Source organism: Micromonospora sp. NPDC051925, from assembly GCF_044548625.1.
GTDB lineage: Bacteria > Actinomycetota > Actinomycetes > Mycobacteriales > Micromonosporaceae > Micromonospora.
This window is the reverse complement of record NZ_JBIUCH010000018.1, coordinates 14,326-70,992: the sequence shown is the minus strand read 5'-3', so window position 1 is coordinate 70,992 and position 56,667 is coordinate 14,326. Positions and strand designations below refer to the sequence as shown.

Below are 56,667 nucleotides of genomic sequence, written 5' to 3'. Positions count from 1 at the left end.
CGGGGCGGTGAGCGCCGCCGGGGCGACGTCGGGGCGGTTCCGGGTGCTGATCGTGGACGACCACCCGGTGGTCCGTCGGGGGCTGCGGACCATGCTGGAGGGGGAGACCTGGGTCGACGGCGTCGTGGAGGCCGCCACCTGCGCCGAGGCGATCGGCATCGCGTCGACCGAGCCGGTGGGGGTGGTCGCGATGGACGTGGCGCTGCCGGACGGCGACGGCGTGGAGGCGACCCGGCGGATCGTGCAGGCCCGACCGGAGATCCGGGTGCTGATGGTGACCATGGCCGACGACGAGGACGTGGTCAGCCGGTCGCTGCGGGCCGGCGCCCAGGGCTACGTGCTCAAGGACACCGACCCGGACGTGATCGTCGACGCGTTGCGCACGGTGGCCGGCGGCGGGCTCGTCCTCGGCCCCCGGGTCGGCCCGCAGGTGCTGACCAGCCTGCGCCGTCAGCCGGTCGAGCTGCCGCCCCCGTTCGACCGGCTCACCCCACGGGAGCGGGACATCCTGCGGCGGTTGGCCGCCGGTGACACCAACGCCCGGATCGCCCGGCACTTCGGGCTCAGCGAGAAGACGGTGCGCAACCAGCTCTCGGCCGTCTTCGCCAAGCTCGGCGTCGCCGACCGGGTCCAGGCCGCCCTGCTCGCCCGGGACGCCGGTCTGACGGCCTGACCTTGCCCATCGAGCCGGCTGATCCGCCCACCGACGCGGATCGCCCGGTGCCGGACACCGGTGATCGGGCGGGACAGAATGGGTGGTGGGGTGACACCGGGGAAGGAGGGCGGCATGGGGACCGACGCGAGGCACGAGCGGCCGGTGGGCAGCCCGGCGGCGGGCGTGGTGCACAGCCTGCACGAGCGCCGGCAGACCCTGGCCACCGTCGAGTCCCTGACCGGTGGGCTGCTCGCCGCCGCGCTCGTGGAGATCGCCGGGGTCAGCGCCGTCTACCGGGGCGGACTGGTGACCTACGCCACGGAACTGAAGGCGCGGCTGGCCGACGTACCCGAGGAACTGCTGGCCGAACGCGGACCGGTCGATCCGGACGTGGCCGTCGCCCTCGCCGAGGGCGGCCGGCGGCGCTGCGACGCCGACTGGGGGTTGGCCACCACCGGGGTGGCCGGTCCCGAGCCGCAGGACGGCAGACCTGTCGGTCTGGTCTATGTCGCGGTGGCCGGACCGGGTGGCCCGGTCGTCCGTCGATTCGACCTCGACGGGGGCCGGGACCACATCCGGGCGGCCACCGTGATCGAGGCGTTACGCCTGCTCGCGGCACGGATTCACCTAGCCTTCCCGGAGGCCGGACCGGGCTTGCCCCCGGGGTCTGCGGCCGGTGTCCCCCCGGCCGGCACGGGCCGGCGGTGACCGGCCTTGTCCAGATCCGACAGGCGGGGTGGGATGTCGCCGGGCCGACCAACGGGTACGGTTGCGGGAAGGCTCCGACGTACGGCGTCGGCGGCGGCGCGGTGGACCGCGTCCGGCGCGGGCGTTCATCCGCCCGGAGAGTGAATCCCGTCAGGGGGAGGTGCGATGGTCCTGCTACGCCGGGTGATCGGTGACGCACTTCGCGCGCGCCGCCAGGGTCAGCACCGCACCCTGCGCGAGGTCTCCACCGCCGCCAACGTCAGCCTCGGCTACCTGTCCGAGATCGAGCGCGGTCAGAAGGAACCCTCGAGCGAGCTGCTGGCCGCCATCTGCGACGCGCTCGGCGCCCGCCTGTCCGAGTTGCTGCGCGAGGTGAGCGACACCGTCGCGCTCGCCGAGCAGTTGCCGGGCGTGCTCATGCCGGTGCAGGACGAGCCGGCCACCGCCGGCACCGTCCGCAAGGCCACCGGCCGGGGTGTGCGCCAGGTCACCACCGATGGGGCGGTCGCCGTCTCGGTCCGCCAGGACTCCCCACTCAAGGCCACCCTGCGGAGCGCCCGGGTCCGTCCCACCGACCGCGACGTGGTCTGCGCCGCCTGACCACCGTCCGGTCCCGTGGCCGGGCTGGCCGGCGCCGCGTAGTGTTGATCGCAGGCTGCCGGAGCGCTCCCCGCGGTACGAACGGCCCTGCTGGCGTCCGACTGCGACGATGGGGGGCGTGCCGTGCGGCCCGTCCGGCCCCCGGTGTGGCCGAGGCGCAGCGACGCTACTGAGGGGATACCGCGGAGATGGCGAACCCGTTCGTCAAGGGCTGGCACTACCTGATGGCGCTCTTCGGTGCCAAGATCGACGAGCACGCCGATCCGAAGGTGCAGATCCAGCAGGCCATCGAGGAGGCGCAGCGCCAGCACCAGGCGCTGGTCCAGCAGGCGGCGGCGGTGATCGGCAACCAGCGTCAGCTGGAGATGAAGCTGTCCCGGCAGATGACCGAGGTCGAGCGGCTCCAGGGCAACGCCCGGCAGGCGCTGGTCCTCGCCGACCAGTCCCGGGCCAAGGGCGACGAGGCCGAGGCCGGCCGCTACGAGCAGTCCGCCCAGGTGCTCGCCACCCAGCTGGTCTCCGCCGAGCAGGCCACCGAAGACCTGAAGACCCTGCACGACCAGGCGCTCGGCGCGGCGGCCCAGGCCCGGCGCGCGGTCGAGAACAACTCGATGATCCTCCAGCAGAAGCTGGCCGAGCGCTCCAAGCTGCTCAGCCAGCTGGAGCAGGCCAAGATGCAGGAGTCCGTGGCCCGGTCGCTGGAGTCGATGTCCTCGTTGACCGCGCCCACCAACACCCCCTCGCTGGACGAGGTGCGCGACCGCATCGAGCGCCGCTACGCCAACGCGATGGGCCGGGCCGAGCTGGCCGGCAACTCCGTCGAGGGACGGATGCTGGAGATCCAGAAGTCGACTCTGGACAGCGCCGGTTCGTCCCGGCTGGAGCAGATCCGGGCCAGCATGGCCGGTGACCAGCTCGGTGGCCGGCAGGAGCAGCCGTCGGCACAGCAGCAGGCCCAGCCGGCCGACCCGGCCGCCGCCGCCCGGCTGGACGAGCTCCGGGCCAGCATGAGCCGCGACCGCGGCGTCGGGGACAGCACCGCCGGCTGAACGGCCGGCACGAGGAGGTACGGGTGGCCGACGAACGTACGCGACACTTCCGTCGACTGGGCCGGCTGCGGCGTTCCGCCCGACGATGGAGCGTCCTGGCCGGTGGGCTCACCGGTGCGGCGGCGGTGCTGACCCCGTACGCGGGGCTGGGCCTGCCCGACGCGGCCTGGGCCGGGGCCGCGGGCAGCGCCGTCGCGCTGGCCGCCTGGCGCTGGGTCGACCTGCGGGCGTTCGCCGCCCGCCCCGTCCCGCCCGCCCTCGACCCCGCCGAGGCCGCCGCCCGGTCCCGGGCCCGGCTGGTCGCCGCCGTCGAACGGCTTCCGGTCGGCCCCGGTGTGCTGGCCGAGGCCCGCCGGTTCCGTTCCCGGCTGGCGCTGCGCGGCACCTCCGCCGCCGATTCCTGGGTCCGGCTGGACCGGGCCGCGCTCACCCTGGCCGGGCTGGCGCCCCGGTTGACCGGCCTCGCCGAGCCGGCGGTGCTGGAGGCCGCCACCGCCGACCGCTCGTTGCGGGACCTGGCCGACCGGACGGCCGGCGTGGAACGCGCCCTGAGGCTGGCCCCGGCCGAGGCGCGGCCCCGGCTCGCCGAGGCCCACCGGGCCCTGCTCGACCAACTGGTCAGCGGGGTGACCGCGTACGAGGGGCTGGTGGCTGCCGCCGCCGGTTACGTCGCCGAGGACGCCCAACCGGAGGTCGTCGCCGATCCGGCCGCCGCCCGGTTGATGGAGGCGACCGACCTGCTGCACGGCGTCGCCTCCGCCCTGGCCGAGCTGCGCACCGTCGGCGATCCGCTGCGTACCTCCACCCACTGGGGCCCCGCCGCCTGATCGCCGCCCCCGGTGGCCCGCCCGGCCCGCGCACCCGCCGACCTCAACCGGGCGGGCTGACCGGCACCGGGCTGGTCCACGGGGAGCTGCCCACCACGTTGAACGAGCGGACCCGGTAGTGGTAGGTGACGCCCCGGGTCAGGCCGGTGTTGGTGAAACTCCGACCGGTGACGGTGAAGCTGGCCACCTCCCGGCGGAACTGCGGGTCCATCGCGCGCTGCACCACGAACCCCGCCCCCGGACCGGGCGGAATGCTCGCCGCCCAGCTCAACGACACCGTTGCGGTGTCCGAAGCGGAGACACCGACCGTCGCGGCGAGGCCGGTCGGCAGCTCCGGCACGGGCGGGGTGGCCACCGTCGCCACTGTCGACCACGGCGACGCCGCACCGAGGTACGTCGTCCGGACCCGGTAGTAGTACGTGGTGTCCGGGGCGACCGCCGGGTCGAGGTGGTGGTCGGTCACCGGGACGGCGGTGGTGCCCGGACCGCTGGTGAAGGTCGGGTTGGTGGCCCGCTGCACGTCGAGACCGGTGGCGAAGGAGCGGTTCACCCAGCGCAACGCCACCCGCAGCGGCGCCGCCGCCGGCACCGCCGCGACCAGCCCGCTCGGCGCGGGCAGCCGTACCGACGCCGGGCTGCTGTTCGACCAGGCCGAGCAGCTGGCTGCGTTCTCGGACCGGATCCGGTAGTGGTAGGTGACGCCCGGGGTGATCGTGGCGTCGGTGTAGCGGGTCGCCGTGGCCGCCACGGTGATCGTGGTCAGTCCGGTGGTGAAGGTGGCGTCGGTGGCCCGTTGGAGCAGGTGGCTGGTGGCCGCCGGCCGGCTGCCGTTGCCCGTCCAGGCCAGCGCGATCGCCGGCAGCGCGGTCGCCGAGCCGGGCACCGGGGTCGCGGTCAGCCCGGTCGGCGCGCGGGGCGAGACCCGCAGCACCAGCGGCCGGCTCATGCCCAGGTCCCGCAGCCCCGCCGCGGCACTGGACCAGCGGAACTCCCAGCCCAGGTTGACCGGTTGGTTGACCACCGCCGTGGGCCGACCGTCCAGCGGGCTGACCGGGGTCGCGCCGATCCGGACCCCGGCCGGTCGGGTCGGATCGAGCAGCCGCAGGCTGTCGGCGACCTTGAACGGCAGCGGCGGCACCTCCGGTCGGAGGGCCACCACCACGTCCTCGGCCGGGTTGACCCGGACGGTCTGCTTCCAGCCCAGCTCGCCGCCGTCCGGGGCGCGGACCGTGCCGTCCCCGCCGATCCGGTTGACCACCTGCACGTCGCAGCCGTCGAAGCGGACCGGGTGGGTCTGCCGGCCGGTCCCGCTGATCCGCCACAGCTGGATGCCGTCGGCGGGTTCGCCCGCCCCGACGGTCGGGTCGGCCGCGGCGAGGATCTCGGTCGCCGGGTCGACCGGGCCGAGCGGCAGGGTCGTCGGGCCGAGCGGACCGGCGGTCGGGTGGGCCACGCCGAGCCGGCCGGCCCGCCGCCCGTACTCCGGTTCGAAGACCGTCCCGACGGTCTTCACCTGGATCGGTAGGGTGATCGGCCCGGTACCGCCCGGCGGGGTGAAGGTGACCGAGGTGGCGTGCGCGGGGGCGACGACGCCCCGCCCGGTGCCGGTGCCGAACGCCCGGTCGTAGGCCGGTTGCGGCACGACCGGTGGCCGCTGGCTGGCCGCGTACGCGGCGGGCAGCCGGTCGGCCAGCCGGTCCGGGTCGTACCGGCGGGTCGGGGTGCCGGTCACCCGGAACTGGAGCACGGTACGGGTGTTCGGGCCGTAGCCGGGCAGGGTGCCGGGGCCGCCGCCATCGGCGCGGTGGTCCGGGGCGTCGGTGTGCCGGTCGTAGCGGGGGTCGAAACCGGGCAGCGGGGCCGGACAGTCGTTGTAGAGCAGCACCGTCGCGCCGGGCGGCAGGGTGGAGAAGTCGACGATCACGTCGGCCCGCTCCCCGGGGGCGAGCAGCAACGCGGCCGAGTCCACGTTGAGCACGGTCGGGTCGCGTCGGTCGTACCGGTAGCCGACCGGGCGGTTCGGCACCACCACCGGTGCGGGAAGCAGCCCGCACTCGTTGCCGATCTGGATCATGGGCGGGCCGGCGGCGGCCGGATCGGGCACCCCGCCGTCCCGGCCGTCGGTGGGCCAGTCCGCCGGCCGGCCGGGGGCGCGGACGGCGTCCACCATCGGCACCTCGCCCGCGTCGGCGTCGGCGAGGCTCCCGTCGGCCCGCCACATCGGCCCGTCGGAGCGGGCCCGGTAGAGCTGGAGGTTGAGGGCCCGGTCGGCGCAGGCGTTGACGATCCGGAACCGGTACGCCGTCGGCCGCACCCGCAGGTACGGGTAGGCGACGCCGTTGACCAGCATGGTGTCCCCGTACGCGTCGGGCACGGCGCTGGGGTGCGGCACCCCGGGGGCCCGAGGGGGCTCCTGCGGCGCGGCCACCGGATCGTGGTGCGGGTTGCCCACCGGCCCGACCCGGGGTGTGTCCCGGCCGTCGACGCCGGGCAGCCACGGGCCGTAGTCCCAGCGTCCGGTGGGGTTACGCCCGGAGTCCCGGTACGGGTCCTGCCGGGGCTGGTAGACGTGCGGGTGCCACAGGCCGCCCCGGGTGCCCCAGCGGTCCCGGTCCCAGGTGGGGTCCTCGGCGGCGAGTTGGGCGTCGTCGGGGACGAAGGTCCGGTCCTGGATCACCAGGGGGACCTGGTCGGCGGGGAGCACCCCGTCGGCGACCAGCTCCTCCTCGGCCGGGTCGGTGAGCAGGTAGAGGGCGAACTGGCCGGAGAGGACTGTCAACCGGGACAGCCCGAGGGTGTTGTCGTGCAGGCACATCAGCCGCCCGCTCTGCGCGTTCGGGTAGTAGAGCGTGGTGGCCCCCGCCCCCGGCGGTGGCATGTCCGGCACGTGGGTCAGCCCCGGTCCGGTCGGGTACGGGGTGATCTCGCCGGCCGGGGTCACCCACTGCCACGGGTTGCCGGCGCTGATCCACCCGGTGTGCGCGCCGGACAGCTGCGGCACGGCCCGGTTCTGCGGGTAGGGCGCGGGCCCGTCCAGTGGCCCCGGCCCGGCCCCCGGGAGGCTGGTGTCCACCGGCAGGAACAGGTCCCCGGCCGGGCCGGTGGGGAGCTGGTTGATGAACTTGATCCGCACCGGGCGTCCCCGCCGCGCCATGATCAGCGGGCCGAGGTGGTACGGCCGCTCCGGCGGGGCGACGGTGTTGTGCCCGTCCGGGTCGGTGCCCTGGTTGAGCTGGCGGTAGCCGCGCAGCCGGGTGGTGGGCAGGTCCCGGTGCAGCCGCTGGGTGTACTCGGACAGCCCGATCTCGTAGTAGTCGCAGCCCGGCCAGCTGACCGTGTCCGGGGTGGCGACCGGCAGGTACCCGCCCAGCTCGTTGCGGCCCAGCGGGCCGGGCAGGGGGAGCGCGTCGACGAACTTGCGCAGGCCGGTGCCGGCGATCACCCGGCCCTGCGGGTCGAGGACCGGCCGCGGGCTGCCGGCGAAGTTCGGCACCTGGCCGAAGCAGCGCGGAACGGCGGCCGGGTCCAGGCTCGCCGGGGTGGGATCGGGCCCACCGGTCCGGGCCGCCGGCACGGTGGGCGGGACCGGACGGTCGGCGCGGACCACTCGGGTCGTCCAGTGGGGTAGCAGTCTGCGGAACAGGGCCATGGCTCTCCCCGGGCGCGGGGACGCGCCGACCGCCACCCCGGCGTGGCGGGCGGTCGCGTCCGGTGGTGACGAACGGTGAGCACTCAAACGCAGCATGCGACGTGGATGGCCGGATAGGAATTACCCATTCGTCCGTGTCTGGCGTGTCGTCCCGTCAGGCGGGAGGCGACCCCGGTGTGGCGCTGGTCGTCGCGGACCGGCTCAACGGGCCGCCGGGGTCGTGGTGGGCGGCGGCTGGCAGGTCGGGCACCAGTAGGTGACCCGTTCGCCCAGCTCCTCCCGACCGATGGCGGTGCCGCACCGGCGGCACGGCTCGGCCCGCCGGCCGTACACGTAGCTGGTCTGTCCCCGACGCAGCGAGCCGGTGGTGCTCTGGGTCCACCGGCCCCGGTTGGCCGCGAGCAGCCGCTGGGCCAGGGCCACCGTGCCGGCCAGATCGGGCACCGCGCCGACCGGCGTCCACGGCGAGAGCCCGCGCAGGAACAACAGCTCGCACGTGTAGAGGTTGCCGACCCCGGCCAGGTTGCGCTGGTCCAGCAGCGCCTCGCCGATGGTCGCCTCGGGTACGGCGGCGAGCCGGCGGACCGCCTCGTCCGGATCCCAGTCGTCGCCGAGCAGGTCGGGGCCGAGGTGTCCGAGCAGGCTCTCCTCCTCGGCGGTGGGCAGCAGGGCCAGTTCGTGCAGGTGGTAGCCGACCGCCACCGCCTTCGGGCTGCGCAGCACCACCCGGATCAGGTGCGCCGGCCGGGCCGTCCACCGTTCCCCCGGGGCGTACGCCCGCCAGGTGCCGTCCATCCGCAGGTGGGAGTGGAGCGTCCAGGCGGCGGTCGGCGACGTCTGTGGTGGCGCGGTCAGCCGGAGCAGCAGGTGCTTGCCCCGGCTGGTCGACTCGCGCACCGTCCAGCCGGTCAGGTCGGTGGTGGCCAGCGAGGGCACCCGGAAGTCGCTGCCGGTGAGCCCGGCCCCGGCGAGCGCCCGGTGCAGGACGCGGGCGGTGTTCCAGACGGTGTCACCTTCGGGCACCCCGGCATTCTCCCTCGTCCGAACAGAATTCGCATGTGTCGCTATTTGTAGGGTGCTTCCTATCGATCTATGAAAAAAGCACTATTGGGGGGTTGTGAGGAGAATCCTATGTCTTTCGGCTCTCGCCGTACCCCGTCGTCCCTGCTGGTCGGTCTGCTGACCCTGGCCCTGGCCGGTGGTCTCACCCCGGCCGCCGCGTCCGCCGCACCCCGCCACCCCGCGCTGGACCGGTCCGCTTCCGACCGGTCCCGGTCCGCCGTCGACCCGCTCGCGACGGCCGGCGGTGAACGCTGGTCCGTCGACCTCGCCGTCGGCGGCGGTGACGACGTCAACGTCCGGTCCGGTGCCGGCCGGCTGCGTCTGGCCGACACCCGTCCGACCAGGCGGAACCGGCCCGCCGCCCTGGCCGCACCGGTGGCCGAGGGCGCCCTGCTCACCCCCGCGCGCATCCTCGCCGGCCCGACCACCCGGGTCCGCGCCGATTTCACCGCCGAAGCGCCCCCGGGGACCGGCGTCCAGATCCAGGTCCGGGGCTGGCGGGCCGCCGGCTGGACCGAGTGGCGGGAGGCGGGCACCGTGCCGGCCGTCTTCGACCGGCCGGTCACCCGGGTCCAGGCCCGGGTGCTGCTCACCACCCGCGACCCGAAGGCCGCCGCCTCGGTACGCGCGGTCCGGCTCACCGCCGACAGCATCGCCGTCCAAGTGCCCCCTCCCACCACCGTCCGCAGCTACCGGGTCTTCGCCACCCGGGAGGGCGAGGTCGGCGGGGTGACCGCCAACGGCCGCACCATCCAACCCCGCGACCACTTCGTCGCGCTGCCGTCGCGGCGCGGGCTCTCCCCGCTCGACAGCGGCGACTACACCGTGCGGGTCTGCACCACCAGCGGCAGCCGTTGCGAGTACGCGCCGGTCTGGGACGTCGGCCCGTGGAACACCCGGGACGACTACTGGAACCCCGCCGCCGTCCGGGAGAACTGGAAGGACCTGCCACAGGGGCTACCCGAGGCGCAGGCCGCCTACCAGAACGGCTACCACGGCGGCAAGGACCAGTTCGGTCGCACCGTGCTCAACCCCGCCGGCATCGACCTCGCCGACGGCACCTTCTGGGACGGCCTGCTGTTGACCGACAACGCCTGGGTCGACGTGACGTACCTGTGGACCGGCTCCGGCCCGCGCGGCGTGATCGGCTCCGGCCCGCTCAACATCCGTACCGGCCCCGGCATCTCGTACCCCGTCCGGGGACTCGCCGCCACGCACGCCGACGTGCCGATCCAGTGCTACGTCTACGGGCAGACGGTCGTCGGGCCGTACCGGACCACCAACCGGTGGAACCGGCTGGCCGGCGGCCAGTACGTCAGCCACGCGTACGTGTCCACCGTGTACGGCGGCACCGTGTCACCCTGCTGACCGGTGCCCCGGCAACGGACCGGGCCGCCCTGACGTCGCCGCCCCCGGCGCGTCGAGGCGGTCGGCTCAGGGCCGCTCGTCCGGGCGGGGCGGGCGGACCATGTCCTGGTAGCGGGGGTGGCTGGCACCGTACACGGCGAAGTTCAGCCGGGCGTGGGTGAGACTCAGCTCACCGTTCGGGCCGCCCCGCACCACGTCGGCGTCGGCGTCACCCTGGCCGTCATCGGTCCAGAAACAGACCGGGCAGGTGCCGCCACCCGTCCGGGACGCACAACAGGGACAACCCACCGGAACCCACACTTCACCCACCGCAGCAGCATTCCATACCGGACGCCGGGCAGGGAGCGCAGCTCACCCCCTGATACGTCCCCGCACCGTGACCGTCGTACCCGGGGCGGCCCCGAGCAGGTCCACCGCCCGACCGCCGTTACGGGCCACCGCCACCAGGCCGGCGGAGTCGACGAGGACGACCAACGACCCGGCCGGCGCGTCAGCGAACGTCCGCCCCCGTACCGCCGGGCGGCCGGCGACCTCCACCGCCTCGGGCAGCGACGTCAGCAGGTCGGCCCCGGCGGCGAGCTGCACGTTGCCGAAGTGGTCCACGGTGAGCACCTCGGCGGTGAACCCGTCGGCCTCTCGGCGCAGCACCGGCGGGGGCAGGGTGACCAGGGTCGCCGGGTCGACCTCCGGGCCGGCGTCGGCCGGTGGGTCACCGAGGGCCAGCCGGGCCGCCACCGGGGCGAACACGTCCCGACCGTGGAAGGTGTGTGACACCTCCGCCGCCAGCCACCCCGGTTCGGTCAACTCGACAGCCGAGGTCACCCCGCCCAACGCCTGCGCCGCCGCCAGCAGCACCCCGTTGTCCGGCCCGACCAGCAGCCCGCCCGGCGCGACCAGGGCCACCGCCCGCCGGGACGTGCCGACACCCGGGTCGACCACCGCCACGTGCACCCCGTACGGCAGGTGCGGCGCGACCTGGGCGAGCACCGCCGCGCCCCGCCGGACGTCCCCCGGCGGCACCAGGTGCGTCACGTCGATCACCCGTGCCGCCGGGGCGATCCGGCCGATCACCCCGTGGCAGACGGCCACGAAACCGTCGGCGAGTCCGTAGTCGGTGGTCAGCGAGATCCAGGCGGTCGGGGTCATGCCGGCAGGCTAGTGCGGCGACCGCCCTACCACTGACCGGATACCCCGATCGGCCGACCGGCCGGTGCCGGCCAGGTATCCGGTTCGGCAGACTGCCGGGGTGACGAAACGCCTTCGTATCCTGTCCACGACCGCCACCGTTCTCCTTGCCCTGGCCCTGGCCGCCTGCGGCGACGACCCCGCCGACGAGCGGGACGGCGGGGCGTGGGCCGACGGCAGGTCGAAAGCCCCGGCCACCACCGAGGCCGCCCCGAAGGACGGCGCACCGAAGGCCGCGAAGCCGGGTGTCACCCCGTCGGAGAGCCCCTCCACCCCACCGTTCGTGATGCCGACCAAGGACAAGAGCGCCCCCGCCGCCCGCAAGGTGGTCGACGCGTTCAAGGCGGCCGGGCTGAAGGTGCCCGACGTGCGCGACCGGTCCAAGGACTGCGGCCCCAACGGTTCGGGGGTCGGCTGCGCCCAGCTGCTCGTCACCGACACCGTCTCCGTCTACGTCTTCCCCGACGAGGCGACCGCCACCAACCAGACCGACATGTGGGGGGCCAAGGCGTACCGGGCCGGGGCCGTGGTGCTCAACTACCTCGGCACCCGGACCAGCACCGCCGAGCAGAAGCGTTACAACGACGTCCTGGCCAAGCTCGCCTGACCTGCCACGCCACCGGCCCCCGGGTCAGCCGCGCAGCCGCAGGCCCCGGGGCGTGGCGCGGAAACCGGCGGCGGTGAGCGCGTCGCGCAGCGGCGACGAGTGCACCGCCTCGCCGTCGGCCCGCTCCACCGACATCGCCCCCAACGCCCCGGAGTGCACCGCGTCGGCGAGCGCCTTGCCGGCCGCGGCCAGCGCGTCGGTGTCGTCGGTGAAGGAGAGGATCGTCCGCCCGCCCCGCTCGACGTAGAGGGCCAGGTCGCCGCCGACCAGCACCACCACCGCCCCGGCCTTGCGCCCGGCCCGGTGCCCGGTGCCCGGTGCGACGCCGTCACCGGAGTCGACGGCCCGCTCCGGCCAGGGCAACGCCGCGCCGTACGGGTTGGCCGGGTCGGTGGCGGCGAGCACCGTGGTCGCCCCGTCGCCCCGCCCCCGGGCCCGGTCGGTCGGATCGGCCAGCGCCCGTAACCGGTCCACCGCACCGGGCACCGCGAACTGTGCCGCGCCCAGCCCTTCCACGAAGTAGCCCCGGCGGGCCGCGCCACGCTCCTCCAGCGCCGACAGCACCGGGTATACGGCGGCGAAACCGCCGGTCACCTGCTCGGCCACCACCGCACCCCGGGTCACCACCCCGTGCCGGTCGAGCAGCAGGTCGGCCAGGGCGGCGGCCCGCCGGGTGGGGTCGGTGTCCCGCTCCGGCAGCCGGGACCAGCGTCCGGCCACGGTGGGCGGGCCGCCCCGGCTGGGCAGCGCGACCCGGCCGGGGCGACGGTACCGGGTACGCGGGGCGGCCGGGCGGGACCGGTGTGCCCCACCCGCGCCGAGCGCCGCCCGCAGCGGGGCGAGGGTGTCGTTGGTGAGCTGCCCCGCCCAGACCAGGTCCCAGATCGCGGCGCTCAGGGCGGTGTCGTCGGCCGAGCCCACCCGGTCGGACAACGCGCGGAAGAAGAGCGCCTGCCCGTCGGCGAGCGCGTCCAGCACCGCGGCGTGCAGCGGCGTGCCGGCCCACGCGTCGTCCGGCGGGGGGAGCAGCAACGGCGCGACGTCCGCGTACGCCAGGGTGATCCAGCCGTCGCCGCCGGAGATCGCCCCCGAACCGGCCCACACCACCTCGCCACCGGCGCACAGCTCGTCGAGCTGGGCGGGGGAGTAGTCGGCGACCCGGGCGGGCAGCACCAGTCGCTCCCAGGCCGACGCCGGCACCGCCGTGCCCTGCAACTGCTCGATCGCGGCGGCCACCGCCTCCACCCCCCGCGCCGACGAGCCGATCTGCTGCCAGCGGGGCAGGAAGCCGGCCAGGACCCGGGGCGGCACCGGCTCGATCTCCCGGCGCAGCGCGGCGAGCGACCGGCGGCGCAGCAACCGCAGCACCTCGGCGTCGCACCACTGGGTGCCCACGCTGTCCGGGGCGAACTCGCCGGAGACCACCCGTCCGGTCGCGGCGAGCCGGCGCAACGCCTGCTCCACCACGAACACCCCGAGCCCGAACCGGGCCGCGCAGGTCGCGGCGGCGAACGGCCCGTGGGTACGGGCGTACCGGGCGACCAGGTCGCCGAGCGGGTCGGCCACCGGCGTCAGGTACGCCTCGGCCACCCCCACCGGCAGCGCCACCCCGAGCGCGTCGCGCAGCCGGGCGGCGTCCTCGATGCCCACCCAGCGCTCCTCGCCGGCGATCCGGACCCGAAGCGCCCGGCGGGCCGCCGCCAACTCCGCCGGCCAGTCCGTCGGCACGCCCCGTTCGGCCAGCTCCGCCTCGGTCAGGTCGCCGACGACCCGGAGCAGCTCGGCCACGTCCTCGGCATCACGCGGGCGACGCTTGTCGGTGCGCCAGCGCAGTTGCCGTTCGGTCTCGGCGAGCACCGCCGGATCGAGCAACTCCCGCAGGTCGACCCGGCCGAGCAGTTCACCGAGCAACGCCGAGTCCAGCGCCAGCGCGGCGGCCCGGCGCTCGGCCAACGGGGCGTCCCCCTCGTAGAGGAACGCGCCGACGTAACCGAAGAGCAGCGACCGGGCGAACGGCGACGGGCGTTCGCTCTCCACCTCGACCAGCCGGATCCTGCGGCTGGCCAGGTCGCGCATCAACTCGGCCAGGGCGGGCTGGTCGAAGACGTCCTGGAGGCACTCCCGGGCGGCCTCCAGGGTGACCGGGAAGTCGGCGTACTCGCGGGCCACGTCGAGCAGTTGGGCGGCGCGTTGGCGCTGCTGCCACAGCGGCTGCCGGCGGCGCGGGTCACGCCGGGGCAGCAGCAGCGACCGGGCGGCGCACTCCCGGAACCGGGCGGCGAAGAGCGCGGAGGTGCCCACCGACTCCTCGACCAGCTGGGCGATCTCGTCGGGCTCGAAGACCACCACGTCCGCGCCGGGCGGCTCCTCGGCGGTGTCCGGCAGCCGCACCACGATCCCGTCGTCGGCGGGCATGACCTGGGCGTCCACCCCGTACCGTTCGGCCAGCCGGCGGCCGATGGCCAACGCCCACGGACCGTTCACCCGGGCCCCGAGCACGCTGTGCACCGCGAGCCGCCAGTCACCCAGCTCGTCACGGAACCGCTCGACCAGCACCGTCCGGTCGTCGGGCAGCGAGCGGGTGGCGGCCTGCTGCTCCCGCAGGTACGCCATCAGGTTGCCGGCGGCCCAGTCGTCCAGGCCGCCGGCGCGCAACGCGGCCAGTGCGGTGTCGTCGTCGTGGCGCAGCAACGTCCGGACCCGGGCGCCGATGGCCCGGCCCAGTTCGACCGGTCGGCCCAGCTGGTCGCCCTTCCAGAACGGCATCCGGGCCGCCTGGCCGGGGGCGGGGGAGACCAGCACCCGGTCGGGGGTGATCTCCTCGATCCGCCAGGACGAGGAGCCGAGCAGGAAGACGTCGCCGACCCGTGACTCGTAGACCATCTCCTCGTCCAGCTCGCCGACCCGGGCGGCACGCTCCGCCCCGGCCAGGAAGACCCCGAACAGCCCCCGGTCGGGGATGGTGCCACCGCTGGTGACGGCGAGGCGCTGGGCACCCGGCCGGCCGGTCAGCACGTCGGCGGCCCGGTCCCAGACCAACCGGGGACGCAGCTCGGCGAAGGCGGTCGACGGGTAGCGGCCGGAGAGCATGTCGAGCACGGCGTGCAACGCCGAATCGGGCAGCTCGGCGAAGGGCGCGGCGCGGCGGACCAGCACCGCCAGGTCGCCGACCGGCCATGGTTCGAGGGCGACCATGGCGACGATCTGCTGGGCGAGCACGTCGAGCGGGTTACGCGGATAGTGCAGCTCCTCGATGGCACCGGCCGCCATCCGCTCCGCGACCACGGTGCAGGAGAGCAGGTCGCCCCGGTGCTTGGGGAAGACCACCCCCCGGGACACCGCACCCACCTGGTGCCCGGCCCGGCCGACCCGTTGCAGACCGGCCGCGACGCTGGGTGGGGCCTCGATCTGCACCACCAGGTCGACCGTGCCCATGTCGATGCCCAGCTCCAGGCTGGAGGTGGCCACCACGGCGGGCAGCCGACCGGATTTGAGCGCCTCCTCGATCTGCTTGCGTTCCTCCCGGGAGACGCTGCCGTGGTGGGCCCGCGCGATCACCGGCGTCGCACCCGCCGCCGTGCCCGACTGGGCCAGCATCTCCGCCGGAGGGCGGAGCGCCCGCACCGGCCCCACCGGACCACCCCACCGCCGCGCCCCACCCGGGTCACCACGCCGGTCGACGCCCGCGTCGTCACCCTGGTCACTGCCCGCGTCGTCGCCCGGATCGACGCCCGCGTCGTCGCCCTGGTCACTGCCCGGGTCAATGCCCGCGTCGTCACCCGGGCCGATCGGCGGCCCGGCCTCGGCGGTGGCCAGCTCCTCGGCGGCCAGCTCGTTGAGCCGGGCACAGAGCCGTTCGGCGCTGCGCCGGGAGTTGGTGAAGACGATGGTCGAGCGGTGCGCCCGGATCAGCGCGAAGACCCGTTCCTCCACGGCCGGCCAGATCGACGCCCGACGCGGGCCGGGGCCACCCAGGTCGTCCTCCGGGGGCTGCTCGGACTCGTCGAGACGGGTCATGTCCTCTACCGGGACCTGGACGCTCACCTCGATCGTCTTGGGGGTGGCCGGCTGCACCACGTCGACCGGGCGGGCGCCGCCGAGGAACCGGGCGCAGGCGTCGATCGGCCGGACCGTGGCGGACAGGCCGATCCGCTGGGCGGGCCGCTCCAGCAACCCGTCGAGGCGTTCCAGCGAGAGGGCCAGATGGGCGCCGCGTTTGGTGCCCGCGACGGCGTGCACCTCGTCGACGATGATCGTCTCGACGCCGCGCAACGAATCCCGGGCCGCAGAGGTGAGCAGCAGGAACAAGGACTCGGGGGTGGTGATGAGGATGTCCGGCGGGGTGCGGGCGAAGGCCCGGCGCTCGTCGGCGGGGGTGTCTCCGGTGCGCATTCCCACGGTGATGTCCGGGGGTGTCACGCCGAGTCGGGTGGCCGCCTGCCGGATGCCGGTGAGCGGGGCGCGGAGATTGCGCTCGACGTCGACCGCGAGCGCCTTGAGCGGGCTGACATAGAGCACCCGGCAGCGCCGCCGGGCGTCGGCCGGAGGCGGTGCGCCGGCCAGCCGGTCGAGTGACCAGAGGAACGCCGCGAGGGTCTTGCCCGAGCCGGTGGGGGCCACCACCAGGGCGTTGCGGCCGGCGGCCACCGAGCGCCAGGCGCCGATCTGGGCGGCGGTGGGTGCGGCGAAGGCGGCGCTGAACCATTCCCGGGTGGCCGGACCGAAGCCGGCCGGCACTCCCGCCGTGCCCGTCATGCCCCGCTGCCCCGTCACGCCCCCATCCTGCCTCGACGGGGCGACATCCCGTGGGAACGGATGGTGATCTGTCATGCATTGCTATCTGATAGGTGCATTGTACTTTTCGTGCCTTAAGCCTTACTTAACTGCTTGCATGTGGGCCACAACATAAAGTAACTTCTCCCGGAACGCAGCTTTGGGTGAAAGGAACCGGATGTTCGTCGAGGAACGTGGCCCCATGCCCGGCACCGACGTGCTCATCCGCAAGGTCGAAGGTCACCTCACCGCCCTGCGGACCAGTCTGCGCGGCCCCGAGCTCGAACTGGCCGAGCGTCTCGCCGACAGCCTGCGGGAGCTGGTCGTCTCCACCGCCCAGTCCAGCGCCGCCGACCGGGGTCAGGTGCGGGTCGCCGTGCACTACTTCGTGCTCCGCCGGGAGAGTCGCGGCAAGCTGCTCCCGGTGCGCTCGCTCGCCGTCGCCCAGCGGGTGGTCGACAAGGTGGCCCTCCAGCTCGGCCGCCCCGACCTGCTGGTCGAGCCCCGTCGGGACCTGGCCCCCGCGCTCCCCGGCGGGGACACCCCACCCGCCTGACGGTCCCGCCCCACCCATCCCTGCCCGGGTCTCGACGCGGATTCTTCCAAAACCGCCCATAAAGGGCTGAACTGGCGTGTGATCGGTCTGGCCGGGACATCTCGCCCGGTGCGCGCCGCCAGTTCGACGGGAGGACGCGTGCTCGTACTGCTACTCCTCCACCTGGTGGCGGCGCTCCTCGCGCCCCTGTTGGTCCGGTGGTGGGGGCCACGCGCCTGCTACCCGCTCGCGTTGGTGCCCGCCGCGGCGTTCGGCTGGGCGTTGACCCGCACCCCGACGGTCCGTGCCGGCGGCGCGGTCGTCGAGACGTACCACTGGATCGGTCAGCTGGACCTCGACGTGGCGTTGCGGATGACGACGCTGTCCTGGCTGATGACCCTGCTGGTGGGCGGGGTCGGCGCGTTGGTCCTGGTCTACTGCGGTGGGTATTTCGTCCGCGGCTCGGAGGGGCTGTCCCGGTTCGTCGCGGTGCTCGTCGCGTTCGCCGGGGCGATGCTCGGCCTGGTCCTCGCCGACGACCTGCTGCTGCTCTACGTCTTCTGGGAACTCACCACCGTCTTCTCCTACCTGCTCATCGGGCACAGCACCGAGCGACGCTCCAGCCGGTGGGCGGCGGCCCAGGCGCTGACCGTCACCACCATGGGCGGGTTGGCCATGCTGCTCGGTTTCCTGATCCTCGGCGGGCACGCCGGCACCTACCGCTGGTCGGAGATCGCCGGTGCGCCGCTGCCCGGTGGCGGGACGCTTGTCGTCGCGGTGCTGCTGGTCCTGACCGGCGCGCTCGCCAAGTCGGCGATCGTGCCGTTCAACGGGTGGCTGCCGGTGGCGATGGCCGCGCCCACCCCGGTCAGCGCCTACCTGCACGCGGCGGCGATGGTGAAGGCCGGCGTCTACCTGATCGGCCTGCTCGCCCCGGCGCTCGCCGACGTCGGCCCGTGGCGTCCCGTGCTGCTCACCCTCGGCCTGGTCACCATGATCGTCGGCGGCTGGGCGGCGCTGCGCCAGTGTGACCTGAAACTGCTGCTGGCGTACGGCACGGTCAGCCAACTCGGCCTGCTGACCGTGACGATCGGGACGGGCAGCGCGGACGCCGCGCTCGCCGGGCTGGCGATGCTGCTCGCACACGCCCTGTTCAAGGCGGCGCTGTTCCTCGTGGTCGGCATCATCGACCACGACGTCGGCACCCGCGACCTGCGGGAACTCTCCGGCCTCGGTCGTCGGGCACCGGTGCTGGCGGTGGTCGCCACGCTCGCCGCCGCCTCGATGGCGGGCGTGCCGCCGTTGCTCGGCTTCGTCGCCAAGGAGGCCGTCTTCACCGCCACGGGCGACCGGCCGGTGCTGCTGGCCGGGCTGGTCCTGGGCACCGTGCTCACCGTCGCCTACAGCATCCGTTTCCTCTGGGGCGCCTTCGCCACCCGCCCCGACGTCGCCGCCACCGAGCCGGGGCCGGTCCCGCTGCCGATGCTCGCCCCACCTGCCCTGCTCGCGCTGGCGGGACTGGTCGCCGGCCCCGCCGCCGCCGCGCTGGACGGCCTGCTCGGCCCGTACGCGGAACTCTTCGGCCCGCCGCACGAGAAGCTGGCCCTCTGGCACGGCCTCACCCCCGCCCTCGGCCTCTCCGCGCTGGCGCTGGCCGGCGGGGTCCTGCTGCACACGGTGCGCGGCCCGCTCGCCCCGACGCTGGCCCGGTGGCGTCTGCCGTTCAACGGCAACCAGGGGTACGAGTGGGCCACCCACCGGTTCGACCGGCTGGCCATCGAGGTCACCGGCGCCACCCAGCGCGGCTCACTGCCGCTCTACCTCGGCACCATCCTGCTGGCCCTGGTGCTGGTGCCGGGCACCGCCCTGGCCAGCACGAGCCCCTGGCGGACCCGGATCGTGGTCTGGGACAGCCCACTGCAACTGGTGGTCGGAGTGGTCATCGGGGCCGCGGCCGTCTTCGCCGTCAACGCCCGGCGACGGCTGACCGCGATGCTGCTCGTCGGGGTGACCGGCTACGGCACCGCGATGCTGTTCGTGCTCTACGGCGCACCCGACCTGGCGCTGACCCAGTTCCTGGTGGAGACCGCCACCATCGCCGTCTTCGTCCTGGTGCTGCGGCGACTGCCGGAGCGGTTCTCCGCCCGGCCGCTGCGCCGCAGCCGGTGGGCCCGCCGCCTGCTCGGCATCGCCGTGGGGGTGGTGCTGGCCGGTCTGGCGCTGATCGCCTCCGGGGCCCGTACCGCGATGCCCATCTCCACCGCCTTCCCGGCGCTCGCCGTCGCCGAGGGGCACGGGCGCAACGTCGTCAACGTGATCCTGGTGGACATCCGGGCCTGGGACACCATGGGAGAGATCGCCGTGCTGGTGGTCACGGCGACCGGGGTGGCCAGCCTGATCTTCGAGCGCTCGCGCACCGGGCCGCGACCGCGCCGGGTCGAGCTGTCCTCACCCCGCCGTGACGACCGGCCGGTCTGGCTGCACGGCGGGGCGACCCTGCACGAGCGACGCCGGTCCATCGTCTTCGAGGTGGTGACCCGGCTGCTGTTCCACACCATCGTGCTCTTCTCCCTGTTCCTCCTCTTCTCCGGCCACAACGCGCCCGGCGGCGGCTTCGCCGGCGGCCTGGTGGCGAGCCTGGCGCTGGCCGTGCGCTACCTGGCCGGCGGCCGGTACGAGCTGGCCGAGGCGGCCCCCGTCGGGGCGGGCACCGTGCTCGGCGCCGGCCTGGGGATCTCCGTCGGCAGCGGGGTGGTCGCCCTGCTGACCACCGGGGCGGTGCTGGAGAGCGCCAAGGTCGACCTGCCGCTGCCCGGCCTCGGCGGGCCGTACCTGGTCACCTCGCTCTTCTTCGACATCGGCGTCTACCTGATCGTGGTGGGGCTGATGCTGGACATCCTGCGCAGTCTCGGGGCCGAGATCGACCGGCACATCGAGGCGGCCGGTAAGTCCGAACGGGGACTCGTGGTCGACCGCGAGGGGGACCGACGGTGAGGGACAGCGGGGCGGGACCGACGCTGGTGCTGGTGGTCGCCGTGGGCGTGCTCGCCGCCACCGGGGTGACCCTGCTGCTGGAGCGCAGCCTGACCCGGATCCTGCTCGGTGTCATCCTGCTCGGCAACGGGGTGAACCTGCTCATCCTGGTCGGTGGCTGGTCCGGCGGGGCTCCGGTGGTCGGCACCGGCCCGGTCGGGGAGATGAGCGACCCGCTGCCGCAGGCGATGGTGCTCACCGCCATCGTGATCACCTTCGGGCTGACCGCCTTCCTCGCCGCCGTGGCGTACCGCAGCTGGTATCTCAGCGGCAACGACGAGGTCCAGGACGACGTGGAGGACCAGCAGATCGTCCAACTCGCCGCGCGCAACGAGGTGGCCAACGCCGACCTCGGCGGCGAAGGGCCCGGTGACGACCCGGAACAGGTGGACCCGGAGCCGCCGCAGCGACGACTGCGCCGGTCGGACGGTGAGCGATGACCCGCATCCTCCCGCTGCCGGTGGTGGTGCCGCTGCTCGGTGCCGCGCTCACCCTGATCCTGGTGAACCGGCCCCGGGTGCAGCGCACCGTCAGCGTGGTCGCGCTCGGCACCAACCTGGCCGTCGCGGTGCTGCTGCTGGTCTGGGCGCACCGGCACGGCACGTTGGTGACCGAGGTGGGTGGCTGGCACGCACCGGTCGGCATCGTGCTGGTCGCCGACGAACTCGCCGCGCTGATGCTGGTGGTCTCCTCGGCGGTCACGCTCTGCGTGCTGCTCTACTCGATCGGCCAGGGCCGTGGGGAGACCAGCGAATCCGCCCCGGTGAGCATCTTCCACCCGACGTACCTGGTGCTGACCGCCGGGATCTGCAACGCGTTCCTCGCCGGTGACCTGTTCAACCTCTTCGTCGGGTTCGAGATCCTGCTCGCGGCGAGCTTCGTGTTGATCACCCTGGGGGGCACCGAGGCCCGGCTCCGCACCGGCTCGACGTACGTGGTGGTCAGCATCCTCTCCTCGATGATCTTCCTGGCCGCCGTGGGGCTGGTGTACGCGGCCACCGGAACCCTCAACCTGGCGCAGCTCGCCGGCCGACTCGACGCGCTGCCCGACGGCGTACGGCTGGCGTTGCAGCTGACGCTGCTGCTCGCCTTCGGCATCAAGGCGGCGGTCTTCCCGGTCTCCGCCTGGCTGCCGGACAGCTATCCGACGGCCCCTGCTCCGGTCACCGCCGTCTTCGCCGGCCTGCTCACCAAGGTCGGCGTCTACGCGATCATCCGGACCGAGACCCTGCTCTTCCCCGGTGGTCAGGTGGCCAACCTGCTGTTGGTGGTGGCCGGGTTGACCATGGTGGTCGGCGTGCTCGGCGCGGTGGCCCAGTCGGACATGAAGCGGCTCTTCTCGTTCACCCTGGTCAGCCACATCGGTTACATGATCTTCGGGGTGGCGCTGAGCACCGCCGCCGCGCTCTCCGGCGCGATCTTCTACGTGGTGCACCACATCACCATCCAGACCACGCTGTTCCTGGTCGCCGGCCTGGTCGAGGAGCGGGCCGGCAGCACCGACCTGCGGCGGATCGGCGGGCTGGCCCGGGTCACCCCGCTGCTGGCGGTGCTCTTCTTCGTCCCCGCGATGAACCTGGCCGGCATCCCGCCGTTCTCCGGCTTCCTCGGCAAGGTCGGCCTGCTCCAGGCGGGGGTGGCGCGCGGCGGCCCGCTGCCCTGGGTGCTGGTCGTCGCCGGGACGGTGACCAGCCTGCTCACCCTCTACGCCGCCTCCCGGGTGTGGAACATCGCGTTCTGGCGGGCCCCGCAGCTGGCCACCGCCGAACCGCCGCCCCGGCTGCCCCGGCTGATGGTCGGGGCCACCACCGCGCTGGTGGTGCTGGGGTTGGCCCTCACCGTCGCCGCCGGCCCACTGTTCCAGGTCACCGCCGACGCCGCCGCCGACCTGCGCCTGCGCACCCCGTACGTGCGGGCCGTCCTCCCCGGCGGCCCGCCGTGACCGGCGCGTCGTCGCCGCGCACCGGACGCCGCAGGGACCAGCTCATCGCCCTCGGCTGGCTGGTCGTGGTCTGGAACCTGCTGTGGGGGCACTTCTCGCCGGCCAACATCCTCACCGGTCTGCTGGTCGGCGGGGCGGTGCTGCTGTTCTTCCCGCTCCCACCGGTCTCCTTCGGCGGTCGGCTGCGGCCCCGGGCACTGCTGGTGCTCGCCGGGACCTTCGTCGTCGAACTGGTCAGCGCCAGCATCCACGTCGCCGCCATCGCCGTACGTCCCGGCTTCCGCCCGCGCGGCGCGATCATCGGGGTGTCGCTGCGGGTCCGGACCGACCTGAACCTGGCGCTCACCGCCGAACTGCTCTCGCTGGTGCCGGGCACCCTGATCGTCGAGGTGGACCGGGACGCCGGGGTCCTCTACGTGCACGTGCTGGACGTGCGCTCACCGGCCGACCTGACCGACAGCCGGGACCGGATCCTCGCCGTCGAGGAACGGATCGTCCGGGCCGTCGGCTCCGACGCCGAACTGCGGCAGCTCACCACCGAATCCACGGAGGCACCGTGACCGTCTTCCTCGCCGTCGTCCTGACCGTGCTGCTGTCGGTCACCGCGCTGCTGGCGCTGGCCCGGATCTACCGGGGCCCGTCGCTGCTGGACCGGGTCATCGCCGCCGACCTGCTGCTCGCCACCATGCTCGGCGCGGTCGGCGCGGAGGCGGCGGTGAACCGGCACGCCACCACGTTGCCGGTGCTGGTGGTGCTCTCCCTGCTCGGCTTCGTCGGCTCGGTCGCCCTGGTCCGCTTCGCCGCCCGCGCGGAATCATGAGCCCGCCCGGCGCGGCACCGGGTCGCGGTCGGGTGGTGCCGGTGACGGCCACCGGGGGGCAGTCGTGAGTACGGTGATCGACTGGCTGGCCGCCGTCGCCCTGGTGTCCGGAGGGCTGCTCAGCCTCGCCGCCGGGATCGGCGTGCTGCGCTTCCCGGACGTGCTGGACCGGATGCACGCCGCCACCAAACCCCAGGTGCTCGGGGTGCTGCTCCTGCTGGTCGGGCTGGCGCTGCGGCTGCGTACCCCCGCCGACCTGGGCATGATCCTGCTGGTCGGGGTCTTCCAACTGTCCACCGCCCCGGTGGCCGCCCAGATGATCGGCCGGGCCGCCTACCGGTCGGGTCGGGTCGACCGTGGCCTGCTCGACGTCGACGAGCTTGCCGAACCGCTCCGGCCCGGCGAACAGCAGGACGACCAGGCACTTTGAGCCTACCCTCAGCGGATGCCCAGCAGCCGAAGATAGAATCGCCGGATGATCGACTCTTCTGCCCAGGAGGGCAGCAGTAGCCAGCCGGGTCGGGCCCGGCAATCCCCCGTCCCGGCGTCCGCGGGAGCCCTGAGCGACCCGTGTTGATCCTCGTCGGCCTCGCACTCATCATCGTTCTCACCGCCGCCACCGGTTACTTCGTCGCCCAGGAGTTCGGCTACGTCGCCGTGGACCGCGGCAAGCTCAAGCAACTCGCCGACGACGGCGACGCCAAGGCGGCCCGCGCCCTGGAGGTCACCGGCCGGCTGTCGTTCATGCTCTCCGGCGCGCAGCTCGGCATCACCGTGACCGCCCTGCTGGTCGGCTACGCCGCCGAGCCCTACCTCGGTGCGGGCTTGGCCGAACTGCTCGGCGGCGTCGGCGTCGCCAGCAGCGTCAGCCTGCCGCTGTCGGTGGCGTTGGCCCTGGTCATCGCCACCGTCGTGCAGATGGTCCTCGGCGAGCTGGCCCCGAAGAACCTGGCCATCGCCCGACCCGTGCCGCTGGCTCGGGCGCTGAGCCGGTCCACCCTGCTCTACCTGAAGGTGGCCGGGCCGCTGATCACCCTCTTCGACCGGGCCGCCGTCCGGCTGCTGCGCCGCATCGGCATCGAGCCGATCGAGGAACTGCCCAGCGGCGCCACCCCGGCCGACCTGGAACAGATCATCGCCGAGTCCCGGGAGGAGGGACGCCTCGACGCCGAGATGTCCGACCTGCTCGACCGGGGTCTCGACTTCCGGGAGCTGACCGCCGGGGAGGCCATGGTGCCCCGGGTCGACGTGCACACCGTACGGGCACACGAACCGGTCAGCCGGGTGGTGGAGCTGCTCGACACCGGCCACTCCCGCTTCCCGGTGCGCGGCGCCGAGGGCGTCGACGACCTGGTCGGCGTGATCGGCATCTCCGACGTGCTCGGTGTGCCGCCGGCAGAGCGCGCCACCACCCCGGTCAGCGCGGTGGCCGTACCGCCGCTGCTGGTGCCGGAGACGTTGCCGCTGCCCACGGTGCTGGACCGGCTGCGGTCCGGGCACCGGCAGCTCGCCTGTGTGGTCGACGAGTACGGCGGCTTCGCCGGCGTGATCACGCTGGAGGACATCGCCGAGGAGTTGGTCGGGCCGATCCGCGACGAGGACGACCCGCCCGAGCGGGCCCCGGCCCGACAGGAGGACGGCTCCTGGGTGGTGCCGGCCCGCTGGCGGATCGACGAGGTCGCCGACAGCACCGGCATCTCCCTGCCCGAGGCCCCCGAGTACGACACCCTCTCCGGGCTGGTCATGCGGGAGCTGGGCCGGGTGCCCGAGGTGGGTGACCGGCTGGAGATCGCCCTGCCGGCCGACGGCGAGGAGTCGGCGGAGCGGCCGAAGGCCCTGGTCGAGGTGCTCGCGGTGGACCGGCACGTGGCCGACTCCGTCCGGTTGACCATGGCCGACGACCAACGCGGGAGTACGGATCCCCGCACCGTCCGCAGCGGGGGCGACCGACGTGGCGGTGCGGAACTCCGCGCCGCCCGGGGCGGGGAGGGACGGTCATGAGCCCCGTCGTCGCACTGCTGGTGTCGGTGCTGCTGCTCGCCCTCAACGGGTTCTTCGTGGCGGCCGAGTTCGCCCTGGTGGCCGCCAAGCGTTACCGGCTGGAACAGACCGCCGCCGGTGGCGGTCGGGCGGCCCGCGCCGCGCTGGACGGGGTACGGGAACTCTCCCTGATGCTGGCCGGCGCGCAGCTCGGCATCACCCTGTGCACGCTGGGCCTGGGCGCGTTGGCCGAACCGGCGATCGAGCACCTGCTCAGCCCGCTGCTGCACGCGGTCGGGCTGCCGGCGGCGGCCAGCCACGTCGTCGCGTTGGTCTTCGCGCTGGGGCTGGTGACGTTCCTGCACCTGGTGGTCGGCGAGATGGCCCCGAAGTCGTGGGCGATCACCGACGCCGAACGCTCGGCGACGCTGCTGGCGCTGCCGTTCCGGGCCTTCGCCCGGGTCGCCCGGCCGGTGCTGTCCCTGCTCAACGCCCTGGCCAACGTGATGCTGCGGCTGGTCGGGGTGCAGCAACAGGACCAGCTCGCCCAGGTCCACGGTCCGGACGAACTACGCATCCTGCTGGAGCAGTCCCGCGAGCACGGGTTGCTCGGCGCCGAGCAGCACCAGATGCTGACCAGCATGCTGGAGTTGCAGGGCACCACCGTCGCCCAGGTGATGGAGCCCTTCGACCAGATCGTCACGGTCCGCCGGGACGACACCGCCGAGCGGATCGAACAGGTCAGCCGGGACAGCGGCCGGTCCCGGCTCGCCGTCCTGGACGGCGGTGGCGAGGTGTGCGGGCTGGTGCACGTACGGGAGGCGGTACGGGCGGTCACCACCGGCCGGGCGGCCACCGCCGCCGAGCTGATGACCCGCTCGTTCACCCTGCCGGCCACCGCCTCGGTCACCGAGGCGGTCGCCGCGATGCGCGCCGACCAGGCCCAGTTGGCGTTGGTCCGCAACGGTGGCGGTCCGACCCGGCCGATCGGTTTCGTGGCGCTGGAGGACCTGCTCGAGGAGGTCATCGGCGAGTTCGACGACGAGACCGACCCGATCCCCCGGGGCCGCCGCCTGCGCTGACGATGGAGGGTACAAGCGTCGAAAGAAGCCATATCAATTCTACGGTAGAGAGGGTGCTTCGCCTCCACTCGGACTTCCTTAGATCCAATGCCGCGTAGCTTAAGTTGCTCATGGTTCTGAGCTGGTTCTTTGTGGGGCTCCGGCGGGGTGGGATGGATCGATCCTGGCGGTAGGTTGGATCGCGGTTCATGGTGGCGGATGTGGTGGATCGGCCGGTGGTGCGTCCTGTGGCGGTATCCCCGCACCTCGGATACCGCCACATTGCTGAAACGTCGCCTTGTCCGCGGCCGGACAGCTGGCACGACTAGTGGGCGAGGGAACGCCGCTAGGGCAGCTCTACGTCGTCCAATTCCAGGGCCGGCCCAGCCACCCGAGCCGCCCGGCCCAACACCGCGAACGTTCATGGTCATGGCACTATTTGATAACCCACTTCGCGTAATCGCCCGCCCCACTCGGAGGCGGGGATGGAGACGAAGAGGGAGACGGAAACGAAGACGAAGAGGGGGAGGGGGAAGGGCTTCCACCCTCATTCAGGCACGACATCAGGACGACGATCGTCCCAGGCGTCGGGTTGTTCCCGTAGATAGAGAGACACCAGCCGCCTGACAGACCACTCAGCAATCTGCCGCCATTGGTAAGAGTCCACTGTTGGTTGGGGTTAGTGGAACCGCAGGTCCAGTCGAGCACGGAGGTTCCGTCGGCGGTCACGCCGTTCAGGACATCGACACATCGTGTCGGATCGGCTTGGGAGGAAAGAGCGCCAGCATTCCCAGCGCTGAAAGCCCAGCTCATAGGCCTCCCGCGTTGGTCGCATGGCATGACGACCAGCGGCGCCCCATCGATCGTGTTGCCGTTGTAGAGCGTGAGACACAATCCGGATGCTGGATTCATGAGCTGATAGTAGTTGGCGTTGACACCCACTTTTGTGTCATCCCGATCGGAAGCTTCCAGTTGCGCCGTCGCGCCAGCGGCTGGCCATACCAGAAGACTCAGCGCGAGGAGGACGGCTCCGAATCCTGCCGTGCGGGCGCGGCGATCACGATGGAGATGATTCATACGTTGGTCCATTCGTAGGAGTGAATATTTGTCATAAGTATCCGGGTGCGAGCAGGGTATTGCAATAGCCGTTCAGCCATTGCATCGATCACCGCTCCTCCTCCTGATCGATCACCTCCCCTCCTCCTGATCGCCCAGCGATCTTTCCGAGACGTAGGCGCCAGGCCGCTGGCTCCGCGAGCGAAGATTTTTTGTGACTGATCAGGTGGTCGTCGGTGGGTTGGCCTGACCTGCGGGCTGAGAGTTGGATCATGGTCGGGTGTCCGGAACGCCGTCCATCGTGGAGTTGCTGGAGCGGCTTGCCTGGATGGGAAGCCGGTTTGGTGATCTTGGGCGTGAGAATGCCGGTTTGCGGCAGGAGAACGCGGTGTTGCGGGCGGAGAACGCGGATCTGCGGGCCCGGCTCGGGCCAATGCCGCGTAGCTCAAATTGATCATGTTGGTGGGTGGGGTTGGGGCCGCCAGATGTGGCTGGTCGGAGCGGCGGCCACGATCTTCCCGATCCACCGGGGGTTGGGCTGACGTCGCGAAGGGCTCTGAACACCATCTTGAGCAGCGAGTTTCCGCGTTCGCCGATGAGTGTCACACGCACCGCCGTGCTACAGGACCTCTAATCTCCATCTACCGATGTCCATCAGGCGCGTTTCGGACCTTGCGGACACCGGGTCCGCTACAGCCAGCAACCGGGCCGTTGCGCGGGATGGCTCGGTGACCTCTCCCATATGGGTGGTGGTCCACCCCCACCACGCTCCGGTGCCACCCCTGCCGACTGGCCAGGGGGACTGAGTGGCTCAGTCGTGGAGGGTGACGTGGGGCATTGGGTGGCCGGTGGCGTCGAACAACGCGGTTCCACAGTCGCAGCGCTCGTCGGCCAGGGTCTGGGTCGCCGACAGTTGCCAGAGCAGCATTTCCGCGCAGTTCGGGCAGTCCAGGCTGACCACGGTCTCTTCGGGTTCCGAGCCCCAGGCCCGCACCGGGAGGCCCTGGTACGTCAACCCGGTCAGCTCACGCTCACCGGTCGGCGCGACCAGCACCTCGTAGGTGTCGGTGCCGTTGTCCCACACCAGGAGCGTGCAGGCGAGAGGTGCCAGCACCCCGGTCAGATGATCGAGCTGGCGTACCGGGAAGTCACCGCGGCGCAGGGTCGGGTCGGCCTCGGCCGCGTGGTAGACGACTGTGGTGTCGACGTCCGTCGGCTCCACCCCGAAGGCCCGTACCCGACCGGCCACGAACTCCGCCAGCTGGCCCGGGTGGTCCTCACCGGTCCAGTCCATCCCGAACATCACACTGTCGACCCGGACCCCCCGGGCCCGCTCGCCGGGGGTCAGGACCAGTTCTGCCAGCTCTGTCACGACGAGCACGCTACCAACCGCCGTGCGGCGGACCGTGCCGTCGTCGGGCGTCGCCGTGCCGTCGTCGGGCATGACCAGCACCAGCACCAGCACCCGCCCACCGACCAGCCGGGTTCCCCCGGCGTGGAACGCCTGTCCGCGCGACCCCTGCGTCTCGCCCGGGGTCGGGTCCTGCTCCGGGGCTGGTCTCGCCCAGGGCTGGGTCCTGTCTCGGGGGCTGGGTCCTGCTCGGGGGCTGGGCGTTGCTCCGGAGGGCGAGGAGTGCCGGGCCGGACAGTGGGAATCCACCACCTCGCGCCGGGCCGGTGGCGCTCGCCCGGCTCGTCGGTGGGTGGGCGGTCGGCGGTCAGCTCGGGCGCGACGGTGGTCGGCCCGGGGAGGTCGGTCCGGCGGAGGTCGGCGGGGTCGGCTCGCCGCCGGGACGGGTGGACAGGCGACGAACGGGGGGAGCGGCGGGGATGCGGTTGACCGGGGTGTCCCGGGAGTCCGGGTGGACCGGGTTGGCGGTGAGCACCACCCTGACCAATCCGAGCACCCGCCCGGGGCTGCGCCTGCCGGGGAGGGTGACGCTCACCGCCGGGCCGCAGGACGTGCCGATCCGGCACGTACGGCTCGGTCTGGTGGCCACCGCCGAACCGGAGGACCCCCGTTCACCCCGCCGCCTCGTGCAGTACCACCAGGTGCCGGTGGGGGGTCGGTTCGTCGTACCGGCCGGGCGGCGGCGGGCCATCGACTTCGCCGTACCCCTGCCGTGGGAGACCCCGGTGACGATCTTCGGCGGGGTGCCGTTGATGAGCCTGCGCACCGGGCTGCGTACCGAGGTCTCGGTGGACCCGGAGCTGGAGCAGGGGGCGATGGTGCCGATCTTCGTCCACCCGCTCCCGACCCAGCAGCATGTGCTCGCGGCGCTGGACACGCTCGGCTTCGTGCTGCGGCAGGCGGGCCTGGTGTCCAGCCGGTTGCCGGGGGTCGCGCAGAGCCTGCCGGTGCACGAACGCCTCGGCTACTGGGTCGCCCCGCTGTACGCCGGCCCGATCACCGAGCTGGAACTGATCTTCGTGGCCAACTCCGCCGGCCTGGAGGTGCTGCTCTGGATGGACCGGCGGCTCTCGCTGACCGGGATCAGCCACCAGAGCATCAGCCGGTTCCGGATCTGGCACACCGACGCCGATCAACGGGACTGGGTCTCCGTCGTGGACGGCTGGCTACGCGAGGCGATCAACCGGCACGCGGCGGCGGCCTCGGACGCACACTGGTCGGCCCGGATAACCGAGTCGGCCCACGTGAGCCGCCGGCCGGACGAGCCGGTGCGGCCCGGCTACGGGCTGGGCGGCACCGGCGGCGGCGGGGGAATCGGTGGTGGCGGCGACGGCACCTGACCGGCGGGACGGCGCAGGCCGATGGTTCGCCCGTCGATGGCGGCCGGTGGTCAGACCGAGGCGGTGGCGAGCTTGATGCCGAAGCCCAGGAAGAGCACCGCGACGCCGGTGGTGGCCCCCGCGGCCAGCCGCCGGCGACGCCGGAACTGGGTGGCCAGGAAGGTGCCCGCGAAGATCAGCGCGGTCAGGTAGAGCACGCTGGTCACCTGGGCGATCAGCCCGAGCAGCAGGAACGACAGCGCCGGCCAGGCGTAGCCGGGGTCGACGAACTGGATGAAGAACGAGATGAAGAAGAGGATCGCCTTCGGGTTGAGCAGGCTGATCACCAGCGCCTTGCGGAACGGGCTGCGCAGCGCCGCCGGCTCGGCGGCGTCGATCAGCCGGGGTGCCGCCGGGTCGTGGCGGTCGCGCCAACGCCGCCAGGCCCCGCGCAGCATGGTCAGCCCGACGTACCCGAGGTATGCCGCACCGGCGTACTTGATCACGAGGAAGAGCGACGGGTACGCCTTGAGCAGCGACGCCACCCCCGCGGCGGAGAGGACCATCAGCACCGAGTCGCCGAGGAACACCCCGCCCGCCGCCCGGTAGCCGACCGCCACGCCCCGCTTGGCGGCGGTGGAGAGCACGAAGAGGGAGTTCGGCCCCGGCAGCAGAACGATCGCCACGGTGCCCAACACGTACGTCCAGATGTCGGTGATGCCCAGCACGCCCGTCATCCTCGCCCCACCGGGGTCGTACGACGAAGTTTTTCCCGCAGCCTGGCCTGTGCGTTCGGCCACTCGTCGACGGTCATCGCGTACTGCGCGGTGTCCCGCCAGGAGCCGTCCGGTCGCCGACGGTGCATCCGCAGCACGCCCTCCCGGGTCGCGCCGAGCCGTTCGATCGCCGCCTGGGACCGGGTGTTGCGGATGTCGGTGTGCCAGACCACCCGCACCGCCCCCAACTCGTCGAACGCCCGGGTGAGCAGCAACAGCTTGGCCTCGGTGTTGATGCCGCTGCGCCACCACGGCCGGCCGAGCCAGGTGTGCCCGACCGCGACGCAGCGCTGCTCCGGATCGACCTCGTAGTACGAGGTGCTGCCCACGACCGCTCCCGTCCGGGCGCACCGCTGCACCCACGGCACCCGTTCGCCCCGTTGCCGGGCCGCCAGCGCGGCGGTGACGATCGCCCGCATCGCGGCCGGGTCGGCCGGCAACGGATGGCCCAGGTGGGCCCAGACCTCCGGCTCGGCGGTGGCGGTGAAGAGTTCGTCGGCGTGCGCCAGGGCCAGTGGCTCCAGCAGCACGTGCGCACCGCGCAGCGGCACCGGCTGCCACCACGGCGACCCGGCGGAATCCGGCCCCGGCGACCCGGTGGGGCGCAGGTAGGCCGGCACCGGGACGGCCACCCCGGCGTCCGGCTCGGGTGGCCCGGCGGTCAGCCGCAGCGGCACCACCCCGGCCCAGTGCGGCAGGTCGAGGTCGGCCGGGTCGTCGCGGACCCGGCCGGTGCGGGCGCGCACCGACACCTCGCGCAGCGGCAGCGCCAGCACGGCCGTCTCGGCCAACTCCCGGCGGGTCGGCGGGCGGCTGTCGGCGGCCCGCCCCGCCCCGACCTTCTCCACCAGGGCGGTCATCGCCGAGCGCTTGTCGTGCTCGGTGGTGACCAGGTGGGCCGTGCCGTGTGCGACGACCGACCGGTAGTTGGCGCTGTGGTGGAACTGCGAGCGGGCGTAGACCAGCCCGTCGAGCAGGGTCACCGTGACGCAGACCGGCAGCCCGGCATCGCCCCGGGCGGCGAGCAACGGGCGGCTGCCGGTGGAGCCGTGCAGGTAGAGGGTGTCGCCGACGCGGACGTGCAGGGTGGGCAGCAGGCGCGGCTCGCCGTCGACCACGAACCCCAGCACGCAGTGGTACGCCTCGTCGAGCACGGCGTGGGCGGCGGCCCGGTCGTAGCTCATCCGGTCCCGGCTGCGGCTGGCGGTGGTGCGTGCGGTCGGCGCGTACATGTGACATCCCGCCTTTGTTCTAGTACGATCCTGGAACTGTGGCAGCACATTATCAGATCCTCGGCTCCACGTCCGCCGCGATTTCGGCGAGCGTGGAAACCGGCATCCGCACCGGAGCGTTCGACGCGGGTGACCCGTTGCCGCCGGTGCGGTCCCTCGCCGCCGCGCTGGCGGTCAGCCCGGCCACCGTGGCTCGGGCCTACCAGGAGCTGCGCCAGCGGGGCCTGGTCGTCACCGCCGGCCGGCACGGCACCCGGGTGCGGCCCCGGCCGCCGGTCGCCACCCGCCGCGCCGCCCGGCATCCGACGCCAGCCCCCGGCGCACGCGACCTGTCCCAGGGTCAGCCCGACCCCCGGCTGCTGCCGCCGCTCGGCCCGCACCTGGCCGCGCTCGCCGCCGAGATCGGCCCTCCCACCGGGTACGCCTCGACCGGCGTGCACCCCGCCCTGGCCGAGGCCGCCCGGTCCCGGCTCGCCGCCGACGGGGTGCCCGCCGACGAGTTGACCGTCACCGGGGGAGCGCTCGACGGCATCGAGCGGTTGCTCGCCACCCGGCTGCGCCCCGGCGACGCGGTCGCGGTGGAGGATCCGGGCTGGGCCAACCTGCTCGACCTGGTCGCCGCGCTCGGGTTGCGGCCGGTCGGCGTGCCGGTCGACGACGAGGGCCCCACCGTCGCGGGGGTGCGCGACGCGCTGACCCTGGGTGCGCGGGCGCTGGTGGTGACCAGCCGCGCGCAGAACCCGACCGGCGCCGCCGTCTCCGCAGACCGGGCCGGTGCCCTGCGGGCGCTGCTCGCCGGCCGCTCCGACCTGCTGCTGATCGAGGACGACCACGCCGCCGAGCTGTCCCGGTTGCCGCTGCACCCGCTGGCCGGGGCCACCCCGGCCTGGGCGTTCGTCCGCTCGGTGAGCAAGCCCTTCGGGCCCGACCTGCGGCTGGCGGTGCTGGCCGGTGACGAGGTGACGGTGTCCCGGGTGGCCGGCCGGGCCAGGGTGGGCGCTGGCTGGGTCTCCACCGTCCTGCAACGACTCGTCCTGTCGCTCTGGCGCGACCCGGCCACCACGACCCTGATCCACCAGGCCGCCGACGCGTACGAACACCGCCGGTCCGGCCTGCTCGCCGCGCTCGCCGACAGAGGGCTGGCGGGGCACGGCCGCAGCGGCATCAACGTCTGGTTGCCGGTGCCCGACGAGACCGCCACGGTCACCGCCCTGCGGGATGCCGGCTGGTCGGTCGCTCCCGGCGGCCTCTACCGGATCGGTGCCCCACCCGCCGTACGGATCACGGTGAGTGCGCTCGACGACGCCGACCTCGCGCCGCTGGCCGACGCGGTGGCGGCGGCGGTCCGTCCCACCGGCCCGATCGGCTTCACCGCCTGACAGACCGTCCCGTCGACCTCCTCCCGCTCGCCTGCGGTGGGACGGGAGCGGGCGGCGCGGTCAGACCTGCCGGCTGCACGAAGATCTTCCGCCGGGCCACGGCGTCGCCGGCCGCGTTCAGCTGGTACCCCTCCAACCAGACCCAGCCGTCGTACGTGGGCCAGTCGAGCACCCGGATGACCCGGAACCGGATGGGCCGGAGGAACTGCACGCTGGCGGCCCTGGTCACGTACACCAGATCGCCGGCCTTCATCGGCGCTTCCCGTCCCGCCAGGCGCGTAGCGTCTCGCCCGCGTCGACCAGGCGCACGCACGAGCCGTCCGGCTGGCACCGGGAGCAGGCGTTGCGATGGTGGAAGTCCACGACGTAGCCGGCCATGAGCACGGCGAACGGTGGCTCTGGACGTGGTCGCTGCTCAGGCATCTGGCCAGGAGCCCCGGTTGAGCTTCCGGGCATTCCGTGCGCCCCACCTGGCTTCGGGAGTCAACTGGCGTGGCACGACCGACGGGCGGTCGCGGGCCCGGGTGCCTCGGGCGTGGCCAGAGGTGTGGGCTGCTGTACGACGTCGACGGGTTCAGCAGGTCGGAGGAACCACTTCCAACGAGGCATGTGCTCTCCCTGGCATTGGGGTTGACAGCCGTCCAACCATAACCCAGTCCTAGTGGAGCTATGCTAGCAATATCGTATGATGATTATCAAGGCAAATCGTACCTACGCTTGCCGGTATGGCATTGCTCAGAGGCACCCAGTTGGAGGTGTGGGGAGCCGCCGAGATCCAGGAACGCCTGGGAATCTCAAGACAGCGCACGTACATCCTGATCAGCCGCAGGGATTTCCCGCCGCCGGCCGCTGTTCTCAAGATGGGTCAGATCTGGTTGAAGTCCGACGTAGAGGCCTGGATTCTCGAGAAGCGACCCCACCTGCTCGAAGCCGACGAGAAGTCGTAGCCGGACCGGTCCGGTCACCGGTCAGGCCGGCTCCGAGGCGTCTGGCCGCTGTCCACGCGCGACGCTGTTGAGGATGGGAAGACCGGCGGGTCCGTCGTGGAGTGGGTCACCGGACCGGGTAGAACAGTCGCCATGGCCGAGCAGACCGACCCACCCGGTGCCCAGCAGTTCATCCCGCCGCAGGCCGACACACTGGCCGAGCTGCGCGCCGCAGCCACCGGTTGCCGGGGCTGCGAGCTGTACCGGGACGCCACCCAGACCGTCTTCGGCCGGGGCGACGAGCGCGCCCGGGTGGTCTTCGTCGGCGAGCAGCCCGGCGACCTGGAGGACCAGAAGGGGCTGCCCTTCGTCGGCCCTGCCGGCCGGCTGCTGCGCCGGGCGGTCGACGACGCCGGCCTCGACCCGGCCCACCTCTACATCACCAACGCGGTGAAGCACTTCCGGCACGAACTGCGGGGCCGGCGGCGCATCCACCAGACCCCGGACCGGGTGCACATCACCGCCTGCCGGCCGTGGCTGGTCGCCGAGTTCGCCCGGCTGCGCCCCGAACTGGTGGTGGTGCTCGGCGCGACGGCGGCGAAGGCCCTGCTCGGCCCGGCGTTCCGGGTCACCCGGCAACGCGGCCAACTGCTGCCCTGGCCGGCCGCCGCCGAACACCCGCAGGACTTCACCCGGGTGCCGGTGGACAGCGCCGGGACGCTCGCCGACGCGCCCGCCGCCCGCATGCTGGCCACCATCCACCCGTCGGCGGTGCTGCGCGCCGACAACCAGGACGTCGCCTACCGGGGGCTGGTCGACGACCTCACCGTGGCCGCCCGCGCACTGGTCGGCTGACCGGCCGGCGACTCGACAGGGAAGTCCCGGCGACCCGGACCGGCCAACCGGCCGGGGCCACCTTCGTCCGGGTCCGCCGGCTCGGTCGTCGGCTGGCCGCCGTCCCCGGGGCGCTCGGATCGCCGCCCCGGTCGACCGGTAACCCCGATGCGGGCGGCGGGCCGGCTGCGCGACGATGAGGCTCCCCGAACCAGGAGCCTGCGATGACCGTCGACCTGCGCGTGCCCGCCCGGCCCGACGTCGCCCCGATCCAGCGGCGCACGCTGCGACTGCTCTTCGCGACCCAGATCATCGGTGGCATCGGCGTGGCCATCGGCATCTCCGTCGGGGCACTGCTGGCGGCCCGGGTCGCCGGCGTCGCCGTGGCCGGACTGGCACAGAGCTGCGGTGTGGTGGGCGCGGCGCTGCTCGCCGTGCCGGTCACCCGGATCATGAACGGACACGGACGCCGTCCGGGGCTGGTGGTGGCGTACCTGGTCGGGGCGGTCGGGGCGGTGCTGGTGGTGCTCGCCACGGTCACCGGTGGAGTGCCGCTGCTCTTCCTCGGGATGCTGCTGTTCGGCGGCGGCACGGCGGCCAACCTCCAGGCCCGCTACACGGCGGTGGACCTCGCCGAACCGGCCCGCCGGGGCCGGCAACTCTCCCTGGTCGTCTGGGCCACCACCATCGGCTCGGTGGCGGCGCCCAACTTCGCCGCGCTCGTCGACGGGGTCACCCGGGACTGGGGCCTGCCGTCGCTGGCCGGCCCGTTCGCGTTCAGCGCCGTCGCGTTCACCGTGGCTGCGGTCGTACTGCTGATCCTGCTGCGACCGGACCCGCTGCTTACCGCGCGCCGGCTCGCGGCGGCCGACGCCGCCGCACCGCCCGTGGCCGGGGCCGCTCCGCCGCCGACCGACGTCGGTACGTCGCCGCCGGTCGCGCGGCGGGCGGGCATGGGGGCGGCCTGGCGGGTGGTGCGCGGTCGGCCGGCCGCCCGGCTGGGCATCGCCGCCGTCGCGGTCGGCCACCTGGTGATGGTCGCGGTGATGGCGATGACCCCGGTACGTCTCGGCGAGTCGCACTCCGACGCGGACGTGCTGCGGGTCGTCGGCATCGTGCTGAGCCTGCACATCGCCGGCATGTACGCCCTCTCCCCGGTGGTGGGGTGGCTCACCGACCGGCTGGGCCGACGCGTGGTGATCCTCGGGGGCGCCGGCACGCTGCTGGCCGCGTGCGCGGTGGCGGGCACCGCCGGGCACCACACGCCGCGCCTCTCGGTCGGTCTGGCCCTGCTCGGGCTCGGCTGGTCGGCGACCATGGTGGCGGGTTCGACGCTGCTGTCCGAGGCAGTGCCGGCCGGGGTACGCCCCAGTGTGCAGGGGCTGTCCGACCTGACGATGGGGCTGGCCGGGGCGGGCGCGGCAGCGGCCAGCGGGTTTGTCGTGCGGGTGGCGGGCTATCCGACCCTGACCCTGCTGGCGGCGATCGCGGTGGTGCCGCTGGTGGCGCTAGCGTTGCGTCCGGTGCCGCCGACGGCACCCGACGAGGAGGAGTGATCACGTGCGGCTGACCGACTTCTGGACCCGGCTGGACGAGGCGTTCGGGCCGGGTTACGCGGCCAGCATCGCCAGCGACCAGGTGCTCTCCCAGCTCGACGGGCGGACCATCACGCAGGCCCTCGCGGCCGGTGAGCAGACCCACGTCGTGTGGCGGGCGGTGGTCGCCGCGTACCCCGACCGGGTGCCCGCACGGCTACGTTGAGCTGCTGTTTCGGCGCTTCCGCGTGTCGCTTGCCGACTCGTACACCTGTTCGGCTATTGTCCACAGCGAGGTGCTCGTCCACAGCTCACGGCCCGTCGGCTGGTTTTCTGTCGGACCCAGCGCCTAGCGTGTTCGCGTGACGCGAAGCTCAGGAAAGACGCCGGCGAAGGCAGGGGTGGCAAACATGGCCGCAGGGCCCGATCGGGAGAAGGCACTCGACCTTGCTCTCGCTCAGATCGACAAGCAGTTCGGCAAGGGCTCGGTGATGCGGCTGGGCGAGCGCCCGGTCGTCCAGACCTCGGTCATTCCGACCGGCTCCATCGCGCTCGACGTGGCGCTCGGGGTGGGTGGTCTGCCCCGGGGCCGGGTCGTGGAGGTCTACGGCCCCGAGTCCAGCGGTAAGACCACGGTCGCCCTGCACGCGGTGGCCAACGCCCAGCGGGCCGGCGGCATCGCCGCCTTCGTCGACGCCGAGCACGCGCTCGACCCCGACTACGCGAAGGCGCTCGGCGTCGACACCGACGCCCTGCTGGTCTCCCAGCCGGACACCGGCGAGCAGGCGCTGGAGATCGTGGACATGCTGGTCCGCTCCGGCGCGATCGACATCATCGTGATCGACTCGGTGGCCGCCCTGGTGCCGCGCGCCGAGATCGAGGGCGAGATGGGCGACAGCCACGTCGGTCTCCAGGCCCGGCTGATGAGCCAGGCGCTGCGGAAGATCACCGGCGTGCTCAACAACACCGGCACCACGGCGATCTTCATCAACCAGCTCCGCGAGAAGATCGGCGTCATGTTCGGATGTATGTCGTACTCGACCAGGGTGACCCTGGCAGACGGCACCCAGGAGAAGATCGGCAAGATCGTCAATCAGCGGATGGACGTCGAGGTTCTCTCCTACAACCCGGAAACCGACCGGGTGGAGCCGAAGCGGATCACCAACTGGTTCAACAACGGCCCGGCCGAGCAGTTCCTCCAGTTCACCGTGGCGAAGTCGGGCGGCAATGGCCGCGCACAGTTCGCCGCCACCGCCAATCACATGATTCGTACGCCCGGTGGTTGGCGGGAGGCTGGTGAGTTGATCGCCGGTGACCGGGTCATGCTGGCCGAGCCGCGGCGGCTGAGTGAGCAGCAGTGGCAGGTCGTGCTCGGTTCCCTGATGGGTGACGGTGCCCTCTCGCCCAACCGGGCAGACCGCTCCGGTGTCCGGTTCCGCCTCGGGCACGGCGCGGCGCAGGTCGACTATCTCGACTGGAAGGCGTCCCTGCTCGGCAACATCACCCACTCCCGCCGCACCGATGATCGTGGCGCTGCGTTCGTCGACTTCACGCCGCTGCCCGAGTTGGACGAGCTGCGTCGCGCGGTCTACCTGGGCGACGGCAGGAAGCACCTCAGCTGGGACTACCTCAAGGCCCTGACCCCGCTGGCCCTCGCGGTGTGGTACATGGACGACGGGTGCTTCACCGTCCGCTCCAAGGGTGTGCAGGAGCGTACCGCCGGTGGCTCCGGGCGGATCGAGATCTGCGTGGAGGCGATGGCGGAGGGCAGCCGTGAGCGGCTGGTCGAGCACCTGCGCGACGCGTACGGCATGGAGGTGAAGCTGGTTGCCCGGGGTGCCCGGGGGACCGCGTCGATCATCTTCACCACGGCGTCGTCCGCCCGGTTCCAGGAGTTGGTTGCGCCGTACGTGCCGGCGGCGATGGAGTCGAAGCTGCTGCCGCGGTTCCGGGGGCAGTGCGCGGTCGAGCCGCAGTTCGCCCCAGCGGAGCTCACCCCCGTGCCGGCGCGGATCATCGACGTACACGTCAAGCCGCAGACCCGCTCGATGAACCGGTTCGACATCGAGGTCGAGGGCAACCACAACTACTTCGTCGACGGGGTCATGGTGCACAACAGCCCCGAGACGACCACCGGTGGGCGGGCGCTGAAGTTCTACGCGTCGGTCCGGCTCGACGTGCGCCGCATCGAGAGCCTCAAGGACGGCACCGACGTGGTCGGTAACCGTACCCGGGTCAAGGTCGTGAAGAACAAGGTCGCCGCGCCGTTCAAGCAGGCCGAGTTCGACATCATGTACGGCAAGGGCATCTCCCGCGAGGGCTCGCTGATCGACGTCGGCGTGGAGCAGGCGATCATCCGCAAGTCCGGTGCCTGGTACACCTACGACGGTGACCAGCTCGGCCAGGGCAAGGAGAAGGCCCGGGAGTTCCTCAAGGAGAACCCGGACGTGGCCGCCGAGATCGAGAAGAAGATCCTGGAGAAGCTCGGCGTCGGGGTCGGCGCGGGTGACGCCGCCGGTGGCCCTGAGCTGCCGCCGGTCGACTTCTGACCGGTCGCGGCCGAGTGGCAGGACGACGCGCCCGCACGGGGCGGGGCTGGGATGCCTCCCCACCCCGTGCGGGCGCCGACGACGTGACGCCCCGCCCTCGGCGAGGTCGCCGGGGGCGGTCCGACGAGACCGAGCCGACAACTACCGAGTCGACATCCGTTGCCGAGTCGACATCCGCCGGGCCGACGCCCCGCGACGAGGCCGAGGTGGCTCGGGAGATCTGCCTGCGGCAGCTCGCGGTGCGTCCGCGTACCCGGGCCGAGCTGGCCGGGGCGTTGGCGAAGAAGGGCATCTCCGACGAGGTGTCCGCCCAGGTGCTCGACCGCTACGACGAGGTCGGCATCATCGACGACGCGGCCTTCGCCCGCGCCTGGGTCTCCAGTCGGCACAACGGTCGGGGGTTGGCCCGCCGGGCGCTCGCCAACGAGCTGCGTCAGCGTGGCGTGGACGGTGAGGTGGCCAGCGAGGCCCTCGACGAGTTGGACGAGGAGACCGAGGCGGAGACCGCCCGTGCCCTGGTCGACCGGAAGCTGCGGACCGCCCGGGGCGAGCCCGACGCGGTGTTCCGCCGGCTGGTCGGCATGCTCGCCCGCAAGGGCTACCCTCCCGGGCTGGCGATCCGGGCGGTGAAGGACGCGCTCGCCGCCCAGAGCGCCGAGGCCGCCGAGTTCGCCGAGCAGATCGACGCCGACGCTCTGGCCGAGGCCGAGGGTGAGCGGGGTTGACCCGGTGGTGGAAGGCGTCGCTGAACGGTGCCCGTCGGCGTGACGAGCACCCCGCCGTGCCGTTGACCGCCGCCGAGTTGGCCGCCGACGCGGTCCGCTGTGCGGCGCTGGGGGTGGCGGCGGTGCACGTACACCCACGGGATGCCGATGGGGTCGAGTCGCTGTCCCCACCGGTGATCGCCGAGGCGGTGACCGCCATCCGCGCCGCCCGGCCCGGCCTGCCGGTCGGGGTGAGCACCGGTGCGTGGATCGCACCCGACCCGGCCGACCGGGTCGCCGCCGTGCGTGCCTGGTCGGTGCTGCCCGACTTCGCCTCGGTCAACGCGCACGAGGAGGGTGCCGAGGCGGTCGCGGCGGCCCTGCACGAGCGCGGTGTGCTGGTCGAGGCCGGCCTCTGGTCGGTGGACGCGGTCCGCGCCTGGCGTCGGTGGCGGGTGCCGGCCGGTCGGCTCCTGATCGAGTGCCTGGCCGAGGACCCTGCTCGGGCGTTGGCCGACGCCGCCGACATGCTCGCCATCCTCGTCCCGGGCGATCCTGCGGTGTTGCTGCACGGCGAGGGGGCGGCCACCTGGCCGGTGCTCGTCGAGGCGGTCCGCCGTGGCCTGGACACCCGGATCGGCCTGGAGGACACCCTTCATCTCCCGAACGGTGAACTCGCCCCCGACAACGCCGCCCTGGTGGCGCACGCCCGCGCCCTCGGCACCACCTGATCCGGCCCGGCTCGGCTCGAGCGGGTCCGACCCGGCCGGCGTGGGCAGGACGTACTTCTGGGATGGTTATGGCGGGGGTGTCCGGATCTGGATCACCAATGGGTGACATCTTCAACTCTCTCCGTTCGGGGGGTTTGATCATGAGTTCTTGACCGAACGGCCTTCCGAGACCTAGCCTCGCCATACAGGCTCACTTTGCCCGACCAGCGCAGGCTAAGCGCACAACATAGATCTCGTAACAGAACCGCATCACTTTGGCCAGCTCCACCGGCCTTGACGGTCGCTCCGGACAGCCGGTCCGGAGCCGACCCGACAACTGCACCCGGCTGTCGGCGATGCCTCCTGGGCACCGCCGACGGAGAGCTATCCCCACGGCCAGCCGCTCGGTCGGGCGTCCAGAGCCGCAGAGGTGCGTGCCCATCGGCACGCTTCCCCTGCGGCGTAGACGTTTGGGGAGGCACGACCATGGCGGGTCGGCACAGGGACCGGGGGTCCCCAGGAGGTGGTGGCGAGCGCGGCTACGCCAGCGCAGCGTGGCAGCCCGCCGACCCGGGTGACGGGACACCGGCATGAACGCCTTCGATGTGGTGCTCCTGGTCGTCGTCGGAGTCCTGGCCCTGGTCGTGGTCGGCGTGGTCCTGGTCGGTCTACGGGCGCTGCGCCGCATCGGTGCGGCCCCGGCCCCGGAGGACCCCGCCTTCATCGCCGAGAAGGACCGGCAGGAACAGTCGCTGGCCGCGTTGCGGACCGCCGCCGACGAGGTGAACAGCACCATCGACGTGGCGAAGTCGGCCGCCTCCGCGGCCCGCGCCGAGGCGGCCGGGGCCAAGGCCGAGGCGAAGTCGGCCCGTGCGGAGGCCCGGCGGGTGCTCGACGACGCCCGCGCCGAGGCGGACACCGTGCTGGAGCGCGCCCACCGGCAGGCCGAGGCGGACGCCGAGCAGTTGCGGGCCAGCGCCCGGCGCAGCGGTGAGCGTGAGGTGGCGGTGCTCGCCGCGACGACGCGTGAGCAGGCGGCCGAGGTGGAACGTCGGGCCGCCCGGATGGACGAGCGGGAGCGGCTGCACACCGAGGAGGTGGAGCGGCTGGCCGAGCGCGAGCGGCAGCTCACCGCCGCCAGCGCCGCGCTTGCCGAACGGGAGTCGGCGATCAGCGCCCGGGAGGCCGCGCTGGCCGTGGCCGAGGAGCAGCGTCGCCGGGAGCTGGAACGGGTCGCCGGGCTCACCGCCGAGTCGGCCCGGACGGAGCTGATCGAGGCGATCGAGACCCAGGCGAAGCGGGAGGCGGCGCTGCTGGTGCGGGACATCGAGTCCGACGCCCGCAACACCGCCGAACAGCGCGCCCGGCACATCGTGGTGGACGCCATCCAGCGGGTGGCCAGCGAGCAGACCGCGGAGAGCGTGGTCAGCGTCCTGCACCTGCCCGGGGACGAGATGAAGGGGCGGATCATCGGCCGGGAGGGGCGCAACATCCGCGCCTTCGAGTCGGTGACCGGGGTCAACCTGATCATCGACGACACCCCCGAGGCGGTGCTGCTGTCCTGCTTCGACCCGGTGCGTCGTGAGGTCGGCCGGCTCACCCTGGAGAAGCTGGTCCTCGACGGGCGGATCCATCCACACCGGATCGAGGAGGTGCACGACCTGGCCCGGCAGGAGGTGGAGGAGCTGTGCCACCGGGCCGCCGAGGACGCCCTGGTCGAGGTGGGCATCACCGAGATCCACCCCGAGCTGGTCACCCTGCTCGGCCGGTTGCGCTACCGGACGTCGTACGGGCAGAACGTGCTCAAGCACCTGGTGGAGACCGCGCACATCGCCGGCATCATGGCCGCCGAGTTGCGGTTGGACGTGCCGACGATCAAGCGGTCGGCGTTCCTGCACGACATCGGCAAGGCGCTCACCCACGAGGTGGAGGGCAGTCACGCCATCATCGGCGCCGACCTGGCCCGTAAGTACGGCGAGAGCGAGGACGTGGTGCACGCCATCGAGGCGCACCACAACGAGGTGCCGCCGCAGACCATCGAGGCGGTCCTCACCCAGGCGTCCGACGCCTGCTCGGGTGGGCGGCCGGGGGCCCGGCGGGAGAGCCTGGAGGCGTACGTCAAGCGGCTGGGGCGGATCGAGGAGATCGCGGCCGGCAAGCTCGGCGTGGAGAAGGTCTTCGCCATGCAGGCGGGCCGGGAGATCCGGGTGATGGTCAAGCCGGACGACGTCGACGACATCGGTGCGGCGGTCCTCGCCCGGGACGTGGCGAAGCAGATCGAGGAGGAGCTGACCTACCCGGGGCAGATCCGGGTGACAGTGGTCCGCGAGTCCCGGGTCACCGAGATCGCCCGCTGACCGGCCTGTCTGACTTCTCCCGCCACAGCCGCGCCAGCTCGACCGCCCGTCCTCGGCCCGCTGACCGGCAGCATCCTGGCTACTCCCTGTAATTTTGTGATGACTCATTGACGTCGACACATGCAATTCGTAGGCTATTTGGAGCCGGCAAGATCAAAGGAGTGAATAGATTCGATTGCGAATCTACGTACCGCGCGGAACGTCTACCCAGTTGTCCAATCGTGAGTGGGATGCGAGCATGACTTCTAGAGGGAAGAACTTGACCGCGGCTGCCTTGGCTGTGCTGAGTTGCAGCAACCGGAGTGGTGGGAGTTGCCACCCCCGCGCCGGCGACTGCGGCTCCGGAATGCTGGACGACCCCACTGACGAACGACCGGGAAGTGTGGGGTCAGTGCGCTCAGGGCACCATCATCGGCCAGTACCGGGTGGTCATTAGGTGCGAGGAGAACAACGGGCACCTCTACAGCCGCTACGGCGGCTGGGTCTACGCGCCCAATATTTCCAAGGCAATCTGCGCCGAAGGATCGTGGTGGGTGGATAAGTGGATTGAGTACCGCTGATCGACCCAGACGTCTTGCCTTGAACGTCGAACGGTTGTATTAGCCTTTTCCCGATTTTGCTCTGGCGGGTAGTCCCTAATGCTGGCGCGACCTGACAGTCCGTCGCTCTGACAGTTGGGAAAAGGTCGTCCGGCGGGTCTGGACACCCAGGGCAACAACGACGCTGGCTCGGCCGGACCGTGGAGGATCGGACAGGAGCGGGATCGCGCCGAGGGATTGAACGAGCAGACCGAGCGGACATGCCTAAAGTCTGCTGGCTGCTGCATCCGTGGGTCGTTGGCGCGGAGTCAGGGCGCGGGGAATGAGGAGATTCCCCGCGCCCTGACCCGTCGTGCGGGTCCACCGCGTCGTGGTCAGCCCTGTGGCTCGCCGACGGTGCCCCCGCCGGCGGGGGTCGAATCCCGGACGTTCAGCTTCGCGGCCCGGACGCTCTGCTTCGAGGCGCGGTACGCTCGACGGCTGCTGCGTCGGTCGAGCCAGCCCGCCAGCATGGTTATCAGAGAGTTGATCACGATGTAGATCGCGGCAACGACGATCGCCGCCGCCACCACGTTGCCGTAGTTGGCCGAGAGGTCGTTGACCCCGCGCTGGAGTAGTTCGGGGAAGGCCACGATGTAGCCGAGCGCGGTGTCTTTGAGTAGCACGACCAACTGGCTGACGATCACCGGCAGCATTGCCCGGGCGGCCTGCGGCACCAGGATGAGCTGCATGACCTGGCTCTTGCGCATGCCCACGGCATAGGCGGCCTCGGACTGGCCCGTTGGGATCGACCTGATGCCAGCGCGAAACGCCTCGGCGAGCACCGATCCGTTGTAGAGAGTGAGGCCCACGACCACGGACCAGAACGCCGAGACGGGTCCCTGGATGAGGAAAGGCACGCCGTAGAAGATGAAGAAGATCAGCAGCAGTAGCGGCACGGCTCGGAAGAACTCCACCACGATGCCGGACGGCACCCGGATCCACCAGCGCTCGGAGAGGCGCCCGACCGCGAAGAGGATACCGAAGACGAGCGACAGGAGCATCCCGGTGGCTGCGGCGAGGAGCGTCTGCCGCAGGCCGGGGATGATGAACTGGGTCCAGGTATCCGGCTTGGTGAACGGCTGCCAGAGCCGACCTTCCCACTGACCGGCCTCGTCGAACTGGCGGTAGACCCACCAGAGCAGGACGACGATGCCGATGCCGAAGACCACGCTGAGCACCGCGTTGCGGGCGCGGGCGCGCGGTCCCGGGTGATCGTACAGAACCATGCTGCTCATCAGCGCTTCACCGCCAGTCGGTTGGCCAGCCAGCCGAAGAAGTAGCCGGTGGGGATCAGGAGCGCGGCGAAGGTGCCGGCGAACACCAGGAAGATCGGGATGACCGCGTCGCCGTTGCTGTTGATCAGGTCCTTCATCACGCTCGACGCCTCGATGAGGCCGATGGTGCCGACGATCGTCGCGTTCTTGCACAGCGCGATGAGCACGCTGCCTAGCGGTGCCACCACCGCCCGCCCGGCCTGGGGCAGGATCACGATCCGCAGCGTCTGGAAGAACGTCAGCCCGATGGCCCGGGCCGCCTCCGCTTGGCCGGCGGGGACGGTGTTGATCCCGGAGCGCACCGCCTCGCAGACGAACGCGGCCGTGTAGACCGACAAACCGACGACCCCCAGCCAGTAGTTGTTCAGGTTCAGGTCGTCGGAGAGGCTGAGCCCGAGCGTGGAGAAGAGGCCGAAGTAGGAGAAAAAGATAATGAGCGTCAGCGGGGTGTTGCGGAAGATGTTGACCCAGGCGGCGCCCAGGCCGCGCAGCACCGGTACGGGTGAGACCCGGAACGCGGCGATCAGCACGCCCAGCACCAGCGCGAAGAACGCCGAAGCGCCGGTCAGCTTGAGGATCCACAGGAAGCCCGACACGTACGCGTCGAGGTTGGTCTGATCAGCGAACACGTGCATTCGTCGACTCCCGGGGCAGGTCGTCCGCGTCGTGACGGTCCGGGGCCGGCACCACGAGGGTGCCGGCCCCAGACTCCGTCAGACGCTGCCGCAGTTGGTCAGCTTGGTGGTGTCCAGCTCGGGCGCGGCCTTGCCGCTCTTGCCCAGCGTCGAGTCCCAGGCGGCCTTGTACGAGCCGTCCGAGGCGGCGGCCTTGAGGATCTCGTTGACCTTCTCGCAGCCGTCCTTGTCGTCCTTCTTCAGGCCGATTCCGTAGGGCTCGCTGGAGAAGGGCTTGCCGACCACCTTGAACTTGCCGGCGTACTGCTCCTGCGCGGCGTAGCCAGCCAGGATGATGTCGTCGGTGGTCACCGCATCCACCTGGCCGTTCTCCAGCAGCGGCAGGCACTTCGAGTACGAGTCGAACTGCTGGAGCTTGGCCTTCGGGTGCTCGGTCTGGATCCGCTTGGCCGGCGTCGAGCCGGTCACCGAGCAGACGGTCTTGCCGTCCAGTCCCTCCGGCCCGGCGAGCGTGGAGTCCGCCTTGACCAGCAGGTCCTGCCCGGCGATGAAGTACGGCCCGGCAAAGCTGATCTTCTGCTTGCGCTCGTCGTTGATCGTGTACGTCGCCACGACCAGGTCGACGGTGCCCTGTTGGATGAAGGGCTCGCGGTTGTTGGAAACGGTGGTCTTCCACTCGATGCTGCCGGCCTCGACGCCCAGGCCCTTTGCGACGATCTTGGCGATCTCGACGTCGAAGCCTTCGTACGTGCTGCCGGTCTGCAGGCCCAGGCCGGGCTGGTCCGCCTTGACGCCGATGACCAGCTTCTTCTGGTTCTGTGCCTTGCCGATGAGGCCCTTGCTGCCCGAACCGCCGGACTCGCCGTCGCTGTCGCCGCCGCAGGCGGCCAGGCCGAGCGCCAGAGTGGCCGCCGCGGCGACTGCCGCTACGCGCTTCATACGCATACTGATCTCCTTCTTCGTCGGAACCCACCGGATGCGGCGCGCTCCACTACGGACGCCTAGTGCGTGAGGATCTTGGAGAGGAAGTCCTTCGCCCGCTCGCTGCGCGGGTTGGCGAAGAACTCCGTCGGCGGGGCGTCCTCGACGAGTTGCCCGTCGGCCATGAAGATGACCCGGTTCGCGGCGTGCCGGGCGAAGCCCATCTCGTGGGTCACCACCACCATCGTCATGCCCTCGCCGGCCAGCGACGTCATCACGTCCAGTACCTCGCCGACCATCTCGGGGTCGAGCGCGCTGGTCGGCTCGTCGAAGAGCATCGCCTTGGGTTGCATGGCCAGCGCGCGGGCGATGGCCGCCCGCTGCTGCTGTCCACCGGAGAGCTGGGCCGGGAACTTGTCGGCCTGGTTGGCGATGCCGACCCGGTCGAGCAGGGCCAGGCCGCGCTCGCGGGCGGCGGCCGGCTTCTCCTTGCGGACCTTGACCGGCCCGAGGGTGACGTTCTCCAGGATGGTCTTGTGGGCGAAGAGGTTGAACGACTGGAAGACCATGCCGACCTCGCTGCGCAGCTTCGCCAGCGCCCGGCCCTCGGCCGGCAGTGGCTGGCCGTCGAAGGTGATCGTGCCGTCGCTGATCGGCTCCAGCCGGTTGATCGCCCGGCAGAGCGTCGACTTGCCGGAGCCGGACGGCCCGATCACGACGACGACCTCACCCTTGCCGATGGAGAGTGACACGTCGTGCAGCACGTGCAGGGGGCCGAACCACTTGTTGACCCTGTCCAGCACGATCAGCGGTTCGCCGGTCGCCACGTCGTCCACCGTCCCTGTCGTCCACCGGAAAGCGGGGTCGGTCGACCCCCGGTTGGGCCACTGTAGGCGGGGCGACGTGGCGGATCGCTACCCAACGGGTCACGGAGAGGTAACACCGGTGTCGGTCGTGCCCAGGGGTCCGGATTCCGTCACCGGTCGGGCCTGTCGGGTGGCGGGTCGGCCGGCTGGCGGAGATCATGTGGGGATGAGCGACCGGGTCCGCCTGACCGAGCACGCGCGTGGTGGCGGCTGCGCCTGCAAGATCCCGCCGGGGGAGCTGGAGGCGATGGTCGCCGGCCTCGGCCCGGCCACCGGCACCGCCGAGCTGCTGGTCGGCCTGGAGAACGGCGACGACGCCGCGGTGGTCCGGCTGGACGAGCGGACCGGCCTGGTCACCACCGCCGACTTCTTCACCCCGGTCGTGGACGACGCCTACGACTGGGGGCGGATCGCCGCCGCGAACGCCCTGTCCGACGTGTACGCCATGGGCGGCACCCCGCTGGTCGCCCTGAACCTGCTCTGCTGGCCCCGGGACACCCTCCCGCTGGAGCTGGCCCGGGAGGTGCTGCGCGGCGGTCAGGACGTGGCCCGCCAGGCCGGCTGTCACCTGGCCGGCGGGCACAGCGTCGACGACGACGGCCCCAAGTACGGGCTGGCCGTGACCGGGCTGGTCCGTCCCGAGGAGCTGATCACCCTGGACGCCGGCCGGGCCGGGCTGCCGCTGTCGCTGACCAAGCCGCTCGGTGTCGGGGTGCTGAACACCCGGCACAAGGCCACCGGGGAGGTCTTCGCCGAGGCGGTCGCGTTGATGACCACGCTCAACCGGGAGGCGGCCCGCGCCGCCGTCGCGGCCGGCATCCGCTGCGGCACCGACGTGACCGGCTTCGGGCTGCTCGGGCACGCCTCGAAGCTGGCGCGGGCGAGCGGGCTCACGGTGGCGATCGACGCCGCCCGGGTGCCCTACCTGGCCGGTGCCCGGGAGGCGGTGCGGGACGGGTACGTCAGCGGCGGCACCCGCCGCAACCTGGACTGGGTGGCCCCGTGGACCGGGTTCGGCGCGACCGGTGAGGCGGACCGGCTGCTGCTGGCCGACGCGCAGACCTCCGGCGGGCTGCTGCTCGCCGGGGAGGTGCCCGGCGGCACGGTGATCGGCGAGCTGCTGCCCCGGGGCGAGTCGATGGTCGTCGTCCGCTGACTGTTGCCACCTGCCCCGGGCGGGCGGCGCGCGGCGGTGCGCGCGGCACGCGGCGGCTTGGCCCGCCCGGGGCACCGTACCCGATAAACTGTCATCTTTCCGCTACTCGGAGCAGCGGCGCTCTGGGAAATTTTGCCCGGAATGGTCACAGACCGGTAACTTGCCCCCGGTTGAGGTCAAATGCCCCCCACCATCGTCATTAAGGCCCGATCCGGAGGCCGGTGGGACGAACGCAGCGAGGAGGCGGCATGACCGAGCTGTGGAACTGGAGAATCGACCGGGCCGCACCCGTGGAGGTGTACCCGGCCCTGGCCGAGGCGCTCGGTCGGGTGGTGATGCCCCTCGCCGTGGCCGACCCGGCCCGACTGCCCACGTACGCGGTGATCTGCGACGTCTGGGAGGCGCCGGGGGAGTTCGGCACGATCGTCGACTGCTACGGCGTACCCGAGTCGCTGCACCAGCTGAGCGCGATCGCCGCGCTGGCCCGGCTGCTCGACCGGGACTGTCTGCTGGCCGACGACACCCTCGACGCCGGCCGGCACCTGCTGGTCGCACCGGGGGGCACGATCCGCCCGGTGCACTTCGAGGTCACCGAGACCGACGACGGCGAGGTGCTGTCCGCTCGCCGGCTCTGCACCCTGGCCCACCCGGGCTGCCGGGGCTGGTCGCGGTGCCGCCGCTCGCGCTGGGCCCCCGACTCGGTCAACCCGGCGCTGGCCGCCGCCTGACCGGGCCGCCACCCCGTTCCGCGGCCGGCCCCGGCCACCCCGACTCCGCCGCCCGCCGCGCGCCTCTGGCACCCGGGCCCGTCGCGCGGCGGTCAGGGGGTGGTGGTGGGGCGGGTGCCACGGACCTGCAACCGGTCCAACAGGGTCGTGGTGGCGGCGGTCACCGCCTGCACCGCCGCCTCGAACGCCGCCGCGTTGTGCGCGGCCGGGGCCCGGAAACCGGACACCTTCCGGACGTACTGCAACGCCGCCGCCTCGATGTCGGCCGGCGTCACCGTCGGGACGTACGGTTCACGCAGGGTCTTGATGCTCCGGCACATGGCTACTCCTCGTTCGGGTCTTCCCGGTCGGTCCGGATACGCTGTGCACGTCATGACTACCGCAGCCGTGGGCAGCCCGCGCACCTACCAGGTGCGCACGTACGGCTGCCAGATGAACGTGCACGACTCCGAGCGCATCTCCGGCCTGCTGGAACAGGCCGGTTACGTGCGTGTCGCCGAGGCCGACGACAACCCGGACGTGGTGGTGTTCAACACCTGCGCCGTCCGGGAGAACGCCGACAACCGGCTCTACGGCAACCTCGGTCACCTGCGCCCCGTAAAGGACAAGCACCCCGGGATGCAGATCGCCGTCGGCGGTTGCCTGGCCCAGAAGGACCGCGGCGACATCGTCCGCAAGGCCCCCTGGGTGGACGTGGTCTTCGGCACCCACAACATCGGCTCGCTGCCGGTGCTGCTGGAACGGGCCCGGCACAACACCGCCGCCGAGGTGGAGATCCTCGAATCCCTCGACGTCTTCCCGTCCACCCTGCCGACCCGGCGCGAGTCGACGTACGCCGGCTGGGTGTCGATCTCGGTGGGCTGCAACAACACCTGCACGTTCTGCATCGTGCCCGCCCTGCGCGGCAGGGAGAAGGACCGCCGCCCCGGGGACGTGCTCTCCGAGGTGCGCGCGCTGGTCGACGAGGGCGTGCTGGAGGTGACCCTGCTCGGTCAGAACGTCAACTCCTACGGCGTCGAGTTCGGCGACCGGTACGCCTTCGGCAAGCTGCTGCGCGCCTGCGGCGACATCGACGGGTTGGAGCGGGTCCGGTTCACCAGCCCGCACCCGAAGGACTTCACCGACGACGTGATCGCCGCGATGGCCGAGACCCCGAACGTCTGCCACTCGCTGCACATGCCGTTGCAGTCCGGCTCCGACGACGTGCTGCGGGCGATGCGCCGGTCGTACCGGTCGGAGCGCTATCTCGGCATCATCGACAAGGTCCGGGCGGCGATGCCCGACGCGGCGATCACCACCGACATCATCGTCGGCTTCCCCGGCGAGACCGAGGCCGACTTCCAGCACACCCTGGACGTGGTCCGGGCGGCCCGGTTCTCCTCGGCGTTCACCTTCCAGTACTCCAAGCGCCCCGGCACCCCGGCCGCCACCATGGACGACCAGTTGCCCAAGCAGGTGGTGCAGGAACGCTACGAGCGGCTGATCGCCTGCGTCGAGGAGATCACCTGGGCGGAGAACAAGCGCCTGGTCGGCGAGATCGTCGAGGTGCTGGTCGCCGTCGGCGAGGGCCGCAAGGACGAGCGCACCGGCCGGCTCTCCGGCCGGGCCCGCGACGGGCGGCTGGTGCACTTCGCGACCGGTGCGCCCGGCCAGACCGGCGAGGCCGGCGCGATCCGGCCCGGCGACATCGTGCACACCACCGTCACGTACGCCGCCCCGCACCACCTCAACGCCGACGGTGCGCCGCTGGCACACCGGCGTACCCGGGCCGGTGACGCCGCCGAGGCGGGCCGCGCCCCGCGTACCCCCGGGGTGTTGCTCGGGTTGCCCTCGGTCGGTGCGCCGGCCGCGACGCCCGCGCCGACGCCCGGCTGCGCCGCGCACTGACCTCCGGCCGGCGGCGGCGCGCACCGACCGCGACCGGTGCGGGCGGACCCCGGCCGGGGACCGCCGGTGCGGCGGACCCCGACCGGTGCGCGGTCAGACCGAGATGCGGCCCGCGCCGGCGCCCGCCGTCACGATGGACTTCACGCTGCTCGCGGTGTCCAGGGTGTACGAGTACGGGATGCCGGCGACGCTGCCGCCGGTCTGCCCGGCGGACGAGTTGACGAAGTGGTTGTTGCGGGCCACCAGGCTGCCCGGCCCGGAGTCGCCCTCACCGAGGTGGTACGTGTCCTTGACGTTGTCGAAGTAGTTGCCCTCGACGAGCACGCCGGCGCTCATGGTGGAGGCCACCCCGTAGCCGGCGTTGTTGTAGTAGTAGTTGTTGTAGACGTGCACCGGGTTGCCGAAGCGGACCCGGGGGTTGCGCTGCTTGCTGCCGTCATACCAGTTGTGGTGGTACGTCACCCGCAGGTGGCCGATGTCCTGGCTGCCGTTGTCGTCGCTGTGCCCGAGCAGCATCGTCTTGTCGTGGTTGAAGACCCGGTTCCACGAGACGGTGACGAAGTCCGAGCCGCGCTTGATGTCGACGGTGCCGTCGTAGCCGTTGCTGAAGGTGTTGTGGTCGATCCAGATGTTGGTGGCCGAACTCTCCACGTTGATCGCGTCGTCGTTCCAGTCCCGGAACGTCAGGTTGCGGATGATGACGTTGCGGTCGCCGCTGATGGTGAAGCCGCAGCCGACGATGGTCGCGCCGGCGTTGCCGAGGATGGTCTTGTTGGACCGGACCCGCAGCATGCCCGAGCAGGAGATGGTGCCGGAGACCCGGATCACCGCCGCGCCGGTGGCGTTCAGCGCGCTGGTCAGCGCGGAGGCGGTGGAGACGGTGGTCGTGCCGGCGCTGCCGCCGCCGGTGGTGCCGCCGTTCTGGGTGGCCCAGCCGACCAGGCCGGTCTGCGGCGCGCTGGTCGGTGGCGGCGTGGTCGGTGGCGGCGGGGTCGTCGGCGGGGGCGTGCTCGGCTGCGGCGGGGTGGTGGGGGTGCCGGTGGGCGAGGTGCCCCCGGTGCAGGTCACCCCGTTGAGGGTGAAGCTGGTCGGTGCCGGGTTGCTGGAGTTGTTCCAGGTGCCGTTGAACCCGAACGAGACGCTGCCGTTGGTCGGCACGCTCCCGTTGTAGCTGACGTTGGTGGCGGTCACCGTGCCGCCGCTCTGCGACACGGTGGCGTTCCAGGCGTCACTGACCGTCTGACCGGCCGAGTACGACCAGCGCAGGCTCCAACTGGACAGCGGGTCGCCGAGGTTGGTGACGGTGACGTTGCCGGTGAACCCGCCCTGCCACTGCCCGCCGACGGTGTAGCTGACCGCGCAGCCGGTGGCGGCGTGGGCGGCGACGGCGGTGAGTGCGCTGGTGGCGAGCAGGGCGACGGTGGTGGCGGCGATCAGCGTCGTACGACGCCGGGGTGTGCGCATGCTGCGTCCCTTTCGGGTGGGACAGGGCTGCCGTCGACGGGAGAGCCGCCGGTCGTTGCCGTGCCCGGGGGCACCGGTGGCTCTGCGACGTCGCCGATCGGCCCCTGCCAAGGGGTCAGGTCGGTACGAGGTGGCTCCCGTGTGGTGGCGCCCGCAGCCCGGACAAGCGCTTTCCTGAGCTAAGCATAGACAGAAGCGGATGTAAATCGGCGTGCCGGGCACCGCCTCGGAAGGCCGGTCCGCAGGCGGGTCGCCGGGCTGTCGACCGGCGACCCACCTGCGGATCCGTGGGGTGGTACGGGGATTCGGTTCAGCAGGTGGCGCCGTTGAGCTTCACGGCTGCCGGCGCGGTGGCCGTACCGTTGGCGGTGAAGCCCACGGTGACCGACGCGCCCGCCGCCAGGGACGGGGCGTAGCTCGGCGCGGCGGCGGTCACCGTCGTGCCGGACTGGGCGACGGTGGCGTTCCAGCCGCTGGCCAGGGTGACCCCGGCCGGCCAGGTCCAGCTCGCCGACCACGGGTTGACCGCCGACGAGCTGGTGTTCTTGACGGTCAGCTCGCCCTGGAACCCGCCCTGCCAGGCGCTCACCTGCTTGTAGGTGGCGGTGCAGCCACCGGTCGGCGGCGGCGGGGTCGTGGTCGGCGGCGGGGTCGGGGTCGGGCCGGTGCTGGTGGGCGTCGGCGTCGGGGAGGTGGGGGAGGGCGTGCCGGTCGGGTCGGCTCCGCCACCCACCGGTGCGATCAGGTACGGCTGGAGGATCGCCTGCTTGGCGGTGTTGATGTTGGTCCAGTCGTCCAGGGCGATGCCACCGGTGTCACCCGAGTTCGGGTTCCACGACCAGTAGGTGAAGGACATCCCGTTGACCCCGGTGCCGGTGTAGGCCATCAGCTTCTCCAGCCACACCTTGTCCCGGGGGTCGGCCAGGGTGCTGCCGAACTCGCCCATCATGATCGGCGCGATGTTCTGCTTGTACAGGTAACCCCAGTACCGGTCCCAGATCGCCGGCAGGTTCGCCGGGTAGTCGGCGGCCTTGAACCAGTCCTGCTCGTAGACGCTTGTGGCGTACTCGTGCGGCGAGTAGACCAGCCGGTTCGCCACGTTCAGCCGGACCGGGAACTGCCCGGCCTTGGACAGGTTGCCGCCCCACCAACCGCAGTCCTCGTCGTTGCTGGGGTCGTTGTCCCAGACGTTCGACAGGCCGCCGCTGGGGCAGCTCACCCCCTCCACGAAGATCAGCCAGTTCGGCTGGACCCCGAGGATCGCGTTGCCGGCCCGCTCGGCGGCGAGCCGCCAGTCCCGGGTGGTGTCGCCGCAGCCCCAGCACGCGCCGGTGGCGGCCGGGTTGGTGCCCTCGGCGTGCGGCTCGTTGTGCAGGTCCGCACCGATCACCGTGGTGTTGCCGGCGTACCGCTGGGCCAGCATCTTCCAGTCGTTGAGCCAGGTCGCCTCGGAGACCGTCGAGGTGTACCAGAGCGGCGACTGCCCGGCCGCGGTGGGCCGGTGCCGGTCCAGGATGACCCGCATGCCCTTGCTGCCGGCGTAGTTGATCACCTTGTCGAGGATCTGCAACGGCGAGAGCCCGACCAGGTCCGGGTTGACGAAGTCGTTGATCCCGCTGGCCGTCGCGCCCGCCTTCACCGAGTCGTTCGAGTACGGGATACGCAGCGTGTTGTAGCCCAGGCTGGCCATCTTGTCGAGCTGGCCGCGCCACGGGTTGTTCGACCACAGACCGTGGAACGTCTTGTTGTCGGTCTCCATGCCGAACCAGTTGATGCCGGTCAGCCGTACCGTCGCGCCGGTGCTGTCGACGATCTTGTTGCCGTTGGTGTGCAGGTAGCCGGTGCCGGTCCCGCCGACAGCGGCGGAAGCCGGGGTGGTGCTGACGGCGGCGGCGACGAGGACGCCGGCCGCAGCGGTGGCGAGCGCGGTGAGCGCGGCGCCGAGAATGCGGGGTCGGTGCATGGGAACTCCACTTCGGATGCCCGGCGTCGCGACGGCGACGCGGGGCGCAGAACCAGGGAAACGCCGGCCGCCGCCCGTCCGTCCCGCTCTTCTGTGGTACGCGGACAGTGCGCGACGTGCCGGGTCACGTGGACGCGGCCACTCGCTGCGGTGCCCCGGCGACTCCCGACGACGGTGTCCGTCGTCGGTGCCCTCGCGCCGGTGGATTCGACCTGGCTCTGCCGCTCATTCTGATCAGCCGACCTCGATGCGTCAACCGGCCGACCCTCTCACCCGCCCCCACGCGCGTTCGCCGGCAGGCCCACCGCCGCGTGGGCCCGACGGTGTGGCGGTGCGGTGGGCTACGCCGCTGCGCGGGCTGCAGCGGCGCGAGGGGTGTGGCGCGGTGTGCGGGGGTGCCGGCGGTGCGCGGGGGTGCCGGCGGTGCGCGGGGGTGCCGGCGGTGCGCGGGGGTGTGGCGGTGCGCGGGGCTACGCGGAAGCCCCCGGTCCCGAGGTGGGACCGAGGGCTTCCGGAACGCGTGGCTCAGCCGGCCTGTTCGGCGAGCTGGAGGAACTGCCGCTTGGAGGCGAGCGCCTGCTCGGCCTCCTTGACCCGGCGGGCGTCCCCGGCGGCCTGCGCCCGGGTGAGCCGCTCCTCGGCCTCGGCGACCTGCGCCCGCATCTGCGCGAGCAGCGGGTTGTCCTCCTTGGTGGTCCGCCGCCAGGCCGAGTCCATCACCTCGCGGACCTTGTCGTCGATCGCCCGCAGTCGCCGCTCCAGGCTGGCGGCGGCCTCCCGGGGCACCCGGCCGGCCTCGTGCCACTGGGCCTGGAGCTCCCGCAGCTTGGCCTGGGCGCCCTTCGGGTCGCCGTCGACGTCCAGCGCCTCGGCCTCGGCCAGCAGCGCCTGCTTGCGCTCCAGGTTGGCCCGCTGCTCGTTGTCCCGGGCCGAGAAGACCTCACTGCGCCGGGTGAAGAAGGCGTCCTGGGCGGCACGGAACCGTTCCCAGAGCTTCTGCTCCGACTCCTTGGAGGCGCGTGGGGCGGCCTTCCACTGGTTCATCAGCTCCTTGAGCTGGTTGGCGGTCGCCGCCCAGTCGGTGGAGTCGGAGAGCTTCTCGGCCTCGGCGACCAGCTCCTCCTTGACCGTGTGCGCCTGCTTGCGCTGCTGGTCGAGGGAGGCGAAGTGGGCGCCCCGACGCCGGGTGAAGCCGTCCCGGGCGGCGGCGAACCGCTTCCACAGCTCACCGTCGGCCTTCTTGTCGACCCCACGAATGGCCTTCCACTCGTCGAGGATCTCCTTGAACCGGTCGCCGGTGGTCTTCCAGCCGGTCGACTCGGCGGCCAGCGTCTCGGCCTCCTCGACCAGGGCGGTCTTGCGGGCGAGCGCCTCACCCCGGGCGGCCTCCCGGGCGGCGCGGGCCTCACCGGCCTTCTCCTCGGCGATGACGGCGAGCTTGTCCAGCCGCGCGGCGAGTGCGTCGATGTCCCCGACGATGTGGGCCTCGGCCAGCGAACCGCGGATCCGCCGGATCGTGCTCAGCGATCCACCCGCGTCCGCAGCGCCCGAGTTGAGCCGCGCCTCGGTCAGGTCCACCTCGGTGACCAGGTCGGCGAAGCGGCGGGCGAAGTGGGCCAGCCCTTCCTCGGGGGCACCCGCCTGCCAGGATCCGACCACCCGCTCGCCCTCGCTGGTCTTCACGTACACGGTGCCGTCCGCGTCCACCCGTCCGAAGGCAGTCCAGTCGCTCATGTGCACATCCTCGTTCTCCCGGCGTCAACGGGAAACCCCCCGCGATCGCCGCCACGGCGCAGCCAACTTGCTCCCGGCATTGTCACAGGTCCGACCCCGTCCGCGTCGAGCGCCTGTCTCTGACCGTGACCATACGGTGTCCTTACCCCCACAGACAGGCTCCGTGGGGGAGTGTCGCAACTGCCCGTACGGTGTACGGTACGACGTACAGGATGCTGCCGCCCGGCTGGCGGGCGGACGAGGAGGAGCAGGATGACCCAGTCCCACACCCGGATGACGCCCCCGGCCGACCCCGGGTTCGTGCCCGACGCCGCCGATCTCGCCGAGCTGGACGAGTGGTTCCGCCGCTACGACGCCCTGGCCGAGGCGGGCGAGGTGGCCGGCACCGCCGAACTGGCGATGTTCCCGCTGAACACGGTCACCGACGACGCGGCCGGTGAGGGCTCCGCCCGTCAGCTCGACCGGGCGGCGTACCTGGAGATGATGGGCGGCGTGCTCGGCGGCGGCGGTGACCTGCGGATGGAGAGCCGCCGCACGCCGTACTTCCTCACCCGGAGCCTGGCCGTGGTGCTCACCGAGGCCGAGTTCACCCTCGACGGCGAGCGCCAGCGGGTGCGCTACGCCGACCTGCTGGTCCGCACCGGCGGGCAGTGGCGGTTCCAGACCATGGTCCAGGGCGGCTGGGGCGGCCAGCCCGGCTGATCCTCGCGGCCGGGTCGACCAGCCCGGCTGATCCTCGCGGCCGGGTCGACCAGCCCGGCTGATCCTCGCGGCCGGGTCGACCAGCCCGGCTGATCCTCGCGGCCGGGTCGACCA

At 72.5% G+C, this 56,667-nt stretch carries 50 protein-coding genes and 2 pseudogenes (1 of these 52 only partly in view); 33 read left to right on the top strand and 19 right to left on the bottom strand.

The genetic code is table 11. From position 1 onward, the window contains the following. From ACIG87_RS23560 to ACIG87_RS23535, 6 genes are all read left to right on the top strand, one after another. Window positions 1-11, top strand: partial view of a sensor histidine kinase gene (locus ACIG87_RS23560; protein ID WP_396853238.1) — the end only. Its footprint begins 2,116 nt before the window's first position; 11 of the gene's 2,127 nt are visible here — the last part of the coding sequence; its start codon lies off the left edge, out of view; the stop codon is at window positions 9-11. Beyond that, window positions 8-673, top strand: coding sequence for a response regulator (locus tag ACIG87_RS23555; protein ID WP_396853237.1), 666 nt, complete (start codon window positions 8-10; stop codon window positions 671-673). The genes ACIG87_RS23560 and ACIG87_RS23555 overlap by 4 nt, the downstream gene beginning before the upstream one ends. Window positions 674-787: 114 nt before the next feature. Continuing rightward, on the top strand, window positions 788-1,363 hold the full coding sequence (locus ACIG87_RS23550; protein ID WP_396853236.1) for a CinA family protein: 576 nt from the start codon (window positions 788-790) through the stop codon (window positions 1,361-1,363). A gap of 165 nt (window positions 1,364-1,528) precedes the next feature. Beyond that, on the top strand, window positions 1,529-1,963 hold the full coding sequence (locus tag ACIG87_RS23545; RefSeq protein ID WP_396853235.1) for a helix-turn-helix domain-containing protein: 435 nt from the start codon (window positions 1,529-1,531) through the stop codon (window positions 1,961-1,963). A gap of 188 nt (window positions 1,964-2,151) precedes the next feature. Continuing rightward, window positions 2,152-3,012, top strand: coding sequence for a PspA/IM30 family protein (locus tag ACIG87_RS23540; RefSeq protein ID WP_396853233.1), 861 nt, complete (start codon window positions 2,152-2,154; stop codon window positions 3,010-3,012). A 23-nt stretch (window positions 3,013-3,035) separates the two neighbouring features. After that, window positions 3,036-3,839, top strand: coding sequence for a hypothetical protein (locus tag ACIG87_RS23535; RefSeq protein ID WP_396853232.1), 804 nt, complete (start codon window positions 3,036-3,038; stop codon window positions 3,837-3,839). A 43-nt stretch (window positions 3,840-3,882) separates the two neighbouring features. Here the strand turns inward: ACIG87_RS23535 and ACIG87_RS23530 are convergent, their stop codons facing one another. Further along, window positions 3,883-7,488 (bottom strand): fibronectin type III domain-containing protein, encoded by a 3,606-nt coding sequence (locus tag ACIG87_RS23530; RefSeq protein ID WP_396853231.1) that lies wholly within the window; start codon window positions 7,486-7,488, stop codon window positions 3,883-3,885. Window positions 7,489-7,689: 201 nt separating this feature from the next. After that, complete coding sequence (locus tag ACIG87_RS23525) at window positions 7,690-8,511, bottom strand: DNA-formamidopyrimidine glycosylase family protein (protein ID WP_396853230.1); 822 nt, start codon at window positions 8,509-8,511, stop codon at window positions 7,690-7,692. Between the two features lie 108 nt (window positions 8,512-8,619). Between ACIG87_RS23525 and ACIG87_RS23520 the strand changes: the two genes are divergently transcribed. After that, window positions 8,620-9,918, top strand: coding sequence for a hypothetical protein (locus ACIG87_RS23520; protein WP_396853229.1), 1,299 nt, complete (start codon window positions 8,620-8,622; stop codon window positions 9,916-9,918). A 66-nt stretch (window positions 9,919-9,984) separates the two neighbouring features. Here ACIG87_RS23520 and ACIG87_RS23515 read toward each other — a convergent pair whose 3' ends face one another. Together ACIG87_RS23515 and ACIG87_RS23510 are read right to left on the bottom strand one after the other, a co-directional pair. Beyond that, window positions 9,985-10,227 (bottom strand): CPCC family cysteine-rich protein, encoded by a 243-nt coding sequence (locus ACIG87_RS23515; protein WP_396853228.1) that lies wholly within the window; start codon window positions 10,225-10,227, stop codon window positions 9,985-9,987. Between the two features lie 42 nt (window positions 10,228-10,269). Further along, window positions 10,270-11,064, bottom strand: coding sequence for an S-adenosyl-l-methionine hydroxide adenosyltransferase family protein (locus tag ACIG87_RS23510; protein WP_396853227.1), 795 nt, complete (start codon window positions 11,062-11,064; stop codon window positions 10,270-10,272). Between the two features lie 100 nt (window positions 11,065-11,164). Here ACIG87_RS23510 and ACIG87_RS23505 point away from each other — a divergent pair, with 100 nt between their 5' ends. Next, complete coding sequence (locus tag ACIG87_RS23505; protein WP_396853225.1) at window positions 11,165-11,710, top strand: hypothetical protein; 546 nt, start codon at window positions 11,165-11,167, stop codon at window positions 11,708-11,710. 24 nt (window positions 11,711-11,734) lie between these two features. On the opposite strand, the gene ACIG87_RS23500 is transcribed toward ACIG87_RS23505, so the two are convergent. Then, on the bottom strand, window positions 11,735-16,465 hold the full coding sequence (locus tag ACIG87_RS23500) for a DEAD/DEAH box helicase (protein WP_396853371.1): 4,731 nt from the start codon (window positions 16,463-16,465) through the stop codon (window positions 11,735-11,737). A 196-nt stretch (window positions 16,466-16,661) separates the two neighbouring features. Here ACIG87_RS23500 and ACIG87_RS23495 point away from each other — a divergent pair, with 196 nt between their 5' ends. The 9 genes from ACIG87_RS23495 to ACIG87_RS23455 all read left to right on the top strand — a co-directional run bounded on the left by ACIG87_RS23495 (window position 16,662) and on the right by ACIG87_RS23455 (window position 25,875). Continuing rightward, a complete protein-coding gene (locus ACIG87_RS23495) occupies window positions 16,662-17,039 on the top strand; it encodes a hypothetical protein (protein ID WP_396853223.1) in 378 nt (125 codons plus the stop codon). A gap of 138 nt (window positions 17,040-17,177) precedes the next feature. Beyond that, window positions 17,178-20,012: a Na+/H+ antiporter subunit A gene (locus ACIG87_RS23490; protein WP_396853222.1), complete on the top strand. Its 2,835-nt coding sequence runs from the start codon at window positions 17,178-17,180 to the stop codon at window positions 20,010-20,012. Beyond that, window positions 20,009-20,491, top strand: coding sequence for a Na(+)/H(+) antiporter subunit C (locus tag ACIG87_RS23485; protein WP_396853221.1), 483 nt, complete (start codon window positions 20,009-20,011; stop codon window positions 20,489-20,491). Before ACIG87_RS23490 ends, ACIG87_RS23485 begins: the two co-directional genes overlap by 4 nt. Beyond that, on the top strand, window positions 20,488-21,993 hold the full coding sequence (locus ACIG87_RS23480) for a Na+/H+ antiporter subunit D (protein WP_396853219.1): 1,506 nt from the start codon (window positions 20,488-20,490) through the stop codon (window positions 21,991-21,993). Before ACIG87_RS23485 ends, ACIG87_RS23480 begins: the two co-directional genes overlap by 4 nt. Further along, window positions 21,990-22,553 carry a Na+/H+ antiporter subunit E gene (locus ACIG87_RS23475; RefSeq protein WP_396853218.1) on the top strand — a complete coding sequence of 188 codons (564 nt, stop codon included), beginning with the start codon at window positions 21,990-21,992 and terminating at the stop codon, window positions 22,551-22,553. Before ACIG87_RS23480 ends, ACIG87_RS23475 begins: the two co-directional genes overlap by 4 nt. Beyond that, window positions 22,550-22,813: a monovalent cation/H+ antiporter complex subunit F gene (locus ACIG87_RS23470; protein ID WP_396853217.1), complete on the top strand. Its 264-nt coding sequence runs from the start codon at window positions 22,550-22,552 to the stop codon at window positions 22,811-22,813. Before ACIG87_RS23475 ends, ACIG87_RS23470 begins: the two co-directional genes overlap by 4 nt. A 64-nt stretch (window positions 22,814-22,877) precedes the next feature. Then, window positions 22,878-23,243 carry a monovalent cation/H(+) antiporter subunit G gene (mnhG, locus tag ACIG87_RS23465; RefSeq protein WP_396853216.1) on the top strand — a complete coding sequence of 122 codons (366 nt, stop codon included), beginning with the start codon at window positions 22,878-22,880 and terminating at the stop codon, window positions 23,241-23,243. Window positions 23,244-23,383: 140 nt separating this feature from the next. Next, the gene (locus tag ACIG87_RS23460) at window positions 23,384-24,814 is read left to right on the top strand and encodes a hemolysin family protein (RefSeq protein WP_396853214.1); all 1,431 of its coding nucleotides are present in this window, start codon (window positions 23,384-23,386) and stop codon (window positions 24,812-24,814) included. Then, complete coding sequence (locus ACIG87_RS23455) at window positions 24,811-25,875, top strand: hemolysin family protein (protein WP_396853212.1); 1,065 nt, start codon at window positions 24,811-24,813, stop codon at window positions 25,873-25,875. Before ACIG87_RS23460 ends, ACIG87_RS23455 begins: the two co-directional genes overlap by 4 nt. Before the next feature lie 414 nt (window positions 25,876-26,289). Here the strand turns inward: ACIG87_RS23455 and ACIG87_RS23450 are convergent, their stop codons facing one another. After that, the gene (locus ACIG87_RS23450; protein ID WP_396853369.1) at window positions 26,290-26,931 is read right to left on the bottom strand and encodes an RICIN domain-containing protein; all 642 of its coding nucleotides are present in this window, start codon (window positions 26,929-26,931) and stop codon (window positions 26,290-26,292) included. A 790-nt stretch (window positions 26,932-27,721) separates the two neighbouring features. After that, complete coding sequence (locus ACIG87_RS23445) at window positions 27,722-28,375, bottom strand: hypothetical protein (RefSeq protein ID WP_396853210.1); 654 nt, start codon at window positions 28,373-28,375, stop codon at window positions 27,722-27,724. A gap of 365 nt (window positions 28,376-28,740) precedes the next feature. Between ACIG87_RS23445 and ACIG87_RS23440 the strand changes: the two genes are divergently transcribed. After that, window positions 28,741-29,661, top strand: a complete 921-nt coding sequence (locus ACIG87_RS23440) for a sporulation protein (protein WP_396853209.1) — start codon at window positions 28,741-28,743, stop codon at window positions 29,659-29,661. Window positions 29,662-29,711: 50 nt separating this feature from the next. On the opposite strand, the gene leuE is transcribed toward ACIG87_RS23440, so the two are convergent. Then, window positions 29,712-30,377: a leucine efflux protein LeuE gene (gene leuE, locus ACIG87_RS23435; RefSeq protein WP_396853207.1), complete on the bottom strand. Its 666-nt coding sequence runs from the start codon at window positions 30,375-30,377 to the stop codon at window positions 29,712-29,714. After that, entirely contained in the window at window positions 30,374-31,648 is a 1,275-nt protein-coding gene (locus ACIG87_RS23430) for a bifunctional pyridoxamine 5'-phosphate oxidase family protein/GNAT family N-acetyltransferase (RefSeq protein ID WP_396853206.1), read from the bottom strand. Before ACIG87_RS23430 ends, leuE begins: the two co-directional genes overlap by 4 nt. Window positions 31,649-31,686: 38 nt before the next feature. On the opposite strand from ACIG87_RS23430, the gene ACIG87_RS23425 reads away from it, so the two are divergent. Beyond that, a complete protein-coding gene (locus ACIG87_RS23425) occupies window positions 31,687-33,027 on the top strand; it encodes an aminotransferase class I/II-fold pyridoxal phosphate-dependent enzyme (RefSeq protein ID WP_396853204.1) in 1,341 nt (446 codons plus the stop codon). Here the strand turns inward: ACIG87_RS23425 and ACIG87_RS23420 are convergent. After that, on the bottom strand, window positions 33,017-33,280 hold the full coding sequence (locus tag ACIG87_RS23420; protein WP_396853202.1) for a hypothetical protein: 264 nt from the start codon (window positions 33,278-33,280) through the stop codon (window positions 33,017-33,019). The two genes, ACIG87_RS23425 and ACIG87_RS23420, sit on opposite strands and share 11 nt — an antisense overlap. Continuing rightward, the gene (locus tag ACIG87_RS23415; RefSeq protein ID WP_396853201.1) at window positions 33,277-33,450 is read right to left on the bottom strand and encodes a hypothetical protein; all 174 of its coding nucleotides are present in this window, start codon (window positions 33,448-33,450) and stop codon (window positions 33,277-33,279) included. Before ACIG87_RS23415 ends, ACIG87_RS23420 begins: the two co-directional genes overlap by 4 nt. 302 nt (window positions 33,451-33,752) lie before the next feature. Between ACIG87_RS23415 and ACIG87_RS23410 the strand changes: the two genes are divergently transcribed. The 10 genes and pseudogenes from ACIG87_RS23410 (at window position 33,753) to rny (ending at window position 42,642) form a co-directional block, all read left to right on the top strand. Then, entirely contained in the window at window positions 33,753-33,974 is a 222-nt protein-coding gene (locus ACIG87_RS23410; RefSeq protein ID WP_396853200.1) for a helix-turn-helix transcriptional regulator, read from the top strand. A 132-nt stretch (window positions 33,975-34,106) separates the two neighbouring features. Then, the gene (locus ACIG87_RS23405) at window positions 34,107-34,808 is read left to right on the top strand and encodes a UdgX family uracil-DNA binding protein (protein ID WP_396853198.1); all 702 of its coding nucleotides are present in this window, start codon (window positions 34,107-34,109) and stop codon (window positions 34,806-34,808) included. A 203-nt stretch (window positions 34,809-35,011) separates the two neighbouring features. Further along, a complete protein-coding gene (locus ACIG87_RS23400) occupies window positions 35,012-36,343 on the top strand; it encodes an MFS transporter (protein ID WP_396853197.1) in 1,332 nt (443 codons plus the stop codon). A 4-nt stretch (window positions 36,344-36,347) separates the two neighbouring features. After that, window positions 36,348-36,548 (top strand): DUF3046 domain-containing protein, encoded by a 201-nt coding sequence (locus ACIG87_RS23395; protein WP_091249479.1) that lies wholly within the window; start codon window positions 36,348-36,350, stop codon window positions 36,546-36,548. Between the two features lie 184 nt (window positions 36,549-36,732). Beyond that, a pseudogene (gene recA / locus ACIG87_RS23390) lies at window positions 36,733-37,584 on the top strand (recombinase RecA); the annotation flags it as partial. Next, window positions 37,585-38,199: pseudogene (locus ACIG87_RS23385) on the top strand (recombinase RecA); the annotation flags it as partial. Between the two features lie 171 nt (window positions 38,200-38,370). Continuing rightward, on the top strand, window positions 38,371-38,871 hold the full coding sequence (locus tag ACIG87_RS23380) for a hypothetical protein (RefSeq protein WP_282264633.1): 501 nt from the start codon (window positions 38,371-38,373) through the stop codon (window positions 38,869-38,871). Between the two features lie 14 nt (window positions 38,872-38,885). Then, window positions 38,886-39,596 (top strand): regulatory protein RecX, encoded by a 711-nt coding sequence (locus ACIG87_RS23375; RefSeq protein WP_396853195.1) that lies wholly within the window; start codon window positions 38,886-38,888, stop codon window positions 39,594-39,596. Then, the gene (locus ACIG87_RS23370) at window positions 39,593-40,306 is read left to right on the top strand and encodes a 3-keto-5-aminohexanoate cleavage protein (protein WP_396853193.1); all 714 of its coding nucleotides are present in this window, start codon (window positions 39,593-39,595) and stop codon (window positions 40,304-40,306) included. Before ACIG87_RS23375 ends, ACIG87_RS23370 begins: the two co-directional genes overlap by 4 nt. Before the next feature lie 569 nt (window positions 40,307-40,875). Beyond that, entirely contained in the window at window positions 40,876-42,642 is a 1,767-nt protein-coding gene (rny, locus tag ACIG87_RS23365; RefSeq protein ID WP_396853191.1) for a ribonuclease Y, read from the top strand. Window positions 42,643-43,555: 913 nt separating this feature from the next. Here rny and ACIG87_RS23360 read toward each other — a convergent pair. From ACIG87_RS23360 to ACIG87_RS23345, 4 genes are all read right to left on the bottom strand, one after another. Further along, the gene (locus tag ACIG87_RS23360; protein WP_396853367.1) at window positions 43,556-44,461 is read right to left on the bottom strand and encodes an amino acid ABC transporter permease; all 906 of its coding nucleotides are present in this window, start codon (window positions 44,459-44,461) and stop codon (window positions 43,556-43,558) included. Then, window positions 44,458-45,132 carry an amino acid ABC transporter permease gene (locus ACIG87_RS23355; RefSeq protein WP_357678409.1) on the bottom strand — a complete coding sequence of 225 codons (675 nt, stop codon included), beginning with the start codon at window positions 45,130-45,132 and terminating at the stop codon, window positions 44,458-44,460. The genes ACIG87_RS23360 and ACIG87_RS23355 overlap by 4 nt, the downstream gene beginning before the upstream one ends. Window positions 45,133-45,210: 78 nt before the next feature. Next, window positions 45,211-46,077: a glutamate ABC transporter substrate-binding protein gene (locus ACIG87_RS23350; RefSeq protein WP_396853188.1), complete on the bottom strand. Its 867-nt coding sequence runs from the start codon at window positions 46,075-46,077 to the stop codon at window positions 45,211-45,213. Window positions 46,078-46,133: 56 nt separating this feature from the next. Next, window positions 46,134-46,889 (bottom strand): amino acid ABC transporter ATP-binding protein, encoded by a 756-nt coding sequence (locus tag ACIG87_RS23345; protein WP_396853186.1) that lies wholly within the window; start codon window positions 46,887-46,889, stop codon window positions 46,134-46,136. 196 nt (window positions 46,890-47,085) lie between these two features. On the opposite strand from ACIG87_RS23345, the gene selD reads away from it, so the two are divergent. Both selD and ACIG87_RS23335 read left to right on the top strand, forming a co-directional pair. Then, window positions 47,086-48,075, top strand: a complete 990-nt coding sequence (selD, locus tag ACIG87_RS23340; RefSeq protein WP_396853184.1) for a selenide, water dikinase SelD — start codon at window positions 47,086-47,088, stop codon at window positions 48,073-48,075. Between the two features lie 248 nt (window positions 48,076-48,323). After that, on the top strand, window positions 48,324-48,803 hold the full coding sequence (locus ACIG87_RS23335; RefSeq protein ID WP_396853183.1) for a hypothetical protein: 480 nt from the start codon (window positions 48,324-48,326) through the stop codon (window positions 48,801-48,803). Window positions 48,804-48,895: 92 nt separating this feature from the next. Here the strand turns inward: ACIG87_RS23335 and ACIG87_RS23330 are convergent, their stop codons facing one another. Further along, window positions 48,896-49,123 (bottom strand): DUF2277 family protein, encoded by a 228-nt coding sequence (locus ACIG87_RS23330; RefSeq protein ID WP_396853181.1) that lies wholly within the window; start codon window positions 49,121-49,123, stop codon window positions 48,896-48,898. A 52-nt stretch (window positions 49,124-49,175) separates the two neighbouring features. Between ACIG87_RS23330 and miaB the strand changes: the two genes are divergently transcribed. Continuing rightward, window positions 49,176-50,690 carry a tRNA (N6-isopentenyl adenosine(37)-C2)-methylthiotransferase MiaB gene (miaB, locus tag ACIG87_RS23325; protein WP_396853179.1) on the top strand — a complete coding sequence of 505 codons (1,515 nt, stop codon included), beginning with the start codon at window positions 49,176-49,178 and terminating at the stop codon, window positions 50,688-50,690. A 93-nt stretch (window positions 50,691-50,783) separates the two neighbouring features. Here the strand turns inward: miaB and ACIG87_RS23320 are convergent, their stop codons facing one another. The 3 genes from ACIG87_RS23320 to ACIG87_RS23310 form a co-directional block, all read right to left on the bottom strand. Then, window positions 50,784-52,154, bottom strand: coding sequence for a cellulose binding domain-containing protein (locus ACIG87_RS23320; protein WP_396853177.1), 1,371 nt, complete (start codon window positions 52,152-52,154; stop codon window positions 50,784-50,786). Window positions 52,155-52,464: 310 nt separating this feature from the next. Continuing rightward, window positions 52,465-54,117, bottom strand: coding sequence for a cellulase family glycosylhydrolase (locus ACIG87_RS23315; protein ID WP_396853175.1), 1,653 nt, complete (start codon window positions 54,115-54,117; stop codon window positions 52,465-52,467). A 525-nt stretch (window positions 54,118-54,642) separates the two neighbouring features. After that, on the bottom strand, window positions 54,643-55,851 hold the full coding sequence (locus ACIG87_RS23310) for a DUF349 domain-containing protein (protein WP_396853174.1): 1,209 nt from the start codon (window positions 55,849-55,851) through the stop codon (window positions 54,643-54,645). 252 nt (window positions 55,852-56,103) lie between these two features. On the opposite strand from ACIG87_RS23310, the gene ACIG87_RS23305 reads away from it, so the two are divergent. Next, window positions 56,104-56,553 carry a hypothetical protein gene (locus ACIG87_RS23305; protein ID WP_396853172.1) on the top strand — a complete coding sequence of 150 codons (450 nt, stop codon included), beginning with the start codon at window positions 56,104-56,106 and terminating at the stop codon, window positions 56,551-56,553. Window positions 56,554-56,667 lie beyond the last annotated feature (114 nt).

Excerpts from the sequence above, each read along its gene's own strand:
- ACIG87_RS23440 (WP_396853209.1), top strand. The coding sequence starts at position 28,741 with ATGCGGTTGACCGGGGTGTCCCGGGAGTCCGGGTGGACCGGGTTGGCG.
- miaB (WP_396853179.1), top strand. The coding sequence starts at position 49,176 with ATGACTACCGCAGCCGTGGGCAGCCCGCGCACCTACCAGGTGCGCACG.
- ACIG87_RS23405 (WP_396853198.1), top strand. The coding sequence starts at position 34,107 with ATGGCCGAGCAGACCGACCCACCCGGTGCCCAGCAGTTCATCCCGCCG.
- ACIG87_RS23520 (WP_396853229.1), top strand. The coding sequence starts at position 8,620 with ATGTCTTTCGGCTCTCGCCGTACCCCGTCGTCCCTGCTGGTCGGTCTG.
- ACIG87_RS23335 (WP_396853183.1), top strand. The coding sequence starts at position 48,324 with ATGACCGAGCTGTGGAACTGGAGAATCGACCGGGCCGCACCCGTGGAG.
- ACIG87_RS23540 (WP_396853233.1), top strand. The coding sequence starts at position 2,152 with ATGGCGAACCCGTTCGTCAAGGGCTGGCACTACCTGATGGCGCTCTTC.
- ACIG87_RS23450 (WP_396853369.1), bottom strand. The coding sequence starts at position 26,931 with ATGAATCATCTCCATCGTGATCGCCGCGCCCGCACGGCAGGATTCGGA.
- leuE (WP_396853207.1), bottom strand. The coding sequence starts at position 30,377 with ATGACGGGCGTGCTGGGCATCACCGACATCTGGACGTACGTGTTGGGC.
- ACIG87_RS23410 (WP_396853200.1), top strand. The coding sequence starts at position 33,753 with ATGGCATTGCTCAGAGGCACCCAGTTGGAGGTGTGGGGAGCCGCCGAG.
- ACIG87_RS23510 (WP_396853227.1), bottom strand. The coding sequence starts at position 11,064 with ATGACCCCGACCGCCTGGATCTCGCTGACCACCGACTACGGACTCGCC.
- rny (WP_396853191.1), top strand. The coding sequence starts at position 40,876 with ATGAACGCCTTCGATGTGGTGCTCCTGGTCGTCGTCGGAGTCCTGGCC.
- ACIG87_RS23400 (WP_396853197.1), top strand. The coding sequence starts at position 35,012 with ATGACCGTCGACCTGCGCGTGCCCGCCCGGCCCGACGTCGCCCCGATC.
- ACIG87_RS23545 (WP_396853235.1), top strand. The coding sequence starts at position 1,529 with ATGGTCCTGCTACGCCGGGTGATCGGTGACGCACTTCGCGCGCGCCGC.
- ACIG87_RS23500 (WP_396853371.1), bottom strand. The coding sequence starts at position 16,465 with ATGACGGGCACGGCGGGAGTGCCGGCCGGCTTCGGTCCGGCCACCCGG.
- ACIG87_RS23315 (WP_396853175.1), bottom strand. The coding sequence starts at position 54,117 with ATGCACCGACCCCGCATTCTCGGCGCCGCGCTCACCGCGCTCGCCACC.
- ACIG87_RS23310 (WP_396853174.1), bottom strand. The coding sequence starts at position 55,851 with ATGAGCGACTGGACTGCCTTCGGACGGGTGGACGCGGACGGCACCGTG.
- ACIG87_RS23455 (WP_396853212.1), top strand. The coding sequence starts at position 24,811 with ATGAGCCCCGTCGTCGCACTGCTGGTGTCGGTGCTGCTGCTCGCCCTC.
- selD (WP_396853184.1), top strand. The coding sequence starts at position 47,086 with ATGAGCGACCGGGTCCGCCTGACCGAGCACGCGCGTGGTGGCGGCTGC.
- ACIG87_RS23320 (WP_396853177.1), bottom strand. The coding sequence starts at position 52,154 with ATGCGCACACCCCGGCGTCGTACGACGCTGATCGCCGCCACCACCGTC.
- ACIG87_RS23495 (WP_396853223.1), top strand. The coding sequence starts at position 16,662 with ATGTTCGTCGAGGAACGTGGCCCCATGCCCGGCACCGACGTGCTCATC.
- ACIG87_RS23330 (WP_396853181.1), bottom strand. The coding sequence starts at position 49,123 with ATGTGCCGGAGCATCAAGACCCTGCGTGAACCGTACGTCCCGACGGTG.
- ACIG87_RS23380 (WP_282264633.1), top strand. The coding sequence starts at position 38,371 with ATGAACCGGTTCGACATCGAGGTCGAGGGCAACCACAACTACTTCGTC.
- ACIG87_RS23550 (WP_396853236.1), top strand. The coding sequence starts at position 788 with ATGGGGACCGACGCGAGGCACGAGCGGCCGGTGGGCAGCCCGGCGGCG.
- ACIG87_RS23480 (WP_396853219.1), top strand. The coding sequence starts at position 20,488 with ATGACCCGCATCCTCCCGCTGCCGGTGGTGGTGCCGCTGCTCGGTGCC.
- ACIG87_RS23355 (WP_357678409.1), bottom strand. The coding sequence starts at position 45,132 with ATGCACGTGTTCGCTGATCAGACCAACCTCGACGCGTACGTGTCGGGC.
- ACIG87_RS23430 (WP_396853206.1), bottom strand. The coding sequence starts at position 31,648 with ATGTACGCGCCGACCGCACGCACCACCGCCAGCCGCAGCCGGGACCGG.
- ACIG87_RS23415 (WP_396853201.1), bottom strand. The coding sequence starts at position 33,450 with ATGCCTGAGCAGCGACCACGTCCAGAGCCACCGTTCGCCGTGCTCATG.
- ACIG87_RS23305 (WP_396853172.1), top strand. The coding sequence starts at position 56,104 with ATGACCCAGTCCCACACCCGGATGACGCCCCCGGCCGACCCCGGGTTC.
- ACIG87_RS23530 (WP_396853231.1), bottom strand. The coding sequence starts at position 7,488 with ATGGCCCTGTTCCGCAGACTGCTACCCCACTGGACGACCCGAGTGGTC.
- ACIG87_RS23420 (WP_396853202.1), bottom strand. The coding sequence starts at position 33,280 with ATGAAGGCCGGCGATCTGGTGTACGTGACCAGGGCCGCCAGCGTGCAG.
- ACIG87_RS23350 (WP_396853188.1), bottom strand. The coding sequence starts at position 46,077 with ATGCGTATGAAGCGCGTAGCGGCAGTCGCCGCGGCGGCCACTCTGGCG.